The sequence below is a fragment of the Kitasatospora sp. NPDC032121 genome (assembly GCF_055580145.1).
In genome coordinates, this window is sequence record NZ_JBVILX010000028.1 from 1 (window position 1) to 57671 (window position 57671).

The window sequence follows — 57671 nt, forward strand, 5'->3', positions numbered from 1 at the left end:
ACGGACGCTTCCTTCGGACCGCCTTCCAGCGGACCCTCCGGGCTTCGTTCTTTCGTGTTTCCAGCTTATCAGATGTTTTCCGCTCCGTTTTCCGGAGTTTCATTCATTCGATTCGCTTTCGCCTTTCGGCGCTCCCGAACTCTACCAGAGTCACTCGGTCCGTTTTCCCCGGTCGTTCTCGAATTCAGATTCGAGCCCGTTTCCGAGGGGCCGTCCCGTGGGGCAACCCGGAGAACATTACGCACCGGGTCGCCCCACGTCAAACCGGCCTCAGCCGGTGTTGAGCGAGCGTCAGACCTCGACCACGACCGGCAGGATCATCGGCCGGCGGCGGTAGTTGTCCGCGACCCACTTGCCGATGGTCCGGCGGACCAGCTGCTGCACCTGACGGGGCTCCAGCACGCCGTCGCTCGCCGAGCGGTCCAGCGCCTCCTGGAGCTTGGCGACCACCGGGACGAACGCGTTGTCGTCGATGCCGGAGCCGCGGGCCTGGATGGTCGGACCACCGACGATCTTGCCGTTGGTCGAGTCGACCGCGACGAAGACCGAGATGAAGCCCTCCTCGCCGAGGATCTTGCGGTCCTTGAGCGAGGCCTCGCTGATGTCGCCGACCGAGGAGCCGTCCACGTAGACGTACCCGGCCTGCACCTTGCCGGCGATCCGGGCGACGCCGCCCTCCAGGTCGACGCAGACGCCGTCCTCGGCGATGACCACCCGGTTCCGCGGCACCCCGGTGGCGATGCCGAGTTCGGCGGCCGCGCGCAGGTGGCGCCACTCGCCGTGGACCGGCATCAGGTTGCGCGGCTTGCAGATGTTGAAGAAGTACAGCAGCTCGCCTGCCGAGGCGTGGCCGGAGACGTGCACCTTGGCGTTGCCCTTGTGCACGACCTTGGCCCCCCAGCGGGTCAGGCCGTTGATCACCCGGTAGACGGCGTTCTCGTTGCCCGGGATGAGCGAGGAGGCCAGGACGACGGTGTCGCCCTCGACGATGCGGATCTGGTGGTCGCGGTTGGCCATCCGGGACAGCGCGGCCATCGGCTCGCCCTGCGAGCCGGTGCAGATCAGCACGACCTCCTTGTCCGGCAGGTCGTCCAGCTGCTTGACGTCCACGACCATGTTGCCGGGGACCTTCAGGTAGCCGAGGTCACGGGCGATGCCCATGTTGCGGACCATCGAGCGGCCGACGAAGGCGACCTTGCGCTTGTACTCGTGGGCGGCGTCCAGGACCTGCTGGATGCGGTGCACGTGGCTCGCGAAGGAGGCCACGATGATGCGCTTCTCGGCGTTCGCGAAGACGTTCCGCAGCGCCGCCGAGATGTCCCGCTCGTGCGGGATGAAGCCGGGGACCTCGGCGTTGGTGGAGTCCACCAGCAGGAGGTCCATGCCCTCCTCCGCCAGCTTGGCGAAGGTCGGCAGGTCGGTCAGGCGGCCGTCCAGCGGCAGCTGGTCCATCTTGAAGTCGCCGGTGGCCACGACCATGCCGGCGGGGGTCCGGACCGCCACCGCCAGGGCGTCCGGGATGGAGTGGTTGACCGCGATGAACTCGCAGTCGAAGGGGCCGATGCGCTCGCGCTGCCCCTCCTTGACCTCCAGCACGTACGGCCGGATGCGGTGCTCGGCGAGCTTGGCCTCGATCAGCGCGAGGGTCAGCTTGGAGCCGATCAGCGGGATGTCCGGGTTCTCCCGCAGGAGGAAGGGGACGGCGCCGATGTGGTCCTCGTGCCCGTGGGTGAGGACGATGCCGTCGATCTTGTCGAGGCGGTCCCGGATGTAGCTGAAGTCCGGCAGGATCAGGTCCACGCCGGGCTGCTCGTCCTCGGGGAAGAGGACGCCGCAGTCGATGATCAGGATGCGGTCGCCGTACTCCAGGACCGTCATGTTGCGGCCGATCTCGCCGAGGCCGCCGAGCGGAGTGATGCGGAGGGCGCCCTCCTTCAGGGCCGGGGGCGCGCCGAGCTCGGGGTGCGGGTGGCTCAAAAGACTCTCCTCACGACGCACGCCATATGCCCGGGGTCCTCCCCCTGGAGACATATGGCGTGCGTTCTCAGTGTCGTTTTCCTACTGGGTCTGTGCTCTCGCGCCTTCGGTCCGGTCCAGCGGCGGACCCGGGGAGGTCCGGCGAGCCGGGGCGCGCACGTCCGTGTCTGTTAGAGGTGTACCCCGCCGGCGGCGAGATCCTGCTTCAATCGCTCGATCTCCTCGGGCGTCGCGCCGACCAGCGGCAGCCGCAGCGGGCCCGCCGGCCGGCCCTGGAGTTCCAGCGCGGCCTTGGCGAGGATGACGCCCTGGGTGCGGAACATACCGCTGAACACCGGCAGCAGGCGCTGGTGGATGCTGGTGGCCTTGACCACATCGCCCGCCAGGAAGGCCTCGACCATCGCCCGCAGGTCCCCGGCCACCACGTGCCCGACCACACTGACCACGCCGACGGCTCCGACGGACAGCAGCGGCAGGTTGAGGATGTCGTCGCCGGAGTACCAGGCGAGGTCGGCACGGGCGATCGCCCAGGCCGCGGCGCCGAGGTCGCCCTTGGCGTCCTTGTTGGCGACGATCCGCGGGTGCGCGCCGAGGCGGACCAGCGTCTCGTGGCTCAGCGCGACCCCGCTGCGGCCCGGGATGTCGTACAGCATGACGGGCAGCCCGGTCGCGTCGGCGACGGCGACGTTGTGCCGGTACAGGCCCTCCTGCGGGGGCTTGTTGTAGTACGGCGTGACGACCAGCAGGCCGTGGGCCCCGGCCGCCTCCGCCTGCCGGGCCAGCTCGATGCTGTGGTGGGTGTCGTTGGTGCCGACGCCGGCCACCACGTGGGCGCGGTCCCCGACCGCCTCGACCACGGCGCGGACCAGCTGGGCCTTCTCGGCGTCGCTGGTGGTCGGGGACTCACCGGTGGTGCCGTTGACGACGAGGCCGTCGTTGCCGGAGTCCACGAGGTGCGTGGCGAGGCGCTGGGCGCCGTCGAGGTCGAGCGCGCCGTCGGCGGTGAACGGGGTGACCATCGCGGTCAGCACCCGGCCGAACGGCGTCTGGGGGGTGGAGGTCGGAGCCATGCGTCCAAAGCTACTCGTAGGCGGTGGGGCGGTACCCATGCCGGTCCGGTGTTCGGACAGGTGCGGCGCATTCGTGGCGCGGACGTGGGATTCCGGCGCTGCCCGCTCGGGGGTTCGGACAGCACCGGAATCCGTGTTCACGAATGTAGGGAGCGGCTAGAAAAGCCGCAATCCAGACATGCCAGACACTCTGCCCGTATGCCTGTCGTCCCAGGTCAGGGGGCGACTCGGCCGTGCTTCTCGAAGGCCGCATGGGTGAGCGGCATGAGCCGGGCCCACTGCTCCTCCATCTGCTCCGCGACCATCTCGATCTCGCGCTGCGGGAAGGACGGCACCGCCGAGTTCTCCCGCCGGGTGCGCAGCGACAGGAAGTGCATCAGCGAACGCGAGTTGCAGGTCGCGTACATCGAGGAGAACAGGCCCACCGGCAGCACCGCGCGGGCCACCTCGCGGGCCACGCCGGCGGCCAGCATCTCCTGGTAGCGGGCGTAGGACTCGAGGTACGCGGCCTCCATCGCCTCGGTGGTGGTCCGGTGCTGCTCGGGCGTGCCCTCGTGGAACTCGTACTTGCCGGGGCGGCCCTGCTGGACCAGCTTGCGCTCCTCGCCCGGGACGTAGAAGACCGGCTGGAGCTCGCGGTAGCGGCCGGACTCCTCGTTGTACGACCAGCCGCTGCGGTGCCGGTGGAACTCCCGGAACACGAAGATCGGCGCGCTGATGAAGAAGGTCATCGAGTTGTGCTCGAACGGCGTGCCGTGCCGGTCGCGCATCAGGAAGTTGATCAGGCCCTTGGACTTCTCCGGGTCCTGCTCGAGGGCTTCCAGGGACTGCTCGCCCGCGGTCGAGACCCGGGCCGCCCAGATGACGTCCGAGTCGGCGGCGGCGCTGCGGACCAGCTCCACCGTCACGTCGCTGCGGAAGCTGGGGGCCGTCGGTTCGTCGCTCACGCGTTACTCCTTGCGGGTTCGGTGCTGTGCAGCTTGATGGCGTGCTGCATGGTCTTGCGGGCGCGCGGGGTGTCGCCGGCGTCGGCGTAGGCCACGGCGAGGCGGAACCAGACCCGCCAGTCGCCCGGCGCGTCCTGTGCCTCGGCCTGGCGGCGGGCGAACACCGCGTCGGCCGAGGCCCGGTCGATTCGCCCGCCCTTGCTGCGCTCCAGCTCGTCCACCGGAAGGCCGCCCTCGGCCTCCAGCTCGCGGGCCAGCCGCTCGCTGTCCCGGCCGAAGCGCACGGTCTGGCGCAGGAACCAGACGCCGATCACCGGGATCACGAAGGCGCAGATCCCGATGCCGATGCCGAGCGGCTTGCCGGTCGCGATCAGCTGGACGCCCTCGCCCACGCAGACCAGGGCGACCAGCAGCAGCACGCCGGACAGGACGAAGAAACCGGTACGAGAGGTCATGACGCCCTCCTGGAGGTCGACACTGTCACAGGTCCAGGAAGTGTTCGAGGCCGAAGGTCAGCCCCGGCGTCCCGACGACCCTGCGCACGCCCAGCAGGATGCCCGGCATGAAGCTGCTGTGGTGCAGCGAGTCGTGCCGGATGGTGAGCGTCTCGCCGGTGTCGCCGAACATCACCTGCTGGTGGGCGAGCAGGCCGCGCAGCCGCACCGCGTGCACCGGCACCCCGTCCACGTCGGCGCCGCGCGCGCCGGGCAGGCTGTGGGTGGTCGGGTCCTGCTGCGGCGGGCGGCCGGCCTCGGCCCTGGCGGCGGCGATCAGCTGGGCGGTGCGGGTGGCGGTGCCGCTGGGGGCGTCGGCCTTGCGGTCGTGGTGCAGCTCGACCACCTCGACCGACTCGAAGTACCGGGCGGCGACCTGCGAGAACTTCATGCCGAGGATGGCGCCGATGGAGAAGTTCGGGGCGATCAGCAGGCCGAGCTCCGGGGCCCGGTCCAACCAGCCGCGGACGGTGGCGAGCCGCTCGTCCGTCCAGCCGGTGGTGCCGGTGACCACGTGGATGCCGTGGTGCAGGCAGTGGTCCAGGTTCCCCATCACCGAGTCCGGGTGGGTCAGCTCGACGGCCACCTGGGCGCCCGCCTCGGTCAGCTCCTCCAGCTTGGAGCCGCGGCCGAGGGCGGCCACCAGCTCCAGGTCCGGCGCGGCCTCCACGGCCTTGACCGCCTCGGAGCCGATCCGTCCCTTGGCGCCGATCACGGCGACACGCAGCGTCATTGCAAAATTCCTCTCACCCGGAAATCGGCGGATCAGACCAGCAGATCGGCGAGCTTGGCGGCCCGCTTGTCGTTGACCGGGCCGATCAGGGCGAGCGACGGCCGGTACGCGCCCAGCACATCACGGGCCACCGCGTGGACGTCCTCCAGGGTCACCGACGCGATCCGCTCCAGCATGTCGTCCACCGACAGGTGGTGCCCGTAGCTGAGCTCGGCCTTGCCGATCCGGTTCATCAGCGAGCCGCTGTCCTCCATGCCGAGCACGGTGGAGCCGGAGATCTGGCCGATCGCCCGGTTCAGCTCCTCCTCGGTGATGCCCTCCTCGACCACCTTGGCCAGCTCGGCGCGGCAGATCCGCAGCACCTCCTCGACCCGCTTGGGCTGGCAGCCGGCGTAGATGCCGAACAGGCCGCTGTCCGCGTAGGACGAGGAGTACGAGTAGACCGAGTACGCCAGGCCCCGCTTCTCGCGGACCTCCTGGAACAGCCGGGAGCTCATCCCGCCGCCGAGGGCCGCGTTGAGCACGCCCATCGCCCAGCGGCGCTCGTCGTGCCGCGGCACCCCGGGCACGCCCAGCACCAGGTGGGCCTGCTCGGTGGAGCGGTTGAGCACCTCGACCTTGCCGGCCGTGCGCAGCGCCTTGTGGCCGCGGCGGGCCTCGGCGGGGGCCGCGGTGGAGGCCGCCAGCACCGGCGCGAAGGCCTGCTCGACCTGCTTGACCACCTTGCGGTGGTCGAGGTTGCCGGCCGCGGCGACGACCAGGTTCTCGGGCCGGTAGCGGCGGCGATAGAAGCCGGCGATCTGGTCCCGGGTGAGCGTCCTGATGGTCTCCTGGGTGCCGAGGATCGGGCGGCCGAGCGGGCCGCTGCCGAAGATCACCTTGGCGAACAGGTCGTGCACCACGTCGCCCGGGTCGTCCTCGGCCATCGCCATCTCCTCCAGGATGACGCCGCGCTCGGACTCCACGTCCTCGGGCCGGATCAGCGAGCCGGTGACCATGTCGCAGACCACGTCGACGGCCAGCGGCAGGTCGGTGTCCAGGACCCGGGCGTAGTAGCAGGTGTTCTCCTTCGCGGTGAAGGCGTTCATCTCGCCGCCGACCGCGTCCAGGGCCGCCGAGATGTCCAGCGCGCTGCGCCGCTCGGTGCCCTTGAAGAGCAGGTGCTCCAGGTAGTGGGTCGCGCCGTTGAGCTGCGGGGTCTCGTCCCGCGAGCCGACGCCGACCCAGATGCCGAAGGTCGCGGAGCGCACCGTCGGCAGGGTCTCGGTGACGACCCGAAGGCCGCCGGGGAGGACGGTGCGGCGCACCGTGCCGGCGCCGTCGACGCCCTTGAGCAGGGTCCGGGTGGTGCCGGGACGCTGCGTTACCGCCGGGGCCTGCGCCACGGGGGGTACCTCCAGAGGAAACGCACGTGCGGATGGGCACGTACGGACGAACGCGTGGACAACGGGGTGCGGCCCGCACGCCGGGAGGCGTACGGGCCGCGGGGTCAGCTAGCGGCGCTTCACTCGGAAGCGGCCTCGCCGCCCTCCTCGCCCTCGATGACCGGGATCAGGGAGAGCTTGCCGCGCGGGTCGATCTCGGCGATCTCGACCTGCACCTTGGCGCCGACGCCGAGGACGTCCTCGACGTTCTCGACGCGCTTGCCGCCGGCCAGCTTGCGGATCTGCGAGATGTGCAGCAGGCCGTCCTTGCCCGGCATCAGCGACACGAACGCGCCGAACGTCGTGGTCTTGACCACGGTGCCCAGGTAGCGCTCGCCGACCTCCGGCATGGTCGGGTTGGCGATCTGGTTGATCGTGGTGCGGGCGGCCTCGGCGGCCGGGCCGTCGGCGGCACCGATGTAGATGGTGCCGTCGTCCTCGATCGTGATCTCGGCGCCGGTGTCCTCCTGGATCTGGTTGATCATCTTGCCCTTGGGGCCGATGACCTCACCGATCTTGTCCACCGGGATCTTGATGGTGATGATGCGCGGCGCGTTCGGGGACATCTCGTCGGGCGAGTCGATGGCCTCGTTCATCACGTCGAGGATGTGCAGGCGGGCGTCCTTGGCCTGCTTCAGCGCGGCGGCGAGCACCGACGCCGGGATGCCGTTCAGCTTGGTGTCCAGCTGGAGGGCGGTGATGAAGTTGCGGGTACCGGCGACCTTGAAGTCCATGTCGCCGTACGCGTCCTCGGCGCCGAGGATGTCGGTCAGCGTGACGTAGTGGGTCTCGCCGTCGATCTCCTGGGAGATCAGGCCCATGGCGATGCCGGCGACGGCGGCCTTCAGCGGCACACCGGCGTTCAGCAGCGACATGGTCGAGGCGCAGACCGAGCCCATCGAGGTGGAGCCGTTGGAGCCGAGCGCCTCGGAGACCTGGCGGATGGCGTACGGGAACTCCTCGCGGGTCGGCAGCACCGGCAGCAGGGCGCGCTCGGCCAGCGCGCCGTGGCCGATCTCGCGGCGCTTGGGCGAGCCCACGCGGCCGGTCTCACCGACGGAGTACGGCGGGAAGTTGTAGTTGTGCATGTAGCGGCGACGCGTCTCCGGGGAGAGCGTGTCCAGCTGCTGCTCCATCCGGAGCATGTTCAGCGTGGTGACGCCCAGGATCTGGGTCTCGCCGCGCTCGAACAGGGCGGAGCCGTGCACCCGCGGGATGGCCTCGACCTCGGCGGCCAGGGTGCGGATGTCGGTGACGCCGCGGCCGTCGATGCGGACCTTGTCCTTGATGACGCGCTCGCGGACGATCTTCTTGGTCAGCGCGTTGTAGGCGGCGCTGATCTCCTTCTCGCGGCCCTCGAACTCGGGCAGCAGCTTCTCGGCGGCCAGCGCCTTGACGCGGTCCAGCTCGTTGTTGCGCTCCTGCTTGCCCGGGATGGTCAGGGCCTGGGCGAGCTCGTCCTTGACGGCGGCGGTCAGCGCGGCGAGGACGTCGTCCTGGTAGTCCAGGAAGACCGGGAACTCGCCGGTCGGCTTGGCGGCCTGGGCGGCCAGCTGCGACTGCGCGGCGCACAGGACCTTGATGAATGGCTTCGCGGCCTCCAGGCCGGAGGCGACGATCTCCTCGGTCGGCGCGTCGGCGCCGCCCTCGACCAGCTTGATGGTCTTGTCGGTGGCCTCGGCCTCGACCATCATGATCGCGACGTCGCCGTCCGGCAGGACGCGACCGGCGACGACCATGTCGAAGACGGCCGACTCCAGCTCGCTGTGGGTCGGGAAGGCGACCCACTGGCCGTTGATCAGCGCGACGCGCACGCCGCCGATCGGGCCGGAGAACGGCAGGCCCGCCAGCTGGGTGGAGGCGGAGGCGGCGTTGATCGCGACCACGTCGTACAGGTGGTCGGGGTTGAGCGCCATCACGGTGACGACGACCTGGACCTCGTTGCGCAGGCCCTTGACGAAGGACGGGCGCAGCGGGCGGTCGATCAGGCGGCAGGTGAGGATCGCGTCCTCGGAGGGCCGGCCCTCGCGACGGAAGAACGAGCCGGGGATGCGGCCGGCGGCGTACATCCGCTCCTCGACGTCCACGGTCAGCGGGAAGAAGTCGAAGTGCTCCTTCGGCTGCTTGGACGCGCTGGTGGCCGACAGCACCATGGTGTCGTCGTCCAGGTAGGCCACGGCGGAACCGGCGGCCTGACGGGCCAGACGGCCGGTCTCGAAGCGGATGGTACGGGTGCCGAAGGAACCGTTGTCGATCACGGCTTCGGCGTAGAACACGTTCTCTTCCACCTGGAAGATCTCCTCTTTCGTACGTCTCCGGGAGAGCGTCCCCGCGCACTGCCTGCGGTGGGCCCCGGGCCCTCGTCAGGGAGGGCGGCAGTCGGGCCGGTCTTCGATCGAAGCCTCCGGAGTGCCCCGCTCGGTCTGCGGGGGTTCCGACGGCCACTACCGAGGACCGGCGCCTCACGGCTGCCGGGCCGGGACGGGCGGTCCGCGTCTGGACGCTCTCTCGGATGCGGGCGGCTTCCGTTTGAAGCCTTCGTCCCGCGGGGGGTTCGGGTCCTTCTGCCCGGGTGGCGCGCTGGTGCGCCATCACCCGGCATGCCCACAACCCTACGGTGCAATCCTCGGCCACCTGGGGAGGTGCGCGCGAGTTGTTATCTCAGGGTGCCGCGGCCGGACAGCCGTGGCATACGCGCGAGGGGCGGCCCCCCGGTGTGGGGAGCCGCCCCGTGCGGCGGTCTTAGCGGGCGCCGCCGGCGGCACCGCGGCGGATGCCCAGGCGGTCGACGAGCGTACGGAAGCGCTCGATGTCCTTCTTGGCCAGGTACTGGAGCAGGCGGCGACGCTGGCCGACCAGGATCAGCAGGCCACGACGCGAGTGGTGGTCGTGCTTGTGCGACTTCAGGTGCTCGGTCAGGTCCGAGATGCGACGGGAGAGCATGGCCACCTGGACCTCGGGGGAGCCGGTGTCGCCCTCCTTCTGGCCGAACTCGGCGATGATCTGCTTCTTGACGTCAGAGGCGAGAGCCACTGCAACTCCTTCGGGGTCTACCGAGCGGTCCTGGTCGACAACACAGGACTCATCGAGAACTCGGTGTCGTGAACGCGGCCGGCGCTCTGCCGCCCACGGATGGGCTGCGGACACACGGCTGCGCTCGGTGGCCAAGCGTACCAGTGCCGCCCACCCGGCCGTCCGGCGGGTGGCACGGGACGGCACGGGTGGGCGGCGCGGGTCAGCTGGTGGCGCCGCGGACCAGCCGGTAGACGTCCAGGACGGCGAGCGCCAGCGGGACGAGCGAGATCAGGGTGAGGCTGTCCACCAGGTCCAGGATGCGCCCCCAGAACGGGGAGACCCCGAGCCGCGGCACCACCAGGGCGATCGCGGTGAGCAGCGCGGCGCCGAAGGCGATGGAGGCGGTCAGCCAGATCGTGCGCAGGTCGAGCTCGGTGGTGGAGCCGGCCACCCGCAGGAAGAACTGCGGGGTGTGCAGGGACAGCCCGACGATCAGCAGGCTCAGGCCGAGCAGGCCGGCCACGGTGAGGCTGAGCACCTGCGCGGTGTAGCGGAACAGTCGGGCGCGCAGCATGGTGGTCAGGCCCAGGGCGAGCGCGAGCAGCTCGGGGAAGGTCTCGTCGGTGAAGCCGAGGACGGCGCAGGCGCCGACCACGACCGCGGCGCAGCCGCCGACCAGGCCGACCAGCACCTCGTGGCCGCGGCGGGCCTGGTGCGCGATCCGCTCGTACTGGACGGCCTCGGCGCGCTCGGCCTCCTCGTCGTAGTCGCGGCTGCGGGTGCGGGTCTGGCCGGGGGCGCTGAAGCCGACCGGCAGCCGGGCGAAGCGGGCGGAGAGGCTGGGCAGGAAGCCGACCACGGCGACGGCGGCGACGCCGGTGACGGCGGCGATGTGCCCGGCCGGGGTCTGCGGCAGCAGGACGGCCGCGAAGGTGGCGAGCGCGCCGGCGGTGGAGACCAGGGCGGCGGCGACGAACACCGCGTCCTTCTCCGGCAGCAGGCCGGCCAGCAGGACGGAGACCACCAGCGCGGCGACGCAGCCGGCCAGGAACTGGAGCCGGCCGGGGCCCTCCCACGGGTGGGCGACGGCGATCAGCCCGCTGCCGCCGATCATGGCGTGCGGCAGCGCGCCGAGGCCGAGCGCGACGGCCGCGTGGGCGTCCTGGTAGACCCGGGCGCGCACCCCGGCGAGCGCGGTGAGCACGACGGCGGTGACGCCGGCCAGGACGCCGGGCAGGCCGTGCATGTCGTGGCGCAGGTCGGAGAACCAGAGCGCGAAGCCGAGCAGGGTGAGCAGCACCCCGGCGCCGATCAGGCCGAAGCCGCGCATCAGCTCGGCGGTCCAGAACCGGCGGTCGGCCTCGACGGCGCTGGCGATCGCGTCGGCGACGTCGTCGTAGACGGCCGGCGGGAGCGACTCGGCGAAGGGGCGCAGCGCCAGCAGGTCGCCGTCGCGGACCTGCTGGGCGGCCAGCGGCAGTCCGCTGTCGAGCACCGTGCCGTCGCGGCGGACCAGGTGGAAGCCGGTGGGGGTGCCGTCGGGCTGGCTCTGGTTGGCCAGGCGCAGCACCTCGGGGTAGACGTCCGCGAGCGGGACGTCCTCGGGCAGGGCGACGTCGATCCGGCGGTCCGGGGCGACGACGGTCACGCGGCAGTAGCCGGTTGTGGCGGCACTCATGCGCCCACCTCGCTGCGCTCGCCGATGCGGGCGCCCACCTCGATCCTTCGACGCACTTGGCGCTCCCCCTTGTTGACGGTGCCGAGGCCCGGCGGCGCTCGGTGTTGCTGCGGAACCGGCCCGACCGGGCCGCGAGTTGGCGCGGCGTTACCCTACCCGTTCGGTTCGTGTCCGCTGCCGGTGCGTACCCGGGCGCTGGCGGGCGGTGCGGGGGCGACCGTTAGGATCGGCGCCTGCGCAAGGTACGGGGGCTGCGCTGGGTGGGGCGTCCTCAGCCACCGGATTCCCGTACGGACCGTACGCAATCGCGTGAGGGCTGATGCCGAAGTGATCGATCGACGCCGCGGGGTGGATGACACATGGGTGTGATCACGGTCAAGCGACCGGCGAGGGCGTATCCGCCGACCGTGCCGGACGAACCGGTGGAGCTGGTGAGCCCGCCCGAACTGCCCAGGCAGGGCGGCGAGGACTGGCTGATGAGCATCCTGCCGATGCTGGGCATGGGCGGCTCGGCGGTCTTCTTCTTCTCGCCCGGGGCCGCGGCCCCGATGAAGATCATGGGCGGTCTGATGATCGCCTCGACGCTCGGCATGGTGCTGGCGCAGATCGTCCGGGCCCGCAAGGGCGGTTCGACCGCGATGGCGGACGAGCGGCGCGACTACCTGAAGTACCTCCAGCAGACCCGCCGCCAGGTGCGCCGCACGGCGGAGCGCCAGCGTGGCGCGCTGCTGTTCCTGAACCCGGCGCCGGACCAGCTCTGGTCGATCGTCGAGGACGGCCGGCGGCTGTGGGAACGGCGCATCGGGGACGGCGACTTCGCGCAGATCCGGGTGGGCCTCGGGCCGGTGCAGCTGTCCACCCCGCTGGTGGCGCCGCAGACCGCGCCGATGGACGAGCTGGAGCCGCTGTCGGCGGCCGCGATGCACTCCTTCCTGAAGGCCCACGGCACCCTCCAGGACCTGCCGTTGGCGGTCTCGCTGCGGGCCTTCTACCACATCACGGTGTGCGGGGACCCGGACTCGGTGTACGGGAACGTGCGCGCGATGATCGCCCAGCTGACCACCCTGCACTCGCCGGACGACCTGATGGTGGCGGTCGCGGCCGCGCCCGGTGCGGCCGAGGAGTGGGAGTGGACCAAGTGGCTCCCGCACAACCAGCACCGCAAGGAGGCCGACGGCGCGGGCTCGCGCCGGCTCTTCGCGAACGACCTGGGCGACCTGGAGTACCTGCTCCAGGACGAGCTGGCCGGCCGCCAGCGCTTCGTGCGGGAGGTGGCACCGCCCGCCGACCAGCCGCACCTGGTGGTCGTCATGGACGGCGCCGGGGTGCCGCACGACTCGCTGCTGGCGAGCCCGGAGGGCGTGCAGGGCGTGACGGTCATCGAGGTGGTGCCGGGCGAGGTCGACGAGCCCAGCGGGCACCTGATGGTGACGGTCGGCGCCGAGGAGCTGGTGCTGCGCTCGGCCTCCGGCGCGACGTACACCGGCAAGCCGGACCTGCTCTCGGTGTGGCAGTCCGAGGCGCTGGCGCGGCAGTTGGCGCCGTACCGGATCTCGGCCGGCGGGGACGACGAGCCGCTGCTGTCCAACCTCGACTTCACCGACATGATGAACTCGGGCGACCCGGGCTCCTTCGACGTCGCCCGCAGCTGGCGTCCGCGCGCCCAGCACGAGCGGATGCGGGTGCCGATCGGCGTCGGCGCCAACGGCGAGCACGTCTACCTGGACATCAAGGAGGCCGCGCTGGAGGGCATGGGCCCGCACGGCCTGTGCGTGGGCGCGACCGGTTCCGGCAAGTCGGAGCTGCTGCGCACGCTGGTGCTGGCGCTGGCGATGACCCACTCCTCGGAGATCCTGAACTTCGTCCTCGCCGACTTCAAGGGCGGTGCGACCTTCTCCGGCATGGCGGACATGCCGCACACCTCCGCGGTGATCACCAACCTCGAGGGCGAGCTCACCCTGGTCGACCGCATGCGCGACGCGATCGAGGGCGAGCTGCACCGCCGCCAGGAGCTGCTGCGCTCGGCGGGCAACTACGCCAACATCCACGAGTACGAGCGGGCCCGGGCGGCCGGCGCGGCGCTGGACCCGCTGCCCTCGCTGGTGCTGATCATCGACGAGTTCTCCGAACTCCTCACCGCCAAGCCCGACTTCATCGAGATGTTCATCCAGATCGGCCGGATCGGCCGTTCGCTGGGCGTGCACCTGCTGCTGGCCTCGCAGCGCCTGGAGGAGGGCAAGCTGCGCGGCCTGGACACCTATCTCTCGTACCGGATCGGTCTGCGCACCTTCTCGGCCGCGGAGTCCCGGGCGGCGATCGGCGTGCCGGACGCCTACCACCTGCCGCCGGTGCCGGGCGTCGGCTACCTCAAGTTCGGCGAGGACGTGATGGACCGGTTCAAGGCCGCCTACGTCTCGGGCCCGTACCGGGCCCCGGGGCAGCAGCGGTCGACCGGCGGGCGCCGGGTCGACACCCGCCCGGTGGAGTTCACCGCGGCCTTCGTGGAGCTGCCGGACCCGGTGGAGGAGGAGGTCGCGCCGCAGGTCCCGGAGCAAGACGACGCGCTGGTGGACACCGTGCTGGACGTGTTCGTCCAGCGGATGGCCGGGCAGGGCCCGGCCGCGCACCAGGTGTGGCTGCCGCCGCTGGAGGACGCGCCCAGCATGGACCACCTGCTGCCGCCGCTGCAGGTGGTGCCGGAGCGCGGACTGACCGCGCCCGGCTACCCGGCGGGCCGGCTGCGGGTGCCGATCGGCATCGTGGACAAGCCGCGCGAGCAGAAGACGGACATCCTCGAGGTCGACTACGCGGGGGCGGCCGGCCACGGCCTGATCGTCGGCGGTCCGCGGTCCGGCAAGTCGACCGTGGTGCGCACCATGGTCGCCTCGTTCGGCCTCACCCACACCCCGCTGGAGGTGCAGTTCTACCTGCTCGACTTCGGTGCGGGCAGCTTCCAGTCGCTGGCCGGGCTGCCGCACGTCGGCGGGGTGGCCGGGCGCCTGGACGTGGACAAGGTGCGCCGGATGGTCTCCGAGGTGCACGGGGTGCTCAACCGGCGCGAGGAGCTGTTCCGGGTCGCCGGGATCGACACCATCGCCACGTACCGGGCCACCCGGGCGGCCGGCCGGCTGCCGGACGAGGCCTTCGGTGACGTCTTCCTGGTGATCGACGGCTGGAACACCTTCAAGCAGGAGTTCGAGGGCCTGGAGCCGGTGATCGGCGACATCGCCCAGCGCGGTCTCGGCTACGGCGTGCACCTGGTCATCACCGCGGCCCGGTACGCCGAGGTGCGCCCGGCGCTGAAGGACCTGCTGCAGAACCGGACCGAGCTGAAGCTCGGTGACGCGATGGAGTCCGAGGTCGACCGCCGGGTGGCGCAGAACGTCCCGGCGCTGGCCGGGCGCGGCATCACCCCGGAGCGGCTGCACTTCCTGTCCGGCCTGCCGCGGCTGGACGGCTCCTCCTCGGTGGACGACCTGCAGAGCGGCGTGGCCGGGCTGGTCAGCGCGGTGGACGGGGCCTGGACCGGCCCGCGCGCCCCGCAGGTGCGGATGTTGCCGGCCGTGCTGGACGGCGAATCGCTGCCGAAGGGCTTCGAGCACCCGGAGCGCGGCGTCGCCTTCGGCGTGGACGAGGCGGAGCTGGCGCCGGTCTTCGTCAACTTCGAGACCGACCCGCTGTTCATCGTCTTCGGCGACACCGAGTCCGGGAAGTCGGCGGTGCTGCGGATGCTGATCAAGCAGATCACCGAGCGCTACACCCCGGACCAGGCCGGCATCGTGATCGGCGACTACCGGCGCGCGCTGCTCGGCACCGTACCGCCGGAGTACCTGGTGGAGTACGCGGCCGCGCAGCCGGCCATGGCGGCCATCGTCGACATGCTGCGCGGCGCCTGTGCGCGCCGCCTGCCGGGCCCGGACGTGACCGCCGAGCAGCTGCGCAACCGCAGCTGGTACAGCGGCAAGGACATGTTCGTGATCGTCGACGACTACGAGCTGGTCTCGACGAGCTCGGGCAACCCGCTGGCTCCGCTGGCCGAGTTCCTGCCGTTCGCCCGTGACATCGGCCTGCGGGTGATCGTGGCCCGCAGCGCGGGCGGCGCCGGCCGCTCGCTGTACGAGCCGGTGCTGCAGCGGATGCGCGAGCTCGGCGGCCAGGGCGTGATCCTGTCCGGCAACCGGGACGAGGGCGCGCTGCTGGGGACGGTCAAGCCGCAGGCGCTGCCGCCGGGCCGAGGGGTCTACGTGTCCCGCCGCGCGACCGGCGGGCAGATGATCCAGACGGGCTGGCTGCCGGTGGCGTAGCCGCGCCGGCCGTCACGGACGGTGAGCGAAGGGGTCGGACTCGTGGAGTCCGGCCCCTTCGGCGTCCCAGGTTCCGAAACGTTACCTAGTTCTTTCCGGGCGGGAGCTGCGGTTCCCGCACCCGGCCGGGGAGTTGTCGGGCGTTCCGGGGGCGCCTGGGCGTACCACCGTCCACCCGGAACACGACCTTTGAATCACGGCGCTCCCCGCATTGTTCACCTTCGATTCAATCGCCATGTGGCTTAGGTAACAAGTCGGACAAAGCTCGCAATGACTGAACGTGATCATCAGATCGCATGTTTATGCCGTTCACCGCAACGGATTCCGAAGCAGTTCCGACGTTGACGCAATCAATACGCCAAGGTTCCATTGCGGCCAGGGAGCGACTGGAACCGGACACCGAGCAACCAGCCAGCGGAGGCGATACCGCTCCCCACCCCAGCACCGCACAGAGCCGATCGGAAGCCACATGACCGACACGCTTCGTCCGCCACAGACCGTAGCCGCCACGGCGGCCGAGGCGGCAGCGCCCCAGCAGCTCAAGCGCTCGATCGGCGTCGTGGGCGGCACCCTGCTCACGCTGTCCTGCGTCACGCCCGCCTCGACGCTCTTCGTGATCGTGCCGGAGCTGTTCTCCAGCATCGGCAGCGCCACGGCGCTGGCGATCGCGATCGGCACCGTGCTCTGCGTCGCGGTCGCGTTCTGCTACTCCGAACTCGGCACCCTGATCCCCAGCGCCGGCGGCGAGTACGCGATGGTCGGCACCCTCGCCGGGCGGCTGATGGGCTGGCTGGTCTTCGTGCTCTCGCTGATCGTGGTGATGATCGTCCCCTCGGTCATCGCCCTCGGCACCGCCGACTACCTCGCCCCCGTCCTGCACCTGGACAAGGCCATGACCGGCGCCGCCGTGATGCTGGCCGCCACCCTGGCCGGCCTGCTCGACCTGCGCGCCAACGCCTGGATCACCGGCATCTTCCTGGTGCTGGAGGTCATCGCGGCCGGCGTGGTCTCGGTGCTCGGCTTCGCCCACACCAACAGCGACGCCCCCAGCCTGCTGCACGGCGTGGTCGCCGGGGAGGGCGGCGCGACCACCACGGTGAGCGTGGGCGCCATCGTCGGCGCGCTCGGCATCGCCCTGTTCATCACCCAGGGCTTCTCCACCGCGGTCTACCTGTCGGAGGAGCTGGAGAACCCCCGCCGCAACGTCTCGCGCACCGTGCTGTGGACGCTCGGCATCTCCTCGGCCATCATCCTGGTCCCGGTCGTCGCCATCACCATGGGCGCCCCCGACCTGCAGACCCTGTCCTCCGGCGACATCTCCGGCATGGTCACCGCCTGGAGCAACTCGGCCGTCGGCACCTTCATCAGCCTCTGCGTCGCGCTGGCCATCATCAACGCCGGCATCGTCATGGTCATCCAGAACTCCCGGGTGCTGTTCGCCTCCGCCCGCGACAAGGCCTGGCCGGAGCCGGTCAACAAGGCCTTCGGCACCCTCGGCCGGTTCGGCTCGCCGTGGATCGCCACCCTGGCCGTCGGCCTGCCCGGCGCCGCGCTCTGCTTCGTCAAGGGCGAGCTGCTGAGCAACATCACCGGCGTCGCCGTCACCGGGATGTACCTGCTGGTCGCGATCGCCGCGCTGCTCTCCCGCCGCGCCCACCACAAGCACGCCTCCGCCTGGCGGATGCCGCTGTGGCCGGCCGTCCCGGTCGTGCTGATCGCCGTCCTGGTCTACGTGATCACCAAGCTGGACACCGAGCCCCTGCTGTGGACCGGCGGCATCACCGCCGCCGCCACCCTCTACTGGCTGTTCTACCTGCGCCCCCGGCAGGACACCCGCTGGGTGATCAGCCTTCCCGAGGACCAGCAGGACTGATCCCCACCCCTCCCCCACACGGCGGTGCCCCGGGCCTCCCCCAGCCCGGGGCACCGCCGTGTTCCGCTACTTCCTGGGCTTCCAGGCCGGGCTGGTGACGATCGTCTTCAGCTCCTCCGCGGTCAGCAGCGGGTCGCCGTTCGACGCCGTCACGATCAGGACCTCCAGGCCGTCCGGCCTCGTCGCGTCCGCGATCAGCTTGCCCGGCAGGGTGGGGGCGGCCGGGGCGTGGGTGAGGAGCTTCGTCCCGTCGGGCAGGACCTCCGCGTCCTGATACCACTGCGGTGCCGGCCGGTCGTCGGGGGCCTTGGCCCAGTTCTTCACCAGCACCGACACCGTGCCGGCCCGCCCGGCCCTGGCCAGCTCGAAGTCCGCCCCGGTGTCCTGGCCCTTGCGGCCCGTCACGGTCGCCCCGGACGGCAGCAGCCCGGTCAGGACGGTCTCGTAGTCCGCCGGCGACAGGCCCGGGTCGATCGCCTCGGTGTCGACGCCGCCGAACCTGAGGGCCTTGACGATCCCGTCCCAGGACTTGTCCGTGACGACGGCCTTCAGCTGGTCGAGGGTGAGCGGCGGGTTGGGGCGGCTGTCCGGCGCGCCCTTCTCCTGGGGCGCGTTCCACTCGTGCACGGAGACGGACCGGCCGTCCGGGCCGTTCAGCACGGCGAACCACTCCTTGGTGTCGGCCCGGCTGTCCGAGTACTCGTACCCCTGCTGCAGCAGGAGCTTGGAACCGTCCGGCAGCACGGTGTCGGTGCAGGCGTCGACCCGGACCAAGCTGAGGTCCGGCGGGCAGCTGGGCAGCTGCACCTGACCGGGCCGGTGCTTGCTGATGTTGAGCTGGATCAGCGACTTGCCCTGGCCGTCGTCGAACACCAGGCTCGCCGAGGCGTCGGTGGCCTTCGGCCCGCCCTCGGTGCCGCGCCCCGTGGCCTCGGTGATCTCCCCCTTGGGCAGCAGGGCCTGGAAGGTGGCCAGCACCTCGTCGCCGGAGACCGCGGCCCTGGCCACGGACTGCAGCGCGGTCGGGGTGGTCGCGGCGGCGCTGCTGCCCGCGGTGGTATCGACGGCGGCCGCCGGGGCGGAGGCCGCGCTCACGGTGCCCGCGTCCCCGGCACCCGGGGAGGCCAGGTACACCGTGCCGGTGCCCACCAGGGCCAGCGCGGCCGCGCCGCCCACCACGGCGGCGGCCGAGCGGCGGCGCCAGCGGCGGCGGCCGAGCCGGTAGCCGTCCGCGACCAGGCCCGCCTGCTCGGCCTGCTCGGTGCGGAAGCCTTCGCCCGTACGGGTGAGGGCGTAGAGAAGATCGTCTTCGAACTTGTCCGGTTCGGACATGGGTGCTCACCGTCTCCTTGCGTCGCGGGTTGCGAGAGAAGTTCCTTGCGGCCGGCGGGCGCCGGCCTCAGCGGGCACCGGCCTCAGCGGGCGGCCAGCTCGGCCAGCGAGTCGCCGAGCAGGGCGCGCAGCCTGGCCAGGGCCCGGGTGGTGCGGGTGCGGACGGCGCCGGAGGAGGCCCGCATGGCCTCGGCGGTCTCCTCGACGCTGCGGTCCTCCCAGTAGCGCAGCACCAGGACCGCGCGGTCCTTGGGCGGCATCCGGCCGAGCGCGTCGAGGAGGGTCAGCCGCAGGGCGCTGTCGGCGTCCTGCCCCTCCTGCTCCGGCAGGGCGGCACTGGGGCGCTCGCCGCTGGAGCGGCGGCGCTGCTGGGCCAGGAAGGTGCGCACCATGACGGTGTGGGTGTAGGCCGCCGGGTTGTCGATCCGGCCGCGGCCGGTGAAGGCGCTGCGCCGCCACAGCACGTACATCCGGCTGAGGGCCTCCTGCACGAGGTCCTCGGCGTAGTGGGTGTCGCCGCTGGTGAGCAGGCAGGCCGAGCGGTACAGGTGACCGGTCCGGCCGGAGACGAGCTCCAGGAACTCCGCGTCCTTGGCCTCCCGGCCCGACCCGATCCACCCCATGCGCCCTGCCCCCCGTGGTCCGCCCTCCCTGACACTTCATCGATGCGGCGGGCGGGCGGCGGTGTTACAGGGGTTCCGGCGGATTCCCGGCGGGTCGCCGGGCGGCGGGCGGTAGCCGCGGATCAGGAGGAGGACTTGCGCCGGTGGTCGCGCAGCACCACGCCACCGCCGATCAGCAGCGCGACCAGCAGCGCGCCGACACCGAGGACGTACGTCGCGGTGCGGCCGTCGCGGTCGGCCTGGGTCTCGCCGAGGCCCACCGGGCGCGGCACGATCGGCGCGGCGGCGAGCTGCACCGGGGCGTCCGGGACGGCGGCGAGGGGCGCGTCGACGGGGGCAGTGGTGACGGCCTTCACCGGGTCCACCACGCCCCAGCCGATGAACGCGTCCGGGTCGCGCTGGGTGCGCTGCGCGGTCTGCTCGATCCAGGCCCGCACCTGGGCCGGCTTCCAGTTCGGGTGGGCTCCGACCAGCAGCGCGGCGAGGCCGGAGACGTACGGGGCGGCGAAGCTGGTGCCGTTGTCCACGCACTGGCCTCCACCGGGCACGGTGGACAGCATGTCGACGCCGGGCGCGGCGACCTTCACGAAGCCGCCGTACTGGGAGAAGGGCGCCCGCTCGTTGTTGCGGTCGGAGGCGCCGACGGCCAGCACGGTCGGGAAGGCGCCCGGGTAGGTGTCGCCCTCCTTGCCGTCGTTCCCGGTGGAGGCGACCACCACGGCCTTGTTCTCCTCGGCGTACTCGACGGCGGCCTTCAGCTCCTGGTAGCCGCCGAACCGGGCGTCGCCCGCCCCGCGCACGTCCTGGGAGATGTTGATGACCTTGGCGCCGCGCTTGACCGCCTCCCTGATCGCCGTGACCAGGGTGGAGACGTCGCCGTTGCCGTCGCTGTCGTTCTGCCGGATCGACAGGATCCGGGCGTCGGGAGCCAGCCCGACGAAGCCGGTGGTCTTGCTGGGCCGGGCGGCGATGATGCCGGCCACCTTGGTGCCGTGGCCGACCGGGTCATCGGTGGACCTGCCCTGGATCGGTTCCTTGGTCTCCCGGTTGACCAGCAGGTTCGGGCCCTCGTCGAGCTTGCCGCTCAGCTGCGGGTTGCCGTTGTCCACCCCGGTGTCGATGACCGCGACCGTCACGCCCGCACCGGTGGTCTTCCCGTCCTGCCACAGCTCGTTCAGCAGCAGGCGCTGCAGCGACCACGGCACGGTCTGCACGTCGGGCGCGGGCTTGGGGCAGTCGCCGGCCGCGGCCAGGCCGGGCCCGCTGTCGGCGTACGCCGGGAGGGCGAGCGGTCCGCCCAGCACCGCGAGCGCGGCGATCGCCGCGGCCGCCTTCCGGTACCCGTGTCGGGACACCCTGCCACCCCTCATGTCGTCCACCCGTGCCGCGCGCCGGGGGCGGGTGCCCGGAATCCGGGTACCCGCCCCCTGTCGTTCCCTACGGAACCCGAACGTCAGCCCCAGAGCTTGGTGTTGGCGTCCTCGGTGGTCCGGTAGCTCTGCGCGGCGTTCTCGAGCGAGGTCGCGATCTGCGCGCAGACCTGCTGGAGGTCGTTGGCCTTGGCGTCCCACTTGGCCTGGTGGGCCTGGTAGCCCTGCTGGGCCGCACCCTGCCAGCTGGAGGCGATGCGGGTCACGTTGCCCTTGAGGTCGTTCAGCAGGTGGTCGATGCGGCTCGCCGAAGCCTTGACCTCCTCGGCCGCCTGGTGAACGGTCTGGAAGTTGACGAGGATGTGTTCGGACACGTTGTCTCCCTTACGAGGATGAGGAGCGCCGCGCGGTCAGCGGCGGGCGCTCCGCAGAGCGGTGGAGCGGGACAGAACGGCGGTCGGCGCAGGTGCGGCGATCAGCGCGGATGCGGTGATCAGCCCTGGGCCGAGGAGAACATCGCCTTCTGCTCCTCTTCGGTGCTCGCGTAGTGCTTGGTGGTCATCTCGATCGCGTGCTTGATCGCGTTGAGCGACTCCTTGAGGCTCGCGATGTCCTCGTTGACCCGGTTCTGCAGGTTGGTGTAGGCCGTCGCGGCCTGGCCCTGCCAACCGCTGGTGATGCCGGTGACCGTGCTGATCAGCTTGTTCTTCTCAGCCTCGATCTTGCCGATGGCCTCTTCGATCTGCTTGGCGAAGGCCAGCATCTCCTGCGCGGTCATCGTGAACTGACCCTGAGCCATGCTCCACGTCCCCCATGAGACAACATTTGCGTGTACGGAGGGCCCAGCGGGCCGACCGTCGCATCACCTGTGTGATGTCCAGCAGCACTGTAGTCGGCACACGCAACTCACCCAACACCGATCACCGAGTAGTTACCAGACCATGACACTGGGACCAATTCGGTTACCGCGCATGGCCGATCAGGCGTTCTGCGGCTGGACGGCGCTCTTCGCCGCCAGCGGCGGACCGGCCGGAACCAGGTTCGACCACTCCTTCGGCACCGGCAGCGGCTGGACCCCCTGGTAGCCCAACCTCGCCTGGTTGCCGCCGGGTTCGTCCTGCTGCTGCCCCGGCTCCTGGGACGGCGCCCCGGGGGCCGGCGTGGCGGTGGGCTGCGGCGCCGACGGCTTCGGGGAGCCGCTCTGGCCGGGCTGCGGCGACGCCGCGGGGCGCTGGCCGCCGTCACCGTTGGACGGGACGGAGTAGCGCAACCCGGTCTCGGTGATCAGGAAGTCGGTCCCGGAGCCGGCGGCCGTGTTGTCCATCGAGCGGTAGAACAGCCCGTGACCGGGGGTCACGTACGCCGCCCCGGCACCGTTGTTGTACGGCGCGGGGTACGAAGTCCCGGCCCAGACACTGCGCTTGGCCGTGCTGCCGTCCGCGGCGACACCGTCGTAGGTGCTGCACACGACCATCCGGGCGTCCTGGCGGTCCTGCCAGTTGTTCACCGGCGCACCGGTCTTCAGCGGCCAGTCCGGGGCGGTGCCCTTCAGCGGGACGTCGCCGCCCCACTGGGCGTTGTCGGCCGGGGTCATCTCGTCGCTGCGCGGCTTCTTGTCCTGGTCGTACTTGTAGAGCATCTGGTACGCCGGGTTCTGCCGGATCAGCTCCGCCTGGAACGGGGTGACCAGGAAGAGCTGGTCCTTGCCGACCACGTAGTGGCGGTCCTGGTAGTGCACCAGCCGGCCGATCCGGCGATCGGCCGGGTTGCTCAGCTCCACCTTGGAGTTGGCGCCCTGACTGTCGGCGACCGCCTCGACCTGCGGGAAGGTGATCGGGGTGGCGTTCACCAGGGTGTCCAGCCAGTCCCGCTTGACCCGCTGCGGCACCGCGTTGGGCCCGAACACCGCGGTGACCAGCGCCTTGCGCTCCTTGTCGTCCGACTGCGGCGAGCCGATCGGGTGCTTGCGCCCCTGGGCGTCGACCAGGAACAGCGCGGCGCCCCCGCCGGCCGGCTGGCCCGGCGCCGGCGCGGCCGAGATCTGCTGCTCGTCGGCCTGCTGCACCAGCATCAGCTGGTCCGGGCCGAGCATCCGGTCCTTGTCCGCCAGCGCCTCCGCGTCCGCTCCGGCCGCCACGAACACCGCCTGGTTGACCGTCTCCTGCTTGTCGTCCGAGCCCGGGCGGTCGCACACCGCCCACTTCATCGGCTTGCTGGCGTTCTCCGTGGTCGGCAACTTGTCCGGCGCGTAGGGGATCCCGATCGTCGGCCCGTGGTTGGGGTAGCGGTCGAGCACCCCGTCGTCCACCACCACGACCTTGGCGCCCGCCGGCAGCACCAGCCGCGCCGAGGACATGTTGAGCACCTGGTGCAGCCGCTTGGTCTTCTGGTCCTGGTCGGTGAGCACCACGTACCGGGTGGTCGACTGCTTGCCCTGGATGATGTTCTTGCCGTCGTCCCACTTCACCGGCGCACTCGGTTTGAAGACCCCCCAGATCCCGAACCCGGCCACGAACACGGCCCCTGCCAGCACACTCGGCAGCACCGCCTTCACCGGACGCGGCGCGTCCTCGTCGCTGCCGCCGCCGGCGGGCAGCAGGAAGGCGCCCACGGTGCGCTTGCGGGCGAAGGTGTACGCGTTCAGCTCGTCCCGGCGCGATGCCATACCTCGTCGTCCCCCTAGTCAGACGTCGTCGGGCCTCCTCGGACCGACCTGCCCCGTGGTCACCCGCCGGGCACGAACCGGCGCGAACCCTCTACGATGCGGCAGCAGACGGTGAGTACGGTACGGGTACGGTCCGCGACACAGCCAGCCGGGCCGCGACAACGGATCAGAGAGGGCCACCGGGGGATGCCAAGCCAGACCGCTCCAGGACGCCGCCGCAGCGCGGGCGGCGGGAGGCCGCGCCGGGCCGGCCGGGCGCAGCGCAGCGCGCCGCCGACCGGGACGGGGACCGGGCCCGCGAGCACGGAACCGCAGCCGACCGGCACCGTGGGCGGCGGCGCCGTCCAGGTGCGGGTCAACCCCCGACCGGGGCTGCTGGGCGGGCGGTTGAAGCTCCAGCAGCTCGTCCTGGTCGAGGTCGCGGCGGCCCTGGTCGCGGTCGGCTGGACGATCAGCCGCACGGTCGCGGCCGGCTTCGGCGCGGTCGCGCTGGTGCTGGTCCTGCTCGCGCTCGTCCCGGTGCGCGGCCGCACCGTCCCCGAGCTGCTGCTGGTCCGCGCCGCCCTCAAGTCCCGCCGCAGGCAGGCCAGGACGCTGCTGCCGCCGGCCGGCACCGACCCGGCGCTGGCGCCGGCCCTGGAGCTCGAACCGGGTCTGCGCACCTGCACCCACGCCACCGAGGCCGAGTTCGGCGGCCGCCCGGTCCGCCGGGAGACCGGCATGGTCGGCGACGGGACCTTCCTCAGCTCGGTGCTGCTCGTCCAGGCCAAGGACCAGCCGCTGCGCCCGGCGCGCACCGCCCTGCCGCTGCCGCTGGACGTGATCTGCTCGGCGCTCACGGTCGACGACATCACCCTGGAGTCGGTGCAGCTGGTCCAGCACACCCAGCCCGCCCCGGCCCAGCACCTGCCCGACCAGTCGCTGGCCGCCCGCGCCTACCGCGAGCTGCCGGACGGCACCGCCACCCCCGGGCTGCGGCTGACCTGGATCGCCCTGAAGCTCGACCCGGAGCGCGCGGCGACCGCCGTCCGGGCCCGCGGCGGCGGTGAGGAGGGCGCCCGCAAGGCGCTGCAGCGGGTCACCGACCAGCTGGCCGGCCGGCTCAACAGCGCCGGCTTCAACGCGACCGTGCTGGACGAGCGCGAGCTGATCGCCGCGCTGGCCATCTCCACCTGCGCCAACCCGATCGCGGTGGCCGGCCGCCAGGGCACCGGCAGTGGCGGCGGGACCACCCGCCGTACCCAGGAGGGCAACCGGTTCTGGCGGATCGACGACCGCTGGCACACCACCTACTGGATCTCCCGCTGGCCGCAGCTGAGCCGCCCCGGCGGCGCCCCCGGCCGGATCGCCGCGCCGGACCTGGTCAACCTGATCACCGGCTCCCCGGCCCTCGCCAGCACCTTCAGCCTGACCGCCGGGCACGGCACCGGCGGCTCGGTGACGGTCAGCGGGCACCTGCGGGTGACCGGCCGCAACGAGAGCGAGGTCGGCGACATCGGCCGCCTGGTGGAGACCCGGGCCCAGAGCACCGGGCTCGGCCTCGTCCGGCTCGACCTGGAGCAGGCGCCCGGCATGCTCGCCACCCTGCCGCTCGGAGGGGCCTCCTGATGGCGTACCAGACCTACCCCACCACCGGACCGCAGCCCGGCGCCGAGCAGCGCCGGGCCCGGCCGCGGATCCTGCCCGGCTTCGGGCTGCGCGGCCCGCGCCGGGAGAAGCACGTGCTGGAGCCCGCCGACCTCGCGGCGCTCTCCTTCCCGGTCGGCGACGACGGCGTGGTGATCGGCGTCGACCCGCAGGGGCTGCCCGCGGTGCTCGGCCTGTTCCGCCCGACCTCGTACGACCTGGTGCTCGTCGGCGGCATGTGGACGGCTCAGGTCATCGCGCTGCGGGCGGCCGCGATCGGCGCCCGGGTCGCGGTGGAGACCGCCCGCGGACAGCTGTGGGGACCGATGGCCCAGGCGGCCGGCGGCGGCCAGCCGTGCGTGACGATCCACCAGGTCGGCCGACTCGGCCCGCAGGGCGCCTCGGTGGCCTCGCCGGTCCTGGTGGTGCGCGACCTCGGCGCCCGCCCGCCGCGCAGCCGGCTCTCCGCCGCGCCCTGGCAGACCACCCTGACGCTGCTGCCCTACCTGGGCCCGAACGCCTCCCGGGTGCTGAACGCGGCCGACCTGGTCGGTGTGCAGCGGATCTCGCCGCAGGAGGCGGAACTGACCGGCCGGGTGCTGTCGCTGCCGCCGGAGGACGTGGCCGCGCTTCCCACCCTCGGCGACGACCTCACCCTGTGGGCGACCCGGATGCGGCGACAGTACGTACGGGCCGTGGCCGGGCAGGCCGAACAGCAGGTGCTCGGCGGGCCGCGCCGGATGGACTGAGCGGCGGCTCGCCGCACCGGGCGGGCCGGCGGGGAAGCGAAGCCGCCTTCAGCGGGGGTTGCCGTACGGCCTAGTCTTTGATGCGGCAACGGCACCGCTGAACAAGCGGCGGCGAACACGAGGGAGCCAGAGTGAGCAGCGATCGGGACGGCGTCTACGTCGGCGACAACGCGGCAGAGGACGACGACGACTGGTCGGACGCGCCTGACTACACTCCCCCGTCCTGGTACGTGCAGACCGAGCCCGCGGGGGCTTCCGGCGCGGCCGTGCCGGCCGCTTCCGCACCGACCTCCCCCGCTCCGGGCGAGCCCGACGCGCCGGTGCCCACCGCCGTTCCGGGACAGGCCCAGCAGGCTCCGGTGCAGCAGCAGGCCCACGCCCCGGTGCCCGGCCAGGCCGCCGCCCCGGCGGCCGAGGCCGCGCCGACCGCCACCCCCGTCGCCCCCGTTCCGGCGCCCGCTGCCACGCCCGCCACGCCCGCCGCGCCGGTCCCGCCGGTGCAGGCCGAGGCGCAGCACGTCCCGTTCCCGGTAGCCGCCCCGGCCCCGCCGGTCGCCGAGCAGCCGCAGGCCGGCGCCCCGGTCTGGCCGACGCCGGAGGCCGCGGCGCAGCAGCCCGCGGCGCAGCCGTACCCGGCGGCGGGGCCCGCAGCGGCCGCGCCGCCGGGGCAGCCCGTCCAGCCGCAGAACTTCGCGCAGCCGCCGGTCCAGCAGGCCCCGCCGCAGCACCCCCAGGACCCCCAGGGCCCGCCGGCGGGCTGGGACCCGCAGGCCGCGTGGGCCGCCCAGCAGGCTCAACAGGCCCAGCAGCCCGTCGCCCCCCAGCAGCCGGGCCCGCAGGCCCAGCCCGGCCAGCCGCAGCCCGGCCCGGTGGACCCGCGCCAGGGTGGCTGGCCGCAGCCCGTCGCGTACCAGCAGCCGACCCAGCCGCAGCCCGGCCCGCAGGCCCAGCCCGGCCAGCCGCAGCCCGGCCAGCCGTTGCCGGGGCACCCCGGGCAGCCGTGGCAGCAGCCGCAGGCCCCGCAGCCCAGCGCCTTCCAGCAGGCCGCCGCCCCGCAGCAGACCGCGCACGGCGCACCGCTCGGCTACACCGCGGCCGTCGAGCTGTCCTCGGACCGACTGCTGCGCAGCCAGCCCAAGCAGCAGCGCCAGCAGCCGCGCTTCCAGTTCGGCGGCAAGGCCGCGGCGGCCGAGAAGGCCCGCAAGCTGGAGGTCATCCGCACCCCGGTGCTGAGCTGCTACCGGATCGCCGTGATCAGCCTCAAGGGCGGCGTCGGCAAGACCACGACCACCACCGCGCTCGGCGCGACCCTGGCCAGCGAGCGCCAGGACAAGGTGATCGCGATCGACGCCAACCCGGACGCCGGCACCCTGGGCCGCCGGGTCAAGCGCCAGACCGGCGCGACCATCCGCGACCTGGTGACGGCCATCCCGCACCTGCGCAGCTACATGGACATCCGTCAGTTCACCTCGCAGGACCTGAACTCGGGCCTGGAGATCCTGGCCAACGACGTGGACCCGGCGGTCTCGACCACCTTCAACGACTCGGACTACCGCCAGGTGATCGACGTGCTGGGCCGCCAGTACCCGATCATCCTGACCGACTCCGGCACCGGCCTGCTGTACAGCGCGATGCGCGGGGTGCTGGACCTGGCCGACCAGCTGATCATCGTCTCCACCCCCAGCGTGGACGGCGCCTCCAGCGCCTCGACCACCCTGGACTGGCTCTCCGCGCACGGCTACGCCGACCTGGTGCAGCGCAGCATCACGGTGGTCTCCGGGGTGCGCGAGACCAGCAAGATGATCAAGGTCGAGGACATCGTCGCCCACTTCCAGACCCGCTGCCGCGGCGTGATCGTGGTGCCGTTCGACGAGAGCCTGGCGGCCGGCGCCGAGGTCAACCTCGACATGATGCGGCCCAAGGTCCGGGAGGCCTACTTCGAGCTGGCCACCCTGGTCGGCGAGGACATCGTCCGGGCCCAGCAGGCCGCCGCCCAGCAGGCCGGCTGGCAGCAGCAGGCCCAGCCGCAGCCCGGCTACCCGCAGCCGTACGCCGACCCGCGGCAGCCCCAGCCCTACCCGCAGCAGGCGGGCCAGCCCGCCCCCGGGGCGCCGTGGGCCCCGCAGCCCCCGCCCGGGTACGGCTACCCGCAGCAGCCCGCTCCCGGGGCGCCCTGGCCGCAGCAGCCGGGCCCGGGCTACGGCTACCCGCCGCAGGCACCCCAGCAGTGAGACGGCCGAAGGGGCCCACCGACACCCGGTCGGTGGGCCCCTTCCGGCGTCCCGGCGCTCAGACGCCGTCGGTCAGACGCCGTCGGTCAGCTCGCGGGCCCGCTTGACGTCGTCGGCCATCCGGTCCAGCAGCGCGTCGATGGAGTCGAACTTCTCCATCCCGCGCAGGTAGGCCAGGAAGTCCACGGCCACGTGCATCCCGTACAGGTCCAGGCCGACCCGGTCGATGGCGTACGCCTCCACGGTGCGGGCGGTGCCGTCGAAGGTCGGGTTGGTGCCGACCGAGATCGCCGCCGGCATCTTCTCGCCGTCCGCCGTCAGCCAGCCCGCGTACACGCCGTCGGCCGGGATCGCGCTGTGCGGCACGGTCTCGACGTTGGCGGTCGGGTAGCCCAGCTCGCGGCCGCGCTGCGCGCCGCGCACCACCACGCCCTCGACCCGGTGCGGGCGGCCCAGCACCTCGTTGGCGCCGGCCATGTCCCCGGTCTCCACCAGCCGGCGGGTCAGGCTGGAGGAGAACGGCTCGCCGTCCCCGGCCGTGCCGCACACCTGGAGGTCGACCACCTCGACCTCGAAGTCGTCCGCCCGGCCCAGTTCGCCGAGCAGCGTGACGTCCCCGGCCGCCCGGTGCCCGAAGCGGAAGTTGGGGCCCTCGATGACGACCCGCGCGTGCAGGGCGTCCACCAGCACCTGCCGGACGAAGGCCTCCGGGGACTCCTGGGAGAACTCGGTGGTGAACGGCAGCACCAGCACCGCGTCCACGCCCAGCTCCGCGATCAGCTCGGCGCGGCGCGGGTGCGGCGCGAGCAGCGGCGGGTGGCTGCCCGGGCGGATGACCTCGCGCGGGTGCGGGTCGAAGGTCACCACGACCGCGGGGACGCCGAGTTCGCGGGCCCGCTCGACCGCCCGCCCGATGATCAGCTGATGTCCGCGGTGCACCCCGTCGAACGAGCCGATGGTGACGACGCTGCGTCCCCAGTCCCCGGGGATCTCCTCCAGGCCACGCCAGCGCTGCACCTGACCGCTCCTTGTTCCGTACGGTGCGTACCCTCTGTACGCTCAAACGCTCAAAACCCGAACCCCTATAGCGTGCCATGCGCCTGCCCCGGCTCAGGCACCGGAATACGGGTTGAGCCCGCCGAGGGCCCCGTCGACCGCCCGGGCACGGCCCGCTCGGCCTCCTCGGCGGCGTACCGCGCGTCCCGTCCGGCCGCCGCCAGGGCCCGCATCCGGGCCGGCCCGGGGTCGTCCTGGGCGGTCGGCGCGGCACCGGACGGCCACCGGGCGAGCAGCCGGGCGAAGGCCGCCGACCGCCCGGCGCAGCGCACCAGCAGCTCGTCCGCGCCCGGCAGCCCCTGGGCGGCCCTGGCCAGCACCGCCCGGGCCCGGGCCGGGTCCTCGGCCGCGCAGTGCTCCGCGAGCCGCTCCACGACGGCGGTCAGCACCGCCGGGTCGGTCTCGGTGGCGAGCAGGGCGTCCAGCAGCTCGCGGCGCAGCGCGTCCGCCGCCGGGTCGGCCACCGGGACGGACAGCGCCTCGGCGAACGGCCGCCGGACGGCCGGGCTGCGGTCGGCCAGCGCGGCGCCGAGCAGCATCCTCAGCTCCGGCCGGCCGCCCGGGCCGACGGCGTCGGCCCTGGCCAGCCGACGGCCGAGGTAGTCGACGGCGACCGGACCGGCCAGCGCCGGGTTCCCGCGCAGCAGCTCGGCGGCCAGCTCGGCGCCCCGCCGCAGGGCCGCCGGGGCGGTGGCGTCGGCCAGCACCCGCAGCGTCTCGGCGGGGGCCGCGCCGGGGGCGGCCGCCCGGTCGGCGAGCGCGGCCAGGACGGGTTCCGGGTCGCTCTCCAGGGCCGGGCCGAGCGCCCGCGGGGTGAGGAAGGCGTCGCCGCCGGCCCGGAACCGGGCGAGCGCGGCCGGCAGGTACTCGGCCCTGGTCACCGGATCGCCGACCAGCAGCGCCAGCGCCGCCCCGTGCAGACCGGGCTCGTCCTCGCGGGCGAGCAGGGTCAGCGCGGTGTACCGCAGCAGCTCGACCCCGGCACCGGAGGCGTACGGGGCCGTCCGCAGCGCGTGCACGGCGGCCGCGACGTGCCGCTCGGGCCGCCGGTCGTGGCTCCAGCGGTCCACCGCGCGGCAGAGCGCGGACGGCTCCTCGGCGGCCAGCACGGTGAGCAGCGCGTCCGCCCGCGGGTGCGCGGCGGCCGCCAGCGCGTCGGCCAACTCGTCCAGGGCGAGCCGGCGGTGGGCGTGCAGCAGATCGTGGGCGATGTCGGCCGTCGTGCGCCCGGGGCGCCCCGGCAGGCCGTGCTCGTCCTCGAACCAGGCGCAGAGCAGCGGGAACACCGCGACCGGGTCGGCGCGCAGCCGCTCCGCCACCACGGCGAGGAAGCGCTGCCCGGGCCCGTCGGCGGGCACCAGGCGGCGCAGCAGGGCGAGTTCGGTCTCGACGGGCAGGCCGAGACCGGTCCAGAAGGCCGGGCCGAAGCGGCCGAGTCCGGCCGCCGGGAGCGCCACCGCACCGGCGGCGCCCGCCCGTTCGGCGATCCGGGACGCCAACTGGTCGAGCAGGGCCAGGTGTTCGGAGCGGTCCGGGCTGGCGGCGAGGCCCGCAGCGAGCAACCGGGCCGCCCACCAGGCGGGTTCGCTGCCCGGCGGGCGCAGGTCGAGGGCGCGCCAGATCCGGTGCAGCCACGGGTCCAGGGCGCCGGCGCCCCAGGTCTCCGCCACCCGGCGCAGTGCGGCGGCGACCGGGCCGATCCGGTGCCGGGCGACGGCGTTCACCCCGGCCGGTTCCCACGCCGGGTGGCCGCCGGGCTCCCGCGCCTCGTCGGCGGGCCACGGCGGGGTGTCCTCGGCCTCGCCGAGCAGCAGCCGCAGCGCCGCGTCCAGGTCCAGGTGCCGGCCCTGCAGCCAGTCCGCGAACTCCCCGTGGGCGAAGCGGAATCCGGGCCCGGCCGGGACGAACAGGCCCTCGGCTAGCACCGCCGTGGCCCAGCCGCCCTCGACCGGGAACAGCTCCTCGAAGACCGCCCGGTCCAGCCCGCCGCCCGACCGGTCGCCGAGCATCCGCCGGGCCGCCTCGTGCACCCGTCCGGCCACCGCCGCCGCGAGCCGGCGCACCCGGCGGTGCCGCGGCCCGCCCGGGCGCACCGCGCCCCGCCGGTGGGCGCCCGGGCGGCGCGGCCGGCCGTCCTCGGCCAACCGCTGGGCCACCCGCAGGCAGCGCAGGTCCAGGACGGCGCCGAACAGTTCGCTCCGGCGCACCGGCCCGTCGTGCAGCCCCTGCGCCCACAGCTCCCCGGCCAGCCGGACGGCCAGCGGGTGCCGGGCGTCCTCGGCGGCGGCCGGGTGGCCCGGCGGCAGCCCGTACCGGCGGCGCACCCGCTCGGCCGCCTCGGGGGGCAGCGGGCCGAGCCGCTGCCCGGCCAGGCTCGGCCCGCCCGCGCCGCGGCCGTCCATCCGCACGGTGGGGGCGCTGCCCAGGTCGCCGTCCGGGTGCGGCTCCTCCGTGCGCCGCGGGCCGGGGGTGCCGTTCCCCCAGGTCTCGGCCGCGAGCAGCTCCCACAGCTCCTCCCCGCAGGCCGTCACCAGCCTGGCCCCGCAGCCGGTCAGCCACTGCCCGGCGCCGCGCAGCCAGCGGGCGTCCACCGGCAGCGGGGCCTCCTCCGGGCCGTCCAGGACCACCAGCAGCGGCCGGCCGGCCGCCGCGCACAGCGCCGCCACCGGCTCGGGCGCGGGCGCGGGGGTGCCGAGGACGGCCGCCGCGGCGGCCAGCGCGCGTTCCACCGGTTCGGCGAGCGAGCGGTCCCCGGCGCGCAGGTCGGCGCCGCGCAGCCAGAGGGTGGGCAGCGGGTGGGCGCCGCCGGTGCGGCGGGCGGCCAGCGCGGCCAGTTCGGTGGTGCGCCCGCTGCCGGGGGCGCCGACCAGCGCGGTGACGGTCGCGACCGGCTCGTCCCCGGCCAGGCCGTCCGGTCGGTCCACCCGGTCGGCGGCCAGGTGGGGCAGTCGGCCCGGTCCGGCGCCGGCGGCCGCCACCTGGGCGGCGGTCAGCCGCAGCACCCCGGCCAGGTTGAGCGCCGGGCCGTAGCCGGGCACCGCCGCCGCGTTGCTCGCCAGCAGCCCGGCCAGCACCTCGGCGGCGCCCGTTCCACCCGGAGGGCCGTCCCCGACCGCCGCCGCGCCCACCGGCACGGCCGGCAGTGCCCCGCCGTGCCGGGGCCCGCGCGCGGCGGGCGCGGCCAGGGCGACCACGGCCCCGCTGCGGGCGTCCAGCACCGGCGAGCCGGCCGGCACCGCGACCCCGTCGACCACCGGCACGTCCAGCAGCAGCACTCCGGCCGACCGGTGCCCGCCGTGCGCCGCGCCGGCGACGCCGAGCAGTCCGCAGCGCAGCGCGACCACCCGTCCGTCCTCCCCCGCCAGCGCGGGCAGCAGCACCTCGGGCCCGGCGACGGCGGCGGCCAGCGGCAGCGGCGGCACCGGCAGCCCGCCGACCGCCTCGGTGCGCAGCAGGGCCAGCCCGTGCCCGGGCAGCGGCAGCACGGCGTCCGGGCCGAGCACCCTGGTCTGCCCGCCGGGGGTGTGCAGGACGACCCGGTCCAGTCCGGCCACGCTCTCGTGCGCCGTCAGCACGACCCCCTGCGGGTCGGCGACGAACCCCAGGCCGTGCAGCCGGCCGTCGAGGTCGCGGATCCGCAGCAGGTACCGCCCCGGATCGCCCTCCGGAAAACCCGGCATCTCGTGCCCCCTCGGCCGTCGCTCGCCCGCCGCCCGGAGCCTGCCCGCCGAGGTGCCCGCCCGACCGCGCCCGCCCCGCTCACCACGGGCGTTCACTCCGCGCGCTCCCTCGTGCGGGTGAACGACGTCCGGGAACGGCGGAGCCCCCGTCGGGGTGATTCCCGACGGGGGCTCCGAACGGCGACCGGACCGTCAGCCGACGAAGACCGCGACCGGCTTCGCCTGCCCGCCCTGCTCCTCGACCAGCGCCAGGAAGCGCCCGTCCGGCCCGAACACCGCGATCGGCCCGTCCACGCCCATCCCGGGCGCCTTCAGCCGGGCGCCGTGCGACAGCTTCTGCGCCGAGGCCTCGTCCAGGTCCCAGCGCGGGAAGGCGGCGGCCGCGGCGTCGGCGATCGGCAGCACCTCCAGCGGCTTGGCGGACTCGCCGGTGACCTCGGCCTCCAGCTGCTCCAGGGTGCGCGCCGACTCCACCCCGTACGGCCCGACCTTGGTGCGCCGCAGCGCCGTCAGGTGCCCGCCGACGCCCAGCCCGGCGCCCAGGTCCCGGGCCAGCGCCCGGATGTAGGTGCCGGAGGAGCACTCGACGGTGACGTCCAGGTCGATCACCGGGGTGCCGTCCTCGGCGACCGCCGCGCGCTGCTCGTGCACGCTGAAGGAGTGGATCGTGGTGGGCCGGGCCGCGAGCTCGAAGTCCTCGCCCTCACGGACCCGGGCGTACGAGCGCTTGCCGTCGATCTTGATCGCGCTGACCTTGGACGGCACCTGCATGATCTCGCCGGTGAGCGCCGCGATCCCGGCGTCGATCGCCTCCCGGGTGACGGCGTCGGCCGGGGTCGAGGCGGTCACCTCGCCCTCGCGGTCGTCGGTGACGGTGGTCTGGCCGAGCCGGATGGTCGCCTCGTACGTCTTGGCGGTGAGCATCAGGTGGCCGAGCAGCCGAGTGGCCCGCTCGACGCCGATCACCAGCACGCCGGTGGCCATCGGGTCCAGGGTGCCGGCGTGCCCGACCTTCCGGGTCCCGGCCAGCCACCGCAGCTTGGCGACGACCCCGTGCGACGTGATGCCCTCGGGCTTGTCGACGATCACCAGGCCGTCCGGGCCGGTGCCTTTGCGCTTCATCGGGTTCTTTCTCTCAACAACATCAGCGGAGACGATCAACGTACCGGTCTCAGCGCGCCCCGGAACCGCTCGACCACCGCGGCCACGTCCTCCCGGACGCTGAATCCGGCCGCGTAGACGTGCCCCCCGCCGCCCAGTTCGGCACAGGCCGCCGCGACGTCCACCGCCCCCTTGGAACGCGAGGAGCCGCGCAGCGTGCCGTCCGGGTCCTGCTTGAGCACCAGCGCCACCTCGGCCTCGGCCGGGCGGCGCAGGATGTCGATCAGCCCCTCGATCTCCTCGACCGTGACGCTGAACAGCGCGAGGTCCTGGTACGGCACCCAGGTCCACACCAGGCCCAGCCCGTCCGCCGCCTCCGGCTCGTAGACGGCCCGGTCGAGCGCGCCGGCGAGCACCTTGAGGTAGCCGAAGGAGGAGGTGTCCCACAGCTGTCGGGAGATCAGGTCGTGCCGGATGCCGGTGGCCAGCAGCCGGCCGGCCAGCTCGTGGGTGGCGGGCGTGGTGGCCCGGTACTTGAACGAACCGGTGTCCGTGGCGACACCGGTGTAGAGGCAGGTGGCCAGCTCCTGGTCGAGCACCACGCCGAGCCTGCGCAGCAGTTCGTCGACCAGCACGGCGGTGGCCGGCGCGGTCGGGTCGATCAACTGGTGGGTGCCGAAACCCGGGTTGGAGGCGTGGTGGTCGAACACCACCAGGACGGGCGCGGCGAAGGCCTTGTCGCGGAGCAGGCCGAGCCGGCTCTCCGCGGCCACGTCGAAGCAGAGCACCAGTTCGGGCACGTCCGGCACCTCGCAGGCCGGCACGATCAGCTCCTGGCCGGGCAGGAAGGCCAGCGACTCGGGCACGATCTGCGGGTCGTCGCCGAAGGAGACCCGCACCCGCTTGCCGAGCGCGCGCAGCGCCAGCGCGGCCGCCAGCGAGGAGCCCAACGCGTCGCCGTCCGGGCAGATGTGGCAGATCAGGTCGATCGAACGGGCCCGCCCGATCTCCGCCACCACCTGCTGCCAGAGCAGCTCGAACCCGCTCTCCTCGGTGCGCGGGCCCGGGAGTGCCGCGAGGGCACCCTCCACCGTGCTGGTGGAGGACGCCCCCGTGGTCGATCCGGCTCGCGAGGCGGCCCGCGCCGGCTCACCCGCCATGACTACTCGTCCTCGTCGTCACGCTCGGACGCCGGAACCCGGTACGGGTCCGCGTCGCCGGCGTAGCTCGCTCCCGCGGCCTGGGTGCGCACGGCGGCGTCCGAGGTGCGGGCCCGGTCGAGCAGGTCGTCGATGTTCCGGGCGTTGTCCGGCAGCGCGTCCGCGACGAAGGTCAGCGTCGGGGTGAAGCGCACCCCGATCTTGCCGACCTCGGAGCGGATCACGCCCTTGGCGCTCTCCAGCGCGGCCGCGGTGGCCTCGCGCTCGGTCTCGTCACCGAAGACGGTGTAGAAGACGGTGGCCTCGCGCAGGTCTCCGGTCACCCGGGTGTCGGTGATGGTCACGAACCCCAGGCGGGGGTCCTTGATCCGCCGCTCCAGGGTCTGGGCGACGACCACCTGGATGCGGTCGGCGAGCTTGCGCGCCCTTGCGGTGTCGGTCACGTTGCCTCCTCGTGCAGTGGGCCCGGTACCCGGGCGAGCTGCGCACCCGTCGGGGCCCACGCCCCAAAGTACCGGCCCGCGCCCGGCCTTGCGGGCGCTCTCGGTCCTGATCCGTGTGAGAACGGCGACTTCCGCCGACCGGCTCCACGGTCCTCATTCGTCGTCGTCGTTGTGGTAGCGCCTCCTCGCGGAGAGGAGTTGCACCTCGGGGCGGCCGGCGACCAACCGCTCACAGCTGTCCAGGACCTCGGTGACGTACCCGGCTTCGCCGGAGACCACCGCGAGGCCGATCTCGGCCCGGCGGTGCAGGTCCTGGTTCCCGGTCTCGGCAGCGCACACGCTGTACTTGCGCTGCAGTTCGGCCACGATGGGCCGCACGATCGAACGCTTCTCCTTGAGCGAGTGGACGTCGCCCAGCAGCAGGTCGAAGGTGAGTGTTCCCACGAACATGTGTGACAGGTCTCGCCGACCTGGAAGGCCTCGGGGGCAGCCCGGAACCGGGCTGGCGCCACTGTTTCTGACTACTCCCGGACCCTACACAGCGAGACCGGGGCCGGTCGACGGAAATACCACCCGTCGACCGGCCCCGGCTGACACCGACTAGGCGCGCGGCTTCTCGCGCATCTCGTAGGTCTCGATGATGTCGTCGACCTTGATGTCGTTGAACGACCCCAGGGTGACACCGGCCTCGAAGCCCTCGCGGACCTCGGTCGCGTCGTCCTTGAAGCGGCGCAGACCCTCGATCGAGAGGTTCTCCGCCACGACCTTGCCGTCGCGCAGCAGGCGGGCCTTGGCGTTGCGGCGGATGATGCCGTCGCGGACCAGGACACCGGCGATGTTGCCGAACTTGGAGGAGCGGAAGACCTCGCGGATCTCCGCGGCGCCGAGGCGCACCTCCTCGTACTCCGGCTTGAGCATGCCCTTGAGGGCGTTCTCGATCTCCTCGATCGCCTGGTAGATGACCGAGTAGTACCGGACGTCCACGCCTTCCTTCTCGGCCGCGGTACGCGCACGGCCTTCGGCGCGCACGTTGAAGCCGATGATGATGGCGTCCGAGCCCATCGCCAGGTCCACGTCGGACTCGGTGATGGCACCCACACCGCGGTGCAGGACCCGGAGCTCGACCTCCTCGCCCACGTCCAGCTTGACGAGGGCGTCCTCGAGGGCTTCCACCGAACCGGAGACGTCACCCTTGATGATGAGGTTGAGCTGCTCGATGGAGCCGGCGGCGATGGCCTTGTCCAGGTCCTCCAGGGACACCCGGACGCGGCGCTGCGCGAAGGCGGCGTTGCGGTCGCGGGCCGAGCGCTTCTCGGCGATCTGACGGGCGGTGCGGTCCTCGTCGACGACGATGAAGCTGTCGCCGGCGCGGGGCACCGAGGTCAGACCGAGCAGCAGCACCGGGCGGGACGGGCCGGCCTCGGTGAGGTTCTTGCCGTTCTCGTCCAGCATGGCGCGGACGCGACCGTAGGCGTCGCCCACGACGATCGAGTCGCCGACGCGGAGGGTACCGCGCTGCACGAGCACGGTCGCCATGGCGCCGCGGCCCTTGTCCAGGTGCGCCTCGATGGCGATACCCTGCGCGTCCTGCTCGGGGTTGGCCCGCAGGTCCAGCGAGGCGTCCGCGGTCAGGACCACGGCCTCCAGCAGCTGGTCGATGTGCAGGCCCTGGCGCGCGGAGATGTCGACGAACATGGTGTCGCCGCCGTACTCCTCGGCCACCAGACCGAACTCGGTCAGCTGACCGCGGACCTTGGTCGGGTCGGCGCCCTCGACGTCGATCTTGTTGACGGCGACCACGATCGGCACACCGGCGGCCTTGGCGTGGTTCAGCGCCTCGACCGTCTGCGGCATGACACCGTCGTTGGCCGCGACCACCAGGATCGCGATGTCGGTGGACTTGGCACCACGGGCACGCATGGCGGAGAACGCCTCGTGACCCGGGGTGTCGAGGAAGGTGATCGGACGCTGCTCGCCGTTCACCTCGGTGACGACCTGGTAGGCACCGATGTGCTGGGTGATGCCACCGGCCTCGCCGGCCACCACGTTGGACTTGCGGATCGCGTCCAGCAGGCGGGTCTTACCGTGGTCGACGTGACCCATGACGGTGACGACCGGCGGGCGCGGGGCCAGCTGGTCCTCGTCGCCCTCGTCGGCGCCGAAGTCGATGTCGAACGACTCCAGCAGCTCGCGGTCCTCGTCGTCCCGGCTGACGATCTCCAGCTGGAAGCCCATCTCGCCGGCCAGCAGCTCGAGGGTCGCGTCGGAGACCGACTGGGTCGCGGTGACCATCTCACCGAGGTTGAACATGACGGAGACGAGCGCGGCCGGGTTGGCGTTGATCTTCTCCGCGAAGTCCATCAGCGAGGCGCCGCTCGACAGGCGAACGGTCTGGCCGTTGCCGCGAGGCAGCATCACACCGCCGACGGACGGGGCCTGCATGGCCTCGTACTCCTGGCGCTTCGCCCGCTTCGACTTGCGGCCACGCGCCGGGCGACCGCCCGGGCCACGACCGAAGGCGCCCTGCGTGCCACCACGGGCACCCGGGCCGCCGGGACGACCGCCGAAGCCGCCGGGACGCGGGCCGAAGCCGCCGCCACCACCCGGGGCACCGCCACCGGGACGCGGACCGCCGAAGCCGCCGCCACCGGCCGGACGCGAGCCCGGACCGGCCGGACGGCCCTGGAAGCCGGGACGGGCGCCACCGGCACCCGGACCACCCGGACGGCCGCCGGGGCCACCCGGACCACGGCCACCCGGACCCGGACGCGGGCCGGCCGGACGCTGCGGCATCATGCCCGGGTTCGGGCGCGGCATGCCGGACGGGGTCGGGCCACCGGGACGCGGCGCGGCCGGACGCGGCATGCCGTCGGGACGCGGAGCGCCACCCGGACGGGGAGCACCGGCACCGGGGGCACCGGCCGGACGCGGACGGTCGCCACCGGGACGCGGGGCACCGGCACCCGGGGCACCGGCCGGACGCGGACGGTCGCCACCGGGACGCGGAGCGCCGGCACCCGGGGCACCGCCCGGACGCGGGGCGCCGCCCTGACCGCCCTGACGGCGGTCGCCGGGGCGGCCCATGCCGGTGGCGCTACCCGAGGTGAACGGGTTGTTGCCCGGACGCGGACCGGCCGGACGCGGGCCCGGACGGGCACCGCCGGCGGCCTGGCCACCCGGGCGCGGAGCCTGGGTGGACGGACGCGGGGCGGCGTCGCCGGCCGGAGCCGGCGAGGAGAACTCGGCCGCGGGCGCGGCCGGGGCCGCCGGAGCGGCGGGACGCGCGGCCGGGCGCGGGCCCGGAGTCGGCGCGCCCGGCTTCGGGGCGGCGGGGGCGGCCGGCGCGGAAGGCGCGGCGGCAGCCGGGGTCGGACGGGGACCAGGGGTCGCGCCGGGGCGCGGACCCGGAGCCGGAGCCCCCGGCTTCGGGGCACCCGAGCCGGCGGCGGGGGAGGGCGCCGCGGTCTTCCGCGGGCCCGGCTTGGCAGCGGAACCACCACCGGTGGGGGCCACACCAAGCGCGTCAGTCAGTTTGCGTACGACCGGCGCCTCGATCGTCGAGGACGCCGAACGGACGAACTCACCGAGCTCGGTGAGCTTGGCCATGACGGCCTTGCTCTCCAAGCCAAGTTCCTTGGCGAGTTCGTAAACCCGGACCTTAGCCACTTCACTCCTGTCTATGAGTCCGGGGGTCTCGTCCGCCGGACTGTCGCTACTTCATGGGCGTACCCATCGCGTACTCATCGCGTACTCATCGAGTGCTCATCGCAATCTCGACCTACTTCCACATCGCGAGGTACCTGACGTGGCACGACGCGCGGCTGGCCGCGTGCCGTGCTTGTTGCGGTGGTTCTCCGCCGCGCGAGCGGCGGCCGTCGCGGGAGGCGGTCCTGCTACGAGGCTTCGCCCGCCCGCTCCTCGATGAACCCGCGGAGCCGCTCCGTGTCGAGCGCTCCCTGGAGCCGGAAGGCCCGGGGGAACGCCCGACGGCGGACCGCGAGGTCGAGGCAGGCCGGATCGGGGTGCACGTGAGCGCCCCGGCCCGGGAGTGCGCCACGGGGATCAGGGACGCACTCGCCCTCGACCGCCGTGACACGCAACAGCTGGTGCTTGGCCGCGCGCTTGCGGCAGCCCACGCAGGTGCGTTCCGGGCGTGCTCGGACATGCGTCCGGCCAGACGAAGGCAAGTCTACCCCTCCGGAGCGACATGGCGCCGCCCCGCCGATCCTGGAGGACGGCGGGCTCGGCAACGACAACACTGACTACCGGGCCTGCGATTCCTCGGACTGGCCCTCGGTGTCCGGGCGGATGTCGATCCGCCAGCCGGTCAGGCGCGCGGCCAGGCGGGCGTTCTGCCCCTCCTTGCCGATCGCCAGCGACAGCTGGTAGTCCGGCACGATCACCCGGGCGGAGCGCTGGGCGGCGTCCACGATCTCCACGCTGGTCACCCGCGCGGGCGACAGGGCGGCGGCCACCATCTCCCGGGGGTCCTCCGACCAGTCGACGATGTCGATCTTCTCGCCGTGCAGCTCGCCCATCACCGCGCGCACCCGGGAGCCCATCGGGCCGATGCAGGCGCCCTTGGCGTTCAGGCCCTGACGGCGCGACCAGACCGCGATCTTGGTCCGGTGGCCGGCCTCGCGGGCGATCGCCGCGATCTCCACGCTGCCGTCCGCGATCTCCGGGACCTCCAGCGCGAACAGCTTCTTCACCAGGCTGGGGTGGGTGCGCGACAGCGTCACCGAAGCCCCGCGCACGCCCCGGCGAACCGCCACCACGTAGCACTTCAGCCGGGTGCCGTGCCGGTAGTCCTCGCCCGGGACCTGCTCCTGCGGGGGCAGGATGGCCTCCAGCTTGCCGATGTCGACCAGCACGTTCTTCGGGTCGTTGCCCTGCTGGACGACACCGGTGACGATGTCGCCCTCCTTGCCCGCGTACTCACCGAAGGTCTGGTCGTCGGCGGCGTCGCGCAGGCGCTGCATCATCACCTGGATGCCGATGCTGGACGCGATCCGGCCGAAGCCGCTCGGGGTGTCGTCGAACTCCTTCGGCTCGACGCCCTCCTCCAGCTCCGCCGGGTCCTCCATGGCCCACACGGTGACGTGGCCGCTCTCGCGGTCCAGGCGCACCCGGGCCCGGCGGCGCGAGCCCTCGGTGCGGTGGTACGCGGTGAGGAGGGCGGACTCGATGGACTCGACCAGCAGGTCGAAGGGGATGTTCTTCTCGTTGACCAGCGTGCGCAGGGCACTCATGTCGATGTCCACGGCTACGCCTCCTCGTCTTTCGTCACGTTCGTCATGGTCGTACGGCACCCGGGGGTCACTCGGCGCCGTCCTCCCCCTCGTCGAAGTCCGCGGCCTCGTCCAGGAGCTTCTCGTCGTCCTTGCGGTTGAACTCGACCTGGACCCGGGCACGGGCCACCTCGGCGTACGCCAGACGGCGCTCCTTCGGGCGGCCACGGCCCTTCACCGGCTGCACCTCGACCAGTGCACCGTCCTCGTCGGCCTCCAGCACCCGGGCGACGATCTCCCCGCCGTCCACCAGGTGGATCTTGGCCAGCCGACCCTCGGCGCGCTGCCAGTGCCGGGGCAGGGCCAGCGGACGCTCCGCACCCGGCGAGCCGACCTCCAGCAGGTACGCGTCGTCCCCCATCAGGTCCGACTCGTCCAGGGCCTCACCGACCACCCGGCTGAACTCGGCGATGGTGTCCATGTCCACGCCGCCATCGGTGTCGACGTCGATCTGGACCTGCCGGCGGCTGCCCGCCCTGGTGACCCTGACGTCCTCCAGATCCAGTCCGGCCTGCTCGGCCAGCGGCTCCAGCAACGCTCGCAGCCGGTCGGTGTGGGTGGTGCTCATCCGGGTGGACTCCTCGGCCGCGTCTGCTGTTGTCAGAAGGTCGCCCCGCGCCCCCGGTGTCACGCACCGGATCACGGCAGCTCGGCCCAAAGCCTATCCGGTCAAGCCCCCAACCACCGATTCCGGACCTCCGCCGACCGCGTGCACGCCACCCACTGCGAGCAAGCTCACACCCGGCACGGCATCCCCGAACCGGGCCCGGGAACGTGGGGATTCTGTAATCATTCACGCCAACGAGGGCAGGCGGGGAGGCCGTCCTCCCGTACCCGCCCGGAGTGATCCCGATGCATCCGCCCAGCCGACGGACCTTCCTGGCCCTCGGACTGCTCACCACCCTCGCCGCCTGCACCGCCGACCCGGGCGGCCGCCCGGCCGACCCCGCCCCGTCCCACGACCCGGACACCCCCGCCCGCCTCCGGGCGATCGCCGACACCGACCTCCTGCTCGGCGCCTACGACAACCTGCTCACCGCCCCCGGTGCCCCGACCGCCCTGCTCCAGCCCCTGCGCGACGACACCGTCCAGCACCGCGCCGCCCTCGTCCAGGGCCTGCCGGCCGCGACCCCCTCCCCCACCAGCACCCCGTACCGCTCCCTGCCCACGCTCCCCGAGCTGGCCCTCATGGAGCACCGGACCGCCGAGTCCCACCTCTACGGCTTCGACGAGGTCAGCCCGCCCCTCGCCCGGCTGCTCGCCTCCGTGTCCGCCTCCAACGCCCTGCACGCCGCGGCCCTCGGCGACCAGACCCCCATCGGCACCCCGGCCGGCCACGCCCGCACCGAGGGCGCCACCGACCCCGGCCCGGCCCTCCAGAGCGCCCTCGGCGCCGAACACGCCGCCGTCTACGGCTACGGCGTGGTCGGCGCCCACCTTCCCGACGACCCCCAGCGCACCGACGCCCGCACCACCCTCGCCGCCCACCAGGCCCAACGCGACGCCTGGCAGCGCCTCCTCACCGCCGCCACCGCCGCCCCCACCCCGGCCGCCGCCGGCTACCAGCTCCCCTTCCCCGTCACCTCCCCGGCCGACGCCACCAGGCTCGCCGTCCACCTGGAGACCCGCCTCACCGCCACCTACGCCGACCTGGTCACCACCCTCCCCGCGTTCCACCGCCCGCTCGCCGCCACCGCCCTGCGCGACACCGCCCTGCGCGCCCGCCGCTGGGGCGCCCCGCCCACGGCCTTTCCCGGCATCCCCGCCGCCTGACGCGGCGGGCACGTGGGGCAAGGACCCGCACGCCCGCCACCCCGAACCCTCCCGAAAGCCCCACACCGGCCCCCAAACCCCGACAATGGACCCATGTCGGGAGCCGAACCCACCATCACCGTCCCCAGCTGGCTGACGAACTCCGTCACCGCCACCCACGGCGAGACCGGCCGCCAATGGCTGGCCACCCTCCCCGCCAGGGCCGCCGCCCACCTCGCCGCCTGGGACCTCACCCTGGAACGGACCCTCGACCCCGGCGGCAGCCTCAGCCTCGTCGCGTACGTCCACCGCGACGACCTCTCCCCCGCCGTCCTCAAGGTCGGCCTCCCCACCGCCGAGACCGCCCACGAGCACACCGCCCTGACCCACTGGGCCGGCCGCGGAGCCGTCCTCCTCCTGGACGCCGCCCCCACCGAGGGCGTCCTCCTGCTCGAACGCCTCCACGGCGAGATCCCGCTGCGCTCCCTCGCCGAGCCCAAGGCCATGCTGGAGGCCACCAGCCTGCTGCACCGCCTCTGGACGGAGCTCCCCGAAGGCCACCCCTTCCCCGCCCCCGCCCAGCGGATCGCCACCACCGCCCGCCTGGCGGAGCGCCCCCACGCCGCCGACGAGGCGCGGCAGCTGATCGCCGAGGCCCTGGACACCGCCCGGGCCCTGGCCGACTCCGCCGACGAGTCCTTCCTCCTGCACGGCGACTTCCACCACGGAAACGTCCTGGCCGCCGACCGCGCCCCCTGGCTGGCCATCGACCCGCGCCCGCTGGCCGGCGAACGCGCCTTCGACCTGGCCCGCCTCGCCCTGGACCGCGCCGACACCCTGTTCGGCTCCCCCGGCGCCCCCGCCGCCGTCCGCCGCCGGCTGGGCCGGCTCTCCGAAGCCCTCGAGGTCGACCAGGACCGCCTCCGCGGCTGGACCCTCTTCCGCGCCGTCGACCTCGCCCTCCGCGCCCTCGCCGCGGACCGCCGCGAGGACGCCGAGCTCTACCTCGAGTTCGCCAACACCCTCTGACCCGACGGCCGTTGAGGGCTCTAAGCCCCGAGTGCCCCGAGCGCCCCGCTCTCGGCCCCGCGCAAGGGCAGCCGAGCCCCCATCACCGCGTACAGCCGCTCCGTCGCCGGGAACCGCACCGCCCGCGCCAGGTCCCGGTACCCCAGCGCCCGGTACAGCCGCCGCGCCGGCGTCTCCGCGTCGATCGCCGAGAGGATGCTCCGCTCCAGCCCCGACCCCTCGCACAGCATCCGGATGAGCCGCGAGCCGATCCCCTGCCCCTGGAACTCCGGCAGCACGTGCAACTCGGTGATGGCGAAGACCCCGTCCAGCCAGTCCCCGTACCCCCGGGCGGTCAGGTAGGGCTCGATCACCGTGCTCCACCAGTGCTCCCGCTGGTTGGGCATCCCGTACCCGAACCCGACCAGCCGCCCCCCGCTCATCGCCCCGAGCGCGATCACCCCCGGCTGCAGGGCGTGCCGCCCCACGATGTGCAGCCGTACCGCGACCTCCTCGGGCGTCAGCCCGAACGCCACCGCCTGGACCTCCAGCGCCTGCGGCGCCCAGGCCGCAAGGTCGATGGCCTCGATCGTCACCCCGGTCAGCTGATCCATGCTCCGGACGTTACTACCAGCGGCCCCGCGGCGCGGCCGAAGATCCCAACAGCACCCCGCCCGGAACCTCGCGACCCACCGCACGGCCCGCCGCGGCCCCTCAGAACAGCACGCTCATGAAGGCCCCGACCTCGCGGAACCCCACCCGCCGATACGCCGCCCGGGCCCGCAGGTTGAAGTCGTTGACGTACAGCGACACCACCGGCGCCACCTCCCGCAGCGCGACGTCCAGGACCGCCGCCATCCCCGTCTCGGAGAGCCCTCGCCCCCGGTGCTCCGGAGCGACCCAGACCCCCTGGATCTGACAGGCCCCCTCCGTCACCGCCCCGATCTCCGCCTTGAAGACGACCTGCCCGTCCTCCCCGAACCGCGCGAACGACCGTCCGGTGGACACGAGTTCGGCCACCCGGGCCTGGTAGAGGAGCCCCCCGTCCCCCGCCAGCGGCGACACCCCCACCTCCTCGGTGAACATCGCCACGCACGCCGGCATCAAGGTCTCGACCTCGTCGCGCCGCACCCTGCGCACCAGCGGATCCGGCGCGATCTCCGCCGACGGCACCGAGGTCGCCAACAGCGGCTGGTGCGCCCGCACTTCCCGGGCCGGCCCCCAACTGCGCTCCAGCAGCGCCCAGAAGGCCGCCGTGGCCGCCGCCGGCCCGACGATCGAGGAGCAGCGCCGCCCCTGCCGGCGGGCGCGCTCCGCGAAGGCCGCGACCGCCTCGGACCCGGCGTTGATCAGGACCAGGTTCGCCCCGGCGTAGCAGAGCGCGTCCAGCACGCCCTGCCCGTCGTACCAGCCCCACAACTCCCCGCCGAGCCGCCACGGATCCAGCCCGACGGCCTCGACCCTGGTCGCGACGAAGGCGTTGGCGACCGGGTCGCGGTGGAGGATCTCCAGGGCGTCCGGGAGGTCCGGCGGCTCCAGCACGCGGGTGGTGGCCAGGGCCCGGGCGGCCTGGAAGGAGCTCGGGAGCATCACACCTCGATCGAGCATCGAGACAGCACCTCACTGAGACGACTCTGGCCGAACCCTATCCGTGGCCCCACCCGGCTACGGCCGCGGGGCCGTCCGCGAACGGACGGCCCCGCTTCCGGAAAACACCGCACGGGCGCTCCCGCGCGGTCAGGACTGCCGACAACCCACGGCTGTCGGGACGAACGACGAACCACGAACGGCGAACCGCGCGGGGTTCACTCCCCCGCGACCACCGTCGGCGCCCCCGCCTCGACGCCCGCCGCCTGCATCTGCTCGGCGAGCTTGAGCGCCTCCTCGATCAGGGTCTCGACGATCTTCGACTCCGGAACGGTCTTGATGACCTCGCCCTTGACGAAGATCTGCCCCTTGCCGTTGCCGGAGGCGACTCCGAGGTCGGCCTCGCGCGCCTCGCCCGGGCCGTTCACGACGCAGCCCATGACGGCCACCCGCAGCGGCACCTCCATGCCCTCCAGCCCGGCGGTGACCTCCTCCGCGAGCTTGTAGACGTCCACCTGGGCGCGGCCGCAGGACGGGCAGGAGACGATCTCCAGGCCGCGCTCGCGCAGCCCGAGCGACTCCAGGATCTGGTTGCCGACCTTGATCTCCTCGGCCGGCGGCGCGGAGAGCGAGACCCGGATGGTGTCGCCGATGCCCTCGGCCAGCAGCGCGCCGAAGGCGACCGCCGACTTGATCGTGCCCTGGAAGGCCGGGCCGGCCTCGGTCACACCGAGGTGCAGCGGGTAGTCGCAGGCGGCGGCGAGCTGGCGGTAGGCGTTGATCATCACGACCGGGTCGTTGTGCTTGACCGAGATCTTGATGTCGCGGAAGTCGTGCTCCTCGAACAGCGAGCACTCCCAGAGCGCCGACTCGACCAGCGCCTCCGGGGTGGCCCGGCCGTACTTCTCCATCAGGCGCTTGTCCAGCGAGCCGGCGTTGACACCGATCCGGATCGGGACGCCCGCGTCCTTGGCGGCCTTGGCGATCTCGCCGACCTTGTCGTCGAAGGCCTTGATGTTGCCCGGGTTCACGCGCACCGCCGCGCAGCCGGCGTCGATCGCCGCGAAGACGTACTTCGGCTGGAAGTGGATGTCCGCGATGACCGGGATCTGCGACTTCTTGGCGATGATCGGCAGCGCGTCGGCGTCGTCCTGCGAGGGCACGGCGACCCGGACGATCTGGCAGCCGGACGCGGTGAGCTGGGCGATCTGCTGGAGCGTGGCGTTGATGTCCGACGTCACGGTGGTGGTCATCGACTGCACCGAGACCGGGGCGTCGCCGCCGACCGGCACGTTGCCGACCATGATCTGCCGGGAGTGACGGCGCTTGGCCAGCGGCTTGAGCGGCAGGGACGGAATACCGAGCGAGATCGCGGTCATGTGCGCAGGGTTCCCCGGGGTTGAGGTGTGGTCGACCGCCCGGCCGTGACACGGCCGAGGCCGGGCGCGCTGACGATCGCGCACCCGGCCTCCACGGTACGGCACCGCCATGGCGCCCAGCACACCCGTGGTACCCGAACGCCCTAACTGATCTTCACCGGGTTCACCAGGTCGGCGACCATCACCAGCAGGGTGAAACCGATGAAGATGCTGGCCACCACGTACGCCACCGGCATCAGCTTGGCCACGTCGAAGGGGCCGGGGTCGGGCCGCCTGAACAACTGTGCGAAGCGACGCCGCACCGCCTCCCAGGCCGCGCCGGCGATGTGCCCGCCGTCCAGCGGGAGCAGCGGCAGCATGTTGAAGAGGAAGAGCGACAGGTTGATGCCGGCCAGCAGGTTCACGAAGATCGCGATCTTCTGGGTGGCCGACTCGTGCAGGGAGAACACCTCGCCGCTGACCCGGGCGGCGCCGACCATCCCGATCGGCGAGTCCGGGTCGCGCGGGGTGTCCCCGACGACCGCGTTCCACAGGCCGGGGATCTTGCCGGGCAGCGCGAGCAGCGACTTCACCCCGTTCTCGGCCATGTCGTACATCCGGTCGACCGACTGCCCGAAGCCCAGCTGGACCACACCGCTCGCCGGAGTGAATCCGAGGAACCCGGCCTGGACGGTCTGACCCTTGAGCGGGACGCCGTTGCCGTCGTACTTCTGGACGTCGTTGACCGCGATGGCCGGGTTGAGGGTGATCTGCTCCCCGGCCCGCTCGACCACGACCGGCACGGTCCGGCCGGCCGACCGGCGGATGTCCGCCTGGAGCTGCTCGTAGCTGCCGATCCGGTCGCCGTCGAAGGAGAGGATCTTGTCGCCCGCCTTCAGCCCGGCCTGGGCGGCCGGGGTCTGCGGGGCACCCTCCGGGCAGGTGTCCCTGGGCTGACCCACCTTGACCAGGCACTTCTCGACGGAGCTGACCGTCGGCACGCTCATGTTGACGCCGAAGCCCATCATGACGGTCAGGAAGAGCCCGAACGCCAGGATCAGGTTCATGAACGGCCCGGCGAACATGACGATCATGCGCTTCCACGGCTTGCGGGTGTAGAAGAGCCGGTCCTCGTCACCCTCCTGGATCTCCTCGTAGGAGGCCTCGCGGGCGTCCTCGATCATGGTGCGCCAGGGCGAGCTGCTGCGCTTGGTGATCCGGCCGTCCTCGCCCGGCGGGAACATCCCGATCATCCGGATGTACCCGCCGAACGGGATCGCCTTGATGCCGTACTCGGTCTCGCCCTTCCGGCGCGACCAGAGGGTCGGGCCGAAGCCGACCATGTACTGGGGCACCCGGATGCCGAACAGCTTGGCCGTGGAGAGGTGGCCGAGTTCGTGCCAGGCGATCGAGACGAGCAGCCCGATGACGAAGACCAGGATGCCGACCACCGTCAAAACCGTTGCCACCGCTGGTCCTCCGTCATGCCGCTCCGCTCATCGTTTCGTCCTACTGCAATCGGGGTTGTCAGCCGACCGTCAGCCGGCCGCCAGCTCGCGGGCCCGGGCGCGCGCCCAGTCCTCCGCGTGCAGGACGTCCTCAACCGTCAGGGAAGTTCCCGCCGCCGAACCACCGTCCCGCCGGCCGTGCTCGGCCACGACCTTGGCAACAGTGTCCACGATTCCGGTGAAAGCGAGGCGGCCCTTCAGGAACGCCTCCACGCACTCCTCGTTGGCCGCGTTGAACACCGCCGGGTTGGTGCCGCCCAGGGTGCCCACCTCACGGGCCAGCTCGACCGCCGGGAAGGCCTCGTCGTCCAGCGGGAAGAACTCCCACGTGGCGGCCTTGGTCCAGTCGCAGGCGGGGGCGGCGTCCGGCACCCGGTCCGGCCAGCCCAGGCCCAGCGCGATCGGCATCCGCATGTCCGGCGGGCTGGCCTGGGCCAGGGTCGAACCGTCGGTGAACTCCACCATCGAGTGCACCACCGACTGGGGGTGGACCACGACCTCGATCCGGTCGAACGGCACGTCGTACAGCAGGTGCGCCTCGATCACCTCCAGGCCCTTGTTCACCAGGGTGGCCGAGTTGATCGTGACGACCGGGCCCATCGCCCAGGTCGGGTGGGCCAGCGCGTCCTGCGGGGTCACGCCGGCCAGCTGGTCACGGGTGCGATTGCGGAACGGACCACCGCTGGCGGTGACCACCAGCTTGCGCACCTCGGCCCGGGTGCCGCCGGCCAGCGCCTGGAACAGCGCGGCGTGCTCGGAGTCCACCGGCACGATCTGGCCCGGCTTCGCCACCGCCTTCACCAGCGGACCGCCGACGATCAGCGACTCCTTGTTGGCCAGCACCAGCACCCGGCCCGCCCGCAGCGCGGCCAGTGTCGGCCGCAGGCCGATCGAACCGGTGATGCCGTTCAGCACCGAGTGGCACTCCAGGGCGGCCAGCTCCGTCGCCGCGTCCGGGCCCACCAGCACGGTCGGCAGCGGACGGCCCGCCGCCTTCGCGGCCAGCGCCTCGCGCAGCGCCGGCTCGGCCGCCGGATCGGCCACCGCCACGGTGTGCACGCCCAGCCGCACCGCCTGCTCGGCGAGCAGCTCCACCCGGCCGCCGGCCGCCGACAGGGCGACCACCCGGAAGCGGTCCGGGTTGCGGAGCACCACGTCGATGGCCTGGGTGCCGATCGAACCGGTGGAGCCCAGGATCACCAGCTCCCGGGGGCCGGAGGGGTCCGCCACGGTGGGCGTGAAACGCAGCTGCGGGTGGGCGAGCGAAGTCATGCGCCCATTGTGTCCTGTCCGCGGCACCGTCCCCGACCTCCGCGCGGTTCCCCGGACTTCCGCGGCCCCCTGCTCTTTCCCTGCCTTCCACGGCCTTTCCCGGAATTCCCCGGACTTCCGCGGAGCTCCCCTGGTCCTTCCCCGCCCTCTACGGCCTTTCCCGGGATTCCCCGGGCCACCGCGCCCGGTCCGGACTACCGTCGGAGCCATGCGTACCGTCATCGCCGGGGGCCACGGACAGATCGCGCTCCGGCTGGAACGGCTGCTCGCCGCGCGCGGCGAGCGCCCCGCCGGGATCATCCGCCGCCCCGAACAGGCCCAGGACCTCGTCGACGCCGGGGCCGAGCCACTGCTGCTCGACCTGGAGGCCGCCACCGCCACGCAGCTCGCCGGGCTGCTGACCGGGGCCGACGCGGTGGTCTTCGCCGCCGGCGCCGGACCGGGCAGCGGCGCCGCCCGCAAGAACACCGTCGACCGGGACGCCGCCGTGCTGCTCGCCGACGCCGCCGAACTCGCCGGGGTCCGCCGGTACGTGATGGTCTCGACGATGGCCGCCGACGCCGGGGCGCACCACCCCGACGAGGTCTTCGAGGCCTACCTGCGGGCCAAGGGCGCCGCCGACGACGCCGTCCGCTCCCGCACCGCGCTGGACTGGACGGTGCTGCGCCCCGGGCGGCTCACCGACGGCCCCGGCACCGGCCTGGTCCGGCTGGCCCCCTCGGTCGACCGCGGCACGGTGGACCGGGCCGACGTGGCCGCCGTCCTGGCCGCCCTGCTCCACGAACCCGGCACCGCCGGACAGACCCTGGAGTTGGTCGCCGGGAACGCCACCGTCGAGGAGGCGGTCGCCGTGGCCGCCGGGCACGACGGCTGAACCCGCCGGCCGCGAACGCGAGGAGGGCCCGGTTCGGCCGAACCGGGCCCTCCTCCACGACACCGCTACGGCGCCGTCACGGGCTCTCTCAGAGGTCGAGGCCGCTCAGGACCATGACCTTCTCGACGGTGTAGTCGTCCATCGCGTACTTGACGCCCTCGCGGCCGACACCGGAGTCCTTGACACCGCCGTACGGCATCTGGTCAGCACGGTAGGACGGCGCGTCGCCGATGATCACACCGCCGACCTGCAGCTCCCGGTGGGCGCGGAAGGCGGTCTGGAGGTCGTGGGTGAACACGCCCGCCTGGAGGCCGAACGCGGAGTCGTTGACGGCCGCGAAGGCCTCGTCCACGCCGTCCACCCGGTGCAGCGACAGCACCGGGCCGAACACCTCGGCCTTGGCCAGGATGGCGTCCTCGGGCAGCTCGGCCAGCACGGTCGGGGCGTAGGTCGCGCCCTCGCGGGTACCGCCGGTGAGCACCTTGGCGCCCTTCGCGACCGCGTCCTCGACCCAGGACTCGACGCGCTTCGCGGCGTTCTCGTCGATCAGCGGGCCGACGTCGGTCGCGTCGTCGCTCGGGTCACCGGTGACCTGCGCCCTGACCTTGGCGACGACCTTCTCCGCCAGCGCGTCGTACACCGACGCGTCGGCGATCACCCGCTGCACCGAGATGCAGGACTGGCCGCCCTGGTAGTTGGCGAACATCGCGATCCGGGTGGCCGCCCAGTCCAGGTCGGCCTCCGAGGACCAGTCGGCGAGGACCACGGCCGCGGCGTTGCCGCCGAGCTCCAGGGTGCAGTGCTTGCGCGGCACCGAGTCCATGATCTGGTAGCCGACCTTGTCCGAACCGGTGAAGGAGATCACCGGCAGGCGCTCGTCCTGCACCAGGGCCGGCATCCGGTCGTTCGGCACGGTCAGGATCGACCAGGAACCGGCCGGCAGGTCGGTCTCGGCCAGGATCTCGCCCAGAACCATCGCCGACAGCGGCGTCGACGGAGCCGGCTTCAGGATGATCGGGGCGCCGACCGCGATCGCCGGGGCGACCTTGTGGGCGACCAGGTTCAGCGGGAAGTTGAACGGGGCGATCCCGAGCACCACACCGCGCGGGAAACGGCGCACCAGCGCGAAACGGCCCACGCCGCCCGGATCGGTGTCCAGCCGCATGGTCTCACCGTTGGTGCGGCGCGCCTCCTCGGCGGCCCAGCGGAAGACCGACACCGCGCGGCCGATCTCACCGCGGGCCCACTTGATCGGCTTGCCGTTCTCGGCGCTGACCAGCTGGGCCAGCTCCTCGGTGCGCTCGGTCAGCCGCTTGGCCACGTGGTCCAGGGCGGCGGCACGCTGGTGCGCCGGGGTGGCGGCGAACACCGGCAGAGCGGCGACGGCGGCGTCCAGCGCCTCGTCGACCTGGGCCTCGGTCGGGATGCTCACCTTGCCGACCAGACGGCCGTCCCAGCTGTTGTGCACCTCGAAGTCGGCGTCACCGCTCGCCCGGCGGCCGGCGAGCCAGAAATCGTACGTGGTGGTCACCGTGGTACCGGCCCTCTCCTCGTCTGTCCTACGGCCCACGGACGTGGGACCCGGATTTGAGGGTAGGCGGGGCGGCACGCCGACCGGATTGGCCGACTAGGAGCGTTCGCCCCCGGGGCCACTCCACCACGTCCTACCGGAGCGCGGCCGCCGACCCGCGCACCCCGCGCCTCACTCCTCGCCGGAGCGGAGCGCCAACCACAGCTCCATCCGCACGTCCGTGTCGTCCAACGACCGGCCCAGCAACTCCTCGACCCGGCGCATCCGGTAGCGCAGCGTGTGCCGGTGCACCCCCAGGTCCGCCGCCGCCGCGTCCCACTGGCCGTGCCGGGACAACCACGCCCGCAGCGAGGCCACCAGGTCCCCGCGCGCCGTCCGGTCGTGCTCCCGCAGCGGCCGCAACAGCCCCTCCGCGAAGGCCGTCACCGCGTCCTCACCGAGCAGCGGCAACAACGACCCCGCACCGACCTCCTCGTGGTCCACCGACCGGCGCCCGCCACGCAGCGCCACCGCCAGCGCCCGCTCGGCCTGCGCGTGCGCCGTCCCGGCCTCCTCCAGCGCGGCCGGGGCCGAAACGCCCAGCGACAGGCCCTCGTGCTCCTCCACCGCCCCCAGACAGGCCCGGTGCACCGCACCGTTGTCCAACGCCAGCACCATCAGCCGCGGCCCGTGCACACCGTCCTCCCGCGCCACCAGCAGCTTCTCGCCCACCCGGGCACCCGCCTGCTCGGCCCGGTCGCCCAGCTCCCCCAGCGCCTCCGCGGCATTCGTGCCCGCCGGCCCGGCCCCGGCCACCAGAACCCGTATCGTCCCCTCCGGCAGCCCCCCGAACAGCCCCACCGCCACCTGACGGGCCGTCGCCACCTCACCGGCCAGCACCATCCGCAGCAGCGCCGCGCCCATCCGCTCCTCCGCCTGCCGCAGCTCCCGCGAGCGCTCCAGGGTGAGGGTCAGCAGCGCCACCGCCGCGTTCAACACGTACCGCTCGGTCGGCGTGATCCGGTCCTCGGTCCCCACCGCCAGGAAACCCCGGGCCCGCCGGTCCGCCCCCAGCGACTGGACCACCACGTAGTCCTCGTCCGCCGTGTCTATCCCCGGCGCCCGCCCCTGCAAGGCCGCACTCGACGGCGCCGGCCGCCGACGCAGCCGGTCCACCTCCGCCGCCAGCCGCCCCGCCCGGCGCGCCGCCCAGTCCGGAGCCACCACCGACAGCGCACCCGACCCGTCGTACAGCGCCGCCCAGCCCCCCAGCCGGGCCGCCAGCCGGCGCACCACCGCCGTCGTGCCGTCCTTGCCGAGCGCCGCCCTCGTCAGCTCCTCCTGAGCCTCGAAGCTGGTCGTCACCGCCTCGTACTGCTCCGCGGCCAGCGCCGCCGACACCACCTTGCTGATCGCGATGAACGGCGTCGGCTCCGGCACCCGCAGCAACGGCAGCCCGCGCTGCGCCGCCGCGTCCACCAGCGGCTGCGGCACCTCCGTGTGCGACAACCCCACCCCGAGCCCCAGCCCGACCACCCCCGCGTCGGCCAGCCGGTGCACGTACGCCTGCAACTGCGCCGCCGTACGACCCAGCTTGATACCGGTGGTGAGCAGCAGCTCGCCACCCTCCAGGAACGGCGTCGGGTCGTCCAGCTCACTGGTGTGCACCCAGCGGACCGGCCGCTCCAGGTGATCCGCACCGGCGAGGACCGTCAGATGGAGCGACGTGTTGCGGACGACGGAGGCGAGTGTGGGGGGCATGGCACCTTCGGGGGATCGACCTGACCGCGCCGTTGCGGCCGGGCGAGGAGAGGGACGTGGGACTGGTGAGGGTCTCTCCCCTTCATTATGGACGCCCCGGACAACCCGCACTGCCGAATCCACCTCGAAGGCGACTTCCCCGCCGCCCCGCCATCAGCCCCTGAGGTCCACCAACAGCGGCGGCACCTGCTCCCCCGACACCGCCGTCAACGACACCACCGCATGCCCCGCCGGCAACGCGTGCGCCAGATCCGACGGCGACCACCGCAGCCGCTCCACGTCCCGCGTCGTCACCGACTCCGTCTGCGCCGTCGTCCCCGACAACGCCTTCCGCCCGATCCGGCCGGCGCGCCTTATCACGCCTCCGGAGGTGTCGGGGGTGTGGGTGACTTCCGTCTCGTGGACGACGTGTGTACCCCACGCCTCTGAGAAGAACCTCCCGTCCCACGGCGCGATACCGGGGAAGACCATCCGACAGCCCACCGCCCCAAACAACGGAGTCCTCAGCGATTCCGGCAGGTCCATCAAGGTGCGGAGCAGCAGCACCGCACCTGCGTTGGCGCCCCGCATCCGTTGGAGGCCCCGAACGGTATTCGCATCCAGGGCGGCGGACGCGTCGTCCACCACCAGTCCGGCGAACAGCGAACGATCCTCGCGGGCGGCTGCCGCCACGACAAACTGCCCCACCACGAGACGGGAGAGGATCCGCGCGGCCTCCGGATGGCTTCGTTCGGGCAGCTTCACCCGTACCCGGAGCGGATGGTCGAGCGCGCGCATGGCAAAGGGCAGACGGCCCGTGCCGTCCGTTGCGAAGGCCCCCTCAAATGCCGGGCGGTCGAGCAGTGACAAGCGGTCCGCAAGAAGGATCCCTGGGTCGTCGGCGCGCTCCTGCTGCCGCTGCCGGTACTCCAGATCCCGCTCGTACACCGACAGCCGGCCTGTTGCTCGAAGGGCTTTGACGAGCGGTTCCATCACGTCCGGCTCCCCTGAGAGCAGTGCCCGCAGTTCACGAACTCCCGGGTAGCGCCCGTAGGCGGTGTTGAACGGGCCGACCACCTGTTGAAGCGTAGTTCGGGCGCTCTCCGCGCGCGCTATCAACTCGTCCGGCAGCAACGCGTCCGACAGTCTGGCCGCTGCCTCATCGGGATCCCGCGTCGCACCGTAAAGGTCCAGTCCGTAGACCGAACCCGGCTCACCCGGTGCGATCACCACGTCGTACCAGTCATCCGGGCCGAGGTCAGCGTCAGCTGCACCGACTACCACGACGCACGCCGTCCCGGCCAGCGTCTGAAGACACAGAGCCTCCGTGACGGGGCGGGCAAGTCGAGCCGTCTTGCCGGTTCCGGCAGGGCCGACAGCCAGCAGCGACGTTCCCAGCACGGTTGGGTCCAGCGCGAATCCGGTCGATCGGTGGCTGTGCGGGTTCTTCACCACGTCCTGCGTCATGCCAAGCCGCACCTGTTGCAGCAACAGGTCGTGCCACGCCCTCCTGGTCACCAGGTCCCGGGCCTCCGAGGGATGCGAAAAGGCCGCAGCACCCCGTGCGAGCACCTGGTCGACGAAGGCCGGGAGGAAGATCGCATCGGCTTGGGCGGACTCCCACGCTCTCTGGATCCGAACGTAGTCGACGTCCCCGGCCTTCGCGTGGTCGAGCTTCTCTGCCGCCGCCAACGCTCCACTCGACCGCTGGGCAAACCACGGGTCTGCAACGGGCGACGGCTCGAGGCCGCCGACCGCCCTGACGGGGGCGGGCCCCTCATGGGTGATCGCCCTAGCAAGGACTGGAGCAATGTTCTTCCGCCACCCGGAACGCGTGAGGAACCGGCGGCCGACCTCGCGCCACCGGCCCGTTCGCCAGAACACCGCCGCCGCACAACTGATGGTGATCAAGTTGATGAGGATCTGGACAGTGTTGAACTGCTCCGGCGACGTCCCAGCGAACCATCCGAGGAGGCCCACCAGCCATACGAGCACGAACGTGCCGACGTAGTAGGTCGCGACGCTTGCGACAAGGTTCAGCGCGGCACGCCACAGCAACTGCCCGGTTGGGACCTTCGCTTCCTCCGCCTCGGTGAGATCAGTCCACTTGTAGCCCTGGCGGAAGATCCCCGGAGCCGCCTCCGGCCGGGGAATCGCCACCCACGCCGGGAGGTCGAAGACCCCGTCCGGGCCTGTGCCCGGGCGTTGGTGGGGCAGGGGGGTCGGGGGTCTGGTGGTGGTGTGCTCGCCGTGGTGGTGTGCCCCGTCCTGTGCCATGTACGGCCCCGCTCCCTCGCCCGCCCCGGCCCGACCGCCGTCGGTGCCGCCATACCCATGCCGCCGTACCGGCGACACGCCCGCGCTCAGGGTAGTGGAGCGTGGCCTGCGGGTAGTCGCGCCACTCGCGCTGGCCGTGCCGGACAAGTCGGACGGCGCACTGCTACCGAGTGGCGCGTGCCGGGGTGGGGAGGGCGGCCGTAGCCTGCGAAGCACCGAGCCGAGAAGTCTGGAGAAACCCCATGAGCGCCGCAACGCCGCTCCCGCAGGAGCGCCGCCTGGTCACCGCGATCCCCGGTCCGAAGTCGCAGGAGCTGCACGCCCGCAAGCTGGGTGCGGTGGCGGCCGGTGTAGGCACCACCCTGCCGGTGTACGTGTCCCGTGCCAACGGCGGCGTGCTGGAGGACGTGGACGGCAACTCGCTGATCGACTTCGGTTCCGGCATCGCCGTGACGAACGTCGGCAACAGCGCCGAGGCCGTGGTGGCGAAGACGACCGAGCAGCTGGCCGCCTTCACCCACACCTGCTTCATGGTGACCCCGTACGAGGGTTACGTGGCCGTCGCCGAGCAGCTGAACGAGCTGACCCCGGGTGACCACGAGAAGCGCACCGCGCTGTTCAACTCGGGCTCCGAGGCCGTCGAGAACGCGGTGAAGATCGCCCGCGCCTACACCAAGCGCCAGGCCATCGTGGTGTTCGACCACGGTTACCACGGCCGCACCAACCTGACCCTGGCGCTGACGGCGAAGAACATGCCGTACAAGCAGGGCTTCGGTCCGTTCGCCCCCGAGGTCTACCGGGTGCCGGTCGCCTACCCGTACCGCTGGCTGACCGGTGCGGAGAACGCCGCCACCGAGGCCGCCGCCCAGGCGATCGACACCATCAACAAGCAGATCGGCGCCGAGAACGTCGCCGCGATCATCATCGAGCCGATCCAGGGTGAGGGCGGCTTCATCGAGCCGGCCAAGGGCTTCCTGCCGGCGATCGTGGAGTTCGCGAAGGCGAACGGCATCGTGTTCGTCGCGGACGAGATCCAGACCGGCTTCTGCCGCACCGGCCAGTGGTTCGCGTGTGAGGACGAGGGCATCGTCCCAGACCTGATCACCACTGCCAAGGGCATCGCGGGCGGTCTGCCGCTGTCGGCGCTGACCGGCCGCGCCGAGATCATGGACGCCGCGCAGACCGGTGGCCTGGGTGGCACCTACGGTGGCAACCCGGTGGCCTGTGCCGCCGCGCTGGGCGCCATCGAGACGATGAAGGAGCAGGACCTCAACGGCAAGGCGCAGCGGATCGGCGAGATCATGCTGGGCCGCCTGCGGGCCATGCAGGAGAAGTACGAGATCATCGGTGAGGTCCGCGGCCGCGGTGCGATGATCGCCGTCGAGCTGGTGAAGCCGGGCGGCAAGGAGCCGAACGCGGAGGCCACCGCGGCCATCGCCAAGGCCTGCCACGCCGAGGGCCTGGTCGTGCTGACCGCCGGCACCTACGGCAACGTGCTGCGCTTCCTGCCGCCGCTGGTCATGCCGGAGCACCTGCTGAACGAGGGTCTGGACATCCTGGAGGGCGCGTTCGCCGCTCTCTGAGCGGTGTCGCCCGTCAGGTCGTGAACCCCCTTCCGGAGGGTTGTCCGGACAGCGCTGAACGGCCCGTGGGGACCTCTGGTCCGCACGGGCCGTTCGGTTTCCGGGCGCACGCTGCGCATGGCGCGCACAGTGCGCCCGGCCGCGCAGTGCGCCCGGCCGTTCGGTGCGCGCACCGCGGGCGGTCCGGCATGATCGACGGAGGGCCCGAGAAGTCGCCCGGCGCGGGTGAAGATGATGTGCGGAATCGCTGTAGGCGCTCGGCGCGGAAGGGCTGTTGACGTAGTGTCATCGCAGATGGACGGCGAGCCTCAGCCGTCGGCGCGGCCGTCCGCGGGGCCTCTTCGGGGGCCGGTTCCGCGG

42 protein-coding genes are annotated in these 57671 nt (G+C 72.9%); 9 read left to right on the forward strand and 33 right to left on the reverse strand.

Features of this window, described 5'->3' with window-relative positions; all coding sequences use genetic code 11:
* Positions 1-291: 291 nt before the first annotated feature.
* The 9 genes from ACZ5OX_RS36965 to eccD form a co-directional block, all read right to left on the reverse strand.
* Positions 292-1977 (reverse strand): ribonuclease J, encoded by a 1686-nt coding sequence (locus tag ACZ5OX_RS36965; protein WP_449792007.1) that lies wholly within the window; start codon positions 1975-1977, stop codon positions 292-294.
* A 170-nt stretch (positions 1978-2147) separates the two neighbouring features.
* Positions 2148-3047 carry a 4-hydroxy-tetrahydrodipicolinate synthase gene (gene dapA, locus ACZ5OX_RS36970; protein ID WP_392884251.1) on the reverse strand — a complete coding sequence of 300 codons (900 nt, stop codon included), beginning with the start codon at positions 3045-3047 and terminating at the stop codon, positions 2148-2150.
* A gap of 215 nt (positions 3048-3262) precedes the next feature.
* Positions 3263-3994, reverse strand: coding sequence for an FAD-dependent thymidylate synthase (gene thyX / locus ACZ5OX_RS36975; RefSeq protein WP_449792008.1), 732 nt, complete (start codon positions 3992-3994; stop codon positions 3263-3265).
* The gene (locus tag ACZ5OX_RS36980; RefSeq protein WP_449792009.1) at positions 3991-4449 is read right to left on the reverse strand and encodes a tetratricopeptide repeat protein; all 459 of its coding nucleotides are present in this window, start codon (positions 4447-4449) and stop codon (positions 3991-3993) included. Before ACZ5OX_RS36980 ends, thyX begins: the two co-directional genes overlap by 4 nt.
* Positions 4450-4474: 25 nt before the next feature.
* Positions 4475-5221 carry a 4-hydroxy-tetrahydrodipicolinate reductase gene (gene dapB, locus ACZ5OX_RS36985; RefSeq protein ID WP_465636327.1) on the reverse strand — a complete coding sequence of 249 codons (747 nt, stop codon included), beginning with the start codon at positions 5219-5221 and terminating at the stop codon, positions 4475-4477.
* A gap of 32 nt (positions 5222-5253) precedes the next feature.
* Positions 5254-6606 (reverse strand): M16 family metallopeptidase, encoded by a 1353-nt coding sequence (locus ACZ5OX_RS36990; protein ID WP_392884245.1) that lies wholly within the window; start codon positions 6604-6606, stop codon positions 5254-5256.
* Between the two features lie 119 nt (positions 6607-6725).
* Positions 6726-8933: a polyribonucleotide nucleotidyltransferase gene (locus ACZ5OX_RS36995; RefSeq protein ID WP_224277444.1), complete on the reverse strand. Its 2208-nt coding sequence runs from the start codon at positions 8931-8933 to the stop codon at positions 6726-6728.
* Between the two features lie 454 nt (positions 8934-9387).
* Complete coding sequence (gene rpsO, locus ACZ5OX_RS37000) at positions 9388-9678, reverse strand: 30S ribosomal protein S15 (protein ID WP_209416808.1); 291 nt, start codon at positions 9676-9678, stop codon at positions 9388-9390.
* Positions 9679-9880: 202 nt separating this feature from the next.
* Entirely contained in the window at positions 9881-11338 is a 1458-nt protein-coding gene (gene eccD / locus ACZ5OX_RS37005; protein WP_392884241.1) for a type VII secretion integral membrane protein EccD, read from the reverse strand.
* 359 nt (positions 11339-11697) lie between these two features.
* Between eccD and eccCa the strand changes: the two genes are divergently transcribed.
* Positions 11698-15642, forward strand: a complete 3945-nt coding sequence (eccCa, locus tag ACZ5OX_RS37010; protein WP_465636329.1) for a type VII secretion protein EccCa — start codon at positions 11698-11700, stop codon at positions 15640-15642.
* 469 nt (positions 15643-16111) lie between these two features.
* Complete coding sequence (locus ACZ5OX_RS37015) at positions 16112-17515, forward strand: APC family permease (protein WP_392884238.1); 1404 nt, start codon at positions 16112-16114, stop codon at positions 17513-17515.
* Positions 17516-17581: 66 nt separating this feature from the next.
* Here ACZ5OX_RS37015 and ACZ5OX_RS37020 read toward each other — a convergent pair whose 3' ends face one another.
* From ACZ5OX_RS37020 to ACZ5OX_RS37045, 6 genes are all read right to left on the reverse strand, one after another.
* Complete coding sequence (locus tag ACZ5OX_RS37020) at positions 17582-18847, reverse strand: hypothetical protein (RefSeq protein ID WP_465636331.1); 1266 nt, start codon at positions 18845-18847, stop codon at positions 17582-17584.
* Between the two features lie 83 nt (positions 18848-18930).
* A complete protein-coding gene (locus ACZ5OX_RS37025; RefSeq protein WP_392921585.1) occupies positions 18931-19470 on the reverse strand; it encodes a SigE family RNA polymerase sigma factor in 540 nt (179 codons plus the stop codon).
* Between the two features lie 122 nt (positions 19471-19592).
* Positions 19593-20840, reverse strand: a complete 1248-nt coding sequence (gene mycP, locus ACZ5OX_RS37030) for a type VII secretion-associated serine protease mycosin (protein WP_465636332.1) — start codon at positions 20838-20840, stop codon at positions 19593-19595.
* A gap of 83 nt (positions 20841-20923) precedes the next feature.
* Positions 20924-21214, reverse strand: a complete 291-nt coding sequence (locus ACZ5OX_RS37035; protein ID WP_449792016.1) for a WXG100 family type VII secretion target — start codon at positions 21212-21214, stop codon at positions 20924-20926.
* A gap of 119 nt (positions 21215-21333) precedes the next feature.
* Complete coding sequence (locus ACZ5OX_RS37040; protein WP_392884231.1) at positions 21334-21639, reverse strand: WXG100 family type VII secretion target; 306 nt, start codon at positions 21637-21639, stop codon at positions 21334-21336.
* 180 nt (positions 21640-21819) lie between these two features.
* The gene (locus ACZ5OX_RS37045; protein WP_465636335.1) at positions 21820-23505 is read right to left on the reverse strand and encodes a type VII secretion protein EccB; all 1686 of its coding nucleotides are present in this window, start codon (positions 23503-23505) and stop codon (positions 21820-21822) included.
* Between the two features lie 186 nt (positions 23506-23691).
* Here ACZ5OX_RS37045 and eccE point away from each other — a divergent pair, with 186 nt between their 5' ends.
* The 3 genes from eccE (at position 23692) to ACZ5OX_RS37060 (ending at position 28111) form a co-directional block, all read left to right on the forward strand.
* Positions 23692-25113: a type VII secretion protein EccE gene (gene eccE / locus ACZ5OX_RS37050; RefSeq protein WP_465636337.1), complete on the forward strand. Its 1422-nt coding sequence runs from the start codon at positions 23692-23694 to the stop codon at positions 25111-25113.
* Entirely contained in the window at positions 25113-25880 is a 768-nt protein-coding gene (locus ACZ5OX_RS37055; protein ID WP_465636339.1) for a hypothetical protein, read from the forward strand. The genes eccE and ACZ5OX_RS37055 overlap by 1 nt, the downstream gene beginning before the upstream one ends.
* Positions 25881-26011: 131 nt before the next feature.
* Complete coding sequence (locus ACZ5OX_RS37060; RefSeq protein WP_465636341.1) at positions 26012-28111, forward strand: MinD/ParA family ATP-binding protein; 2100 nt, start codon at positions 26012-26014, stop codon at positions 28109-28111.
* Between the two features lie 72 nt (positions 28112-28183).
* Here the strand turns inward: ACZ5OX_RS37060 and ACZ5OX_RS37065 are convergent, their stop codons facing one another.
* From ACZ5OX_RS37065 to rimP, 10 genes are all read right to left on the reverse strand, one after another.
* Positions 28184-29128 (reverse strand): bifunctional riboflavin kinase/FAD synthetase, encoded by a 945-nt coding sequence (locus tag ACZ5OX_RS37065; RefSeq protein ID WP_465636342.1) that lies wholly within the window; start codon positions 29126-29128, stop codon positions 28184-28186.
* 65 nt (positions 29129-29193) lie between these two features.
* Positions 29194-32847, reverse strand: a complete 3654-nt coding sequence (locus ACZ5OX_RS37070; protein WP_465636344.1) for a serine protease — start codon at positions 32845-32847, stop codon at positions 29194-29196.
* Between the two features lie 192 nt (positions 32848-33039).
* On the reverse strand, positions 33040-33969 hold the full coding sequence (gene truB / locus ACZ5OX_RS37075; protein ID WP_392921599.1) for a tRNA pseudouridine(55) synthase TruB: 930 nt from the start codon (positions 33967-33969) through the stop codon (positions 33040-33042).
* Between the two features lie 35 nt (positions 33970-34004).
* Positions 34005-35108, reverse strand: a complete 1104-nt coding sequence (locus ACZ5OX_RS37080; RefSeq protein WP_449792023.1) for a DHH family phosphoesterase — start codon at positions 35106-35108, stop codon at positions 34005-34007.
* 2 nt (positions 35109-35110) lie between these two features.
* Complete coding sequence (gene rbfA / locus ACZ5OX_RS37085; RefSeq protein ID WP_207812580.1) at positions 35111-35551, reverse strand: 30S ribosome-binding factor RbfA; 441 nt, start codon at positions 35549-35551, stop codon at positions 35111-35113.
* A 153-nt stretch (positions 35552-35704) separates the two neighbouring features.
* A complete protein-coding gene (locus tag ACZ5OX_RS37090) occupies positions 35705-36001 on the reverse strand; it encodes a DUF503 domain-containing protein (RefSeq protein WP_030289887.1) in 297 nt (98 codons plus the stop codon).
* Between the two features lie 150 nt (positions 36002-36151).
* Positions 36152-39217, reverse strand: a complete 3066-nt coding sequence (gene infB, locus ACZ5OX_RS37095) for a translation initiation factor IF-2 (RefSeq protein ID WP_465636347.1) — start codon at positions 39215-39217, stop codon at positions 36152-36154.
* 227 nt (positions 39218-39444) lie between these two features.
* Positions 39445-39738, reverse strand: a complete 294-nt coding sequence (locus ACZ5OX_RS37100) for a YlxR family protein (RefSeq protein WP_449792025.1) — start codon at positions 39736-39738, stop codon at positions 39445-39447.
* 75 nt (positions 39739-39813) lie between these two features.
* Complete coding sequence (nusA, locus tag ACZ5OX_RS37105) at positions 39814-40815, reverse strand: transcription termination factor NusA (protein WP_449792026.1); 1002 nt, start codon at positions 40813-40815, stop codon at positions 39814-39816.
* Between the two features lie 55 nt (positions 40816-40870).
* Positions 40871-41410 (reverse strand): ribosome maturation factor RimP, encoded by a 540-nt coding sequence (gene rimP / locus ACZ5OX_RS37110; RefSeq protein WP_402415800.1) that lies wholly within the window; start codon positions 41408-41410, stop codon positions 40871-40873.
* A gap of 284 nt (positions 41411-41694) precedes the next feature.
* On the opposite strand from rimP, the gene ACZ5OX_RS37115 reads away from it, so the two are divergent.
* Positions 41695-42615, forward strand: coding sequence for a ferritin-like domain-containing protein (locus tag ACZ5OX_RS37115; RefSeq protein WP_465636350.1), 921 nt, complete (start codon positions 41695-41697; stop codon positions 42613-42615).
* 93 nt (positions 42616-42708) lie between these two features.
* Positions 42709-43623: an aminoglycoside phosphotransferase family protein gene (locus tag ACZ5OX_RS37120; RefSeq protein ID WP_465636352.1), complete on the forward strand. Its 915-nt coding sequence runs from the start codon at positions 42709-42711 to the stop codon at positions 43621-43623.
* 20 nt (positions 43624-43643) lie between these two features.
* On the opposite strand, the gene ACZ5OX_RS37125 is transcribed toward ACZ5OX_RS37120, so the two are convergent.
* The 5 genes from ACZ5OX_RS37125 to dxr form a co-directional block, all read right to left on the reverse strand.
* On the reverse strand, positions 43644-44216 hold the full coding sequence (locus ACZ5OX_RS37125) for a GNAT family N-acetyltransferase (protein ID WP_465636354.1): 573 nt from the start codon (positions 44214-44216) through the stop codon (positions 43644-43646).
* A gap of 100 nt (positions 44217-44316) precedes the next feature.
* A complete protein-coding gene (locus tag ACZ5OX_RS37130) occupies positions 44317-45192 on the reverse strand; it encodes a GNAT family N-acetyltransferase (RefSeq protein WP_465636386.1) in 876 nt (291 codons plus the stop codon).
* A gap of 215 nt (positions 45193-45407) precedes the next feature.
* The gene (gene ispG / locus ACZ5OX_RS37135; RefSeq protein WP_392884214.1) at positions 45408-46568 is read right to left on the reverse strand and encodes a flavodoxin-dependent (E)-4-hydroxy-3-methylbut-2-enyl-diphosphate synthase; all 1161 of its coding nucleotides are present in this window, start codon (positions 46566-46568) and stop codon (positions 45408-45410) included.
* Positions 46569-46711: 143 nt separating this feature from the next.
* Positions 46712-48016: a M50 family metallopeptidase gene (locus ACZ5OX_RS37140; RefSeq protein WP_449810006.1), complete on the reverse strand. Its 1305-nt coding sequence runs from the start codon at positions 48014-48016 to the stop codon at positions 46712-46714.
* Positions 48017-48085: 69 nt separating this feature from the next.
* On the reverse strand, positions 48086-49327 hold the full coding sequence (dxr, locus tag ACZ5OX_RS37145; RefSeq protein WP_392884211.1) for a 1-deoxy-D-xylulose-5-phosphate reductoisomerase: 1242 nt from the start codon (positions 49325-49327) through the stop codon (positions 48086-48088).
* A gap of 208 nt (positions 49328-49535) precedes the next feature.
* On the opposite strand from dxr, the gene ACZ5OX_RS37150 reads away from it, so the two are divergent.
* Positions 49536-50201: an NAD(P)H-binding protein gene (locus tag ACZ5OX_RS37150; RefSeq protein WP_449792032.1), complete on the forward strand. Its 666-nt coding sequence runs from the start codon at positions 49536-49538 to the stop codon at positions 50199-50201.
* 88 nt (positions 50202-50289) lie between these two features.
* On the opposite strand, the gene ACZ5OX_RS37155 is transcribed toward ACZ5OX_RS37150, so the two are convergent.
* The 3 genes from ACZ5OX_RS37155 to ACZ5OX_RS37165 all read right to left on the reverse strand — a co-directional run bounded on the left by ACZ5OX_RS37155 (position 50290) and on the right by ACZ5OX_RS37165 (position 55728).
* Positions 50290-51732 carry an aldehyde dehydrogenase family protein gene (locus ACZ5OX_RS37155; protein WP_465636357.1) on the reverse strand — a complete coding sequence of 481 codons (1443 nt, stop codon included), beginning with the start codon at positions 51730-51732 and terminating at the stop codon, positions 50290-50292.
* 171 nt (positions 51733-51903) lie between these two features.
* Positions 51904-53472 (reverse strand): PucR family transcriptional regulator, encoded by a 1569-nt coding sequence (locus ACZ5OX_RS37160; RefSeq protein ID WP_465636359.1) that lies wholly within the window; start codon positions 53470-53472, stop codon positions 51904-51906.
* 153 nt (positions 53473-53625) lie between these two features.
* The gene (locus tag ACZ5OX_RS37165; protein WP_465636361.1) at positions 53626-55728 is read right to left on the reverse strand and encodes a type IV secretory system conjugative DNA transfer family protein; all 2103 of its coding nucleotides are present in this window, start codon (positions 55726-55728) and stop codon (positions 53626-53628) included.
* Between the two features lie 242 nt (positions 55729-55970).
* On the opposite strand from ACZ5OX_RS37165, the gene gabT reads away from it, so the two are divergent.
* The gene (gabT, locus tag ACZ5OX_RS37170; RefSeq protein WP_465636363.1) at positions 55971-57311 is read left to right on the forward strand and encodes a 4-aminobutyrate--2-oxoglutarate transaminase; all 1341 of its coding nucleotides are present in this window, start codon (positions 55971-55973) and stop codon (positions 57309-57311) included.
* Positions 57312-57671: the final 360 nt, after the last annotated feature.

Bases quoted from the DNA above. Each gene is read 5' to 3' on its own strand.
- ACZ5OX_RS37160 (WP_465636359.1), bottom strand. From the start codon at position 53,472: ATGCCCCCCACACTCGCCTCCGTCGTCCGCAACACGTCGCTCCATCTG.
- ACZ5OX_RS37165 (WP_465636361.1), bottom strand. From the start codon at position 55,728: ATGGCACAGGACGGGGCACACCACCACGGCGAGCACACCACCACCAGA.
- ACZ5OX_RS37020 (WP_465636331.1), bottom strand. From the start codon at position 18,847: ATGTCCGAACCGGACAAGTTCGAAGACGATCTTCTCTACGCCCTCACC.
- ACZ5OX_RS37115 (WP_465636350.1), top strand. From the start codon at position 41,695: ATGCATCCGCCCAGCCGACGGACCTTCCTGGCCCTCGGACTGCTCACC.
- truB (WP_392921599.1), bottom strand. From the start codon at position 33,969: ATGAAGCGCAAAGGCACCGGCCCGGACGGCCTGGTGATCGTCGACAAG.
- dxr (WP_392884211.1), bottom strand. From the start codon at position 49,327: ATGACTTCGCTCGCCCACCCGCAGCTGCGTTTCACGCCCACCGTGGCG.
- ACZ5OX_RS37150 (WP_449792032.1), top strand. From the start codon at position 49,536: ATGCGTACCGTCATCGCCGGGGGCCACGGACAGATCGCGCTCCGGCTG.
- eccE (WP_465636337.1), top strand. From the start codon at position 23,692: ATGCCAAGCCAGACCGCTCCAGGACGCCGCCGCAGCGCGGGCGGCGGG.
- ACZ5OX_RS36980 (WP_449792009.1), bottom strand. From the start codon at position 4,449: ATGACCTCTCGTACCGGTTTCTTCGTCCTGTCCGGCGTGCTGCTGCTG.
- eccD (WP_392884241.1), bottom strand. From the start codon at position 11,338: ATGAGTGCCGCCACAACCGGCTACTGCCGCGTGACCGTCGTCGCCCCG.
- dapB (WP_465636327.1), bottom strand. From the start codon at position 5,221: ATGACGCTGCGTGTCGCCGTGATCGGCGCCAAGGGACGGATCGGCTCC.
- ACZ5OX_RS37080 (WP_449792023.1), bottom strand. From the start codon at position 35,108: ATGGCGGGTGAGCCGGCGCGGGCCGCCTCGCGAGCCGGATCGACCACG.
- dapA (WP_392884251.1), bottom strand. From the start codon at position 3,047: ATGGCTCCGACCTCCACCCCCCAGACGCCGTTCGGCCGGGTGCTGACC.
- ACZ5OX_RS37040 (WP_392884231.1), bottom strand. From the start codon at position 21,639: ATGGCTCAGGGTCAGTTCACGATGACCGCGCAGGAGATGCTGGCCTTC.
- ACZ5OX_RS37130 (WP_465636386.1), bottom strand. From the start codon at position 45,192: ATGCTCCCGAGCTCCTTCCAGGCCGCCCGGGCCCTGGCCACCACCCGC.
- ACZ5OX_RS37015 (WP_392884238.1), top strand. From the start codon at position 16,112: ATGACCGACACGCTTCGTCCGCCACAGACCGTAGCCGCCACGGCGGCC.
- ACZ5OX_RS37055 (WP_465636339.1), top strand. From the start codon at position 25,113: ATGGCGTACCAGACCTACCCCACCACCGGACCGCAGCCCGGCGCCGAG.
- ACZ5OX_RS37090 (WP_030289887.1), bottom strand. From the start codon at position 36,001: ATGTTCGTGGGAACACTCACCTTCGACCTGCTGCTGGGCGACGTCCAC.
- gabT (WP_465636363.1), top strand. From the start codon at position 55,971: ATGAGCGCCGCAACGCCGCTCCCGCAGGAGCGCCGCCTGGTCACCGCG.
- rimP (WP_402415800.1), bottom strand. From the start codon at position 41,410: ATGAGCACCACCCACACCGACCGGCTGCGAGCGTTGCTGGAGCCGCTG.
- ACZ5OX_RS37070 (WP_465636344.1), bottom strand. From the start codon at position 32,847: ATGCCGGGTTTTCCGGAGGGCGATCCGGGGCGGTACCTGCTGCGGATC.
- ispG (WP_392884214.1), bottom strand. From the start codon at position 46,568: ATGACCGCGATCTCGCTCGGTATTCCGTCCCTGCCGCTCAAGCCGCTG.
- ACZ5OX_RS37120 (WP_465636352.1), top strand. From the start codon at position 42,709: ATGTCGGGAGCCGAACCCACCATCACCGTCCCCAGCTGGCTGACGAAC.
- ACZ5OX_RS37045 (WP_465636335.1), bottom strand. From the start codon at position 23,505: ATGGCATCGCGCCGGGACGAGCTGAACGCGTACACCTTCGCCCGCAAG.
- eccCa (WP_465636329.1), top strand. From the start codon at position 11,698: ATGGGTGTGATCACGGTCAAGCGACCGGCGAGGGCGTATCCGCCGACC.
- mycP (WP_465636332.1), bottom strand. From the start codon at position 20,840: ATGAGGGGTGGCAGGGTGTCCCGACACGGGTACCGGAAGGCGGCCGCG.
- ACZ5OX_RS37125 (WP_465636354.1), bottom strand. From the start codon at position 44,216: ATGGATCAGCTGACCGGGGTGACGATCGAGGCCATCGACCTTGCGGCC.
- ACZ5OX_RS37025 (WP_392921585.1), bottom strand. From the start codon at position 19,470: ATGGGGTGGATCGGGTCGGGCCGGGAGGCCAAGGACGCGGAGTTCCTG.